Origin of the sequence: Mesorhizobium sp. M8A.F.Ca.ET.218.01.1.1, assembly GCF_004791165.1 — a bacterium.
Lineage (GTDB): Bacteria > Pseudomonadota > Alphaproteobacteria > Rhizobiales > Rhizobiaceae > Mesorhizobium.
Genome location: NZ_SRUZ01000002.1, coordinates 518,349 through 576,019 on the forward strand (window position 1 = coordinate 518,349; position 57,671 = coordinate 576,019).

The 57,671-nt window shown below is 58.8% G+C and carries 36 protein-coding genes and 9 pseudogenes; 11 read left to right on the forward strand and 34 right to left on the reverse strand.

Annotated features, from left to right (window positions below):
* Window positions 1-602 precede the first annotated feature (602 nt).
* From EN861_RS08905 to EN861_RS08920, 4 genes and pseudogenes are all read right to left on the reverse strand, one after another.
* A complete protein-coding gene (locus EN861_RS08905; RefSeq protein WP_128314538.1) occupies window positions 603-893 on the reverse strand; it encodes a hypothetical protein in 291 nt (96 codons plus the stop codon).
* Between the two features lie 172 nt (window positions 894-1,065).
* Entirely contained in the window at window positions 1,066-2,229 is a 1,164-nt protein-coding gene (locus EN861_RS08910; RefSeq protein WP_128314539.1) for a Xaa-Pro peptidase family protein, read from the reverse strand.
* 360 nt (window positions 2,230-2,589) lie between these two features.
* Window positions 2,590-3,534 (reverse strand): annotated as a pseudogene (locus EN861_RS08915) (IS481 family transposase).
* Between the two features lie 998 nt (window positions 3,535-4,532).
* Window positions 4,533-5,738, reverse strand: a pseudogene (locus EN861_RS08920) (IS3 family transposase).
* Window positions 5,739-6,118: 380 nt separating this feature from the next.
* Between EN861_RS08920 and EN861_RS08925 the strand changes: the two are divergent.
* Entirely contained in the window at window positions 6,119-7,597 is a 1,479-nt protein-coding gene (locus EN861_RS08925; protein WP_128314540.1) for an NAD-dependent succinate-semialdehyde dehydrogenase, read from the forward strand.
* A gap of 12 nt (window positions 7,598-7,609) precedes the next feature.
* Window positions 7,610-8,994: pseudogene (locus EN861_RS08930) on the forward strand (aminotransferase).
* A gap of 58 nt (window positions 8,995-9,052) precedes the next feature.
* Here EN861_RS08930 and EN861_RS08935 read toward each other — a convergent pair.
* From EN861_RS08935 to EN861_RS08950, 4 genes and pseudogenes are all read right to left on the reverse strand, one after another.
* The gene (locus EN861_RS08935; RefSeq protein WP_128314541.1) at window positions 9,053-9,412 is read right to left on the reverse strand and encodes a hypothetical protein; all 360 of its coding nucleotides are present in this window, start codon (window positions 9,410-9,412) and stop codon (window positions 9,053-9,055) included.
* A gap of 75 nt (window positions 9,413-9,487) precedes the next feature.
* Window positions 9,488-9,680: pseudogene (locus EN861_RS36165) on the reverse strand (ABC transporter permease); the annotation flags it as partial.
* 157 nt (window positions 9,681-9,837) lie between these two features.
* A complete protein-coding gene (locus tag EN861_RS08945; protein WP_189341900.1) occupies window positions 9,838-11,151 on the reverse strand; it encodes a serine hydrolase in 1,314 nt (437 codons plus the stop codon).
* A 322-nt stretch (window positions 11,152-11,473) separates the two neighbouring features.
* Window positions 11,474-12,652: a Xaa-Pro peptidase family protein gene (locus EN861_RS08950; RefSeq protein ID WP_095489431.1), complete on the reverse strand. Its 1,179-nt coding sequence runs from the start codon at window positions 12,650-12,652 to the stop codon at window positions 11,474-11,476.
* A gap of 665 nt (window positions 12,653-13,317) precedes the next feature.
* Here EN861_RS08950 and EN861_RS08955 point away from each other — a divergent pair.
* The 3 genes from EN861_RS08955 to EN861_RS08965 all read left to right on the forward strand — a co-directional run bounded on the left by EN861_RS08955 (window position 13,318) and on the right by EN861_RS08965 (window position 16,574).
* On the forward strand, window positions 13,318-14,508 hold the full coding sequence (locus EN861_RS08955; protein ID WP_245501459.1) for an aminotransferase class V-fold PLP-dependent enzyme: 1,191 nt from the start codon (window positions 13,318-13,320) through the stop codon (window positions 14,506-14,508).
* Between the two features lie 32 nt (window positions 14,509-14,540).
* The gene (locus EN861_RS08960; protein WP_095489429.1) at window positions 14,541-15,683 is read left to right on the forward strand and encodes a M20 family metallopeptidase; all 1,143 of its coding nucleotides are present in this window, start codon (window positions 14,541-14,543) and stop codon (window positions 15,681-15,683) included.
* Window positions 15,684-15,782: 99 nt separating this feature from the next.
* Entirely contained in the window at window positions 15,783-16,574 is a 792-nt protein-coding gene (locus tag EN861_RS08965) for an SDR family oxidoreductase (protein WP_128288320.1), read from the forward strand.
* A gap of 616 nt (window positions 16,575-17,190) precedes the next feature.
* On the opposite strand, the gene EN861_RS08970 is transcribed toward EN861_RS08965, so the two are convergent.
* The 4 genes from EN861_RS08970 to EN861_RS08985 form a co-directional block, all read right to left on the reverse strand.
* Window positions 17,191-18,885, reverse strand: a complete 1,695-nt coding sequence (locus tag EN861_RS08970) for a CocE/NonD family hydrolase (RefSeq protein ID WP_189341901.1) — start codon at window positions 18,883-18,885, stop codon at window positions 17,191-17,193.
* 543 nt (window positions 18,886-19,428) lie between these two features.
* Entirely contained in the window at window positions 19,429-21,096 is a 1,668-nt protein-coding gene (locus EN861_RS08975) for an ABC transporter ATP-binding protein (protein WP_128314545.1), read from the reverse strand.
* Window positions 21,089-21,943, reverse strand: a complete 855-nt coding sequence (locus EN861_RS08980; protein ID WP_128314546.1) for an ABC transporter permease — start codon at window positions 21,941-21,943, stop codon at window positions 21,089-21,091. The genes EN861_RS08975 and EN861_RS08980 overlap by 8 nt, the downstream gene beginning before the upstream one ends.
* Complete coding sequence (locus tag EN861_RS08985; protein ID WP_245501460.1) at window positions 21,940-22,929, reverse strand: ABC transporter permease; 990 nt, start codon at window positions 22,927-22,929, stop codon at window positions 21,940-21,942. The genes EN861_RS08980 and EN861_RS08985 overlap by 4 nt, the downstream gene beginning before the upstream one ends.
* Before the next feature lie 324 nt (window positions 22,930-23,253).
* Here EN861_RS08985 and EN861_RS08990 point away from each other — a divergent pair.
* Window positions 23,254-24,195: pseudogene (locus EN861_RS08990) on the forward strand (IS3 family transposase); the annotation flags it as partial.
* A gap of 300 nt (window positions 24,196-24,495) precedes the next feature.
* Here the strand turns inward: EN861_RS08990 and EN861_RS08995 are convergent.
* The 4 genes from EN861_RS08995 to EN861_RS09010 all read right to left on the reverse strand — a co-directional run bounded on the left by EN861_RS08995 (window position 24,496) and on the right by EN861_RS09010 (window position 31,363).
* Window positions 24,496-26,079: an ABC transporter substrate-binding protein gene (locus EN861_RS08995; protein WP_128314547.1), complete on the reverse strand. Its 1,584-nt coding sequence runs from the start codon at window positions 26,077-26,079 to the stop codon at window positions 24,496-24,498.
* A 611-nt stretch (window positions 26,080-26,690) separates the two neighbouring features.
* Window positions 26,691-28,280 (reverse strand): ABC transporter substrate-binding protein, encoded by a 1,590-nt coding sequence (locus EN861_RS09000; RefSeq protein WP_095489423.1) that lies wholly within the window; start codon window positions 28,278-28,280, stop codon window positions 26,691-26,693.
* A gap of 594 nt (window positions 28,281-28,874) precedes the next feature.
* The gene (locus EN861_RS09005) at window positions 28,875-30,272 is read right to left on the reverse strand and encodes an MmgE/PrpD family protein (RefSeq protein WP_128314331.1); all 1,398 of its coding nucleotides are present in this window, start codon (window positions 30,270-30,272) and stop codon (window positions 28,875-28,877) included.
* 218 nt (window positions 30,273-30,490) lie between these two features.
* Entirely contained in the window at window positions 30,491-31,363 is an 873-nt protein-coding gene (locus tag EN861_RS09010; RefSeq protein WP_127396061.1) for an alpha/beta hydrolase, read from the reverse strand.
* A gap of 764 nt (window positions 31,364-32,127) precedes the next feature.
* Between EN861_RS09010 and EN861_RS09015 the strand changes: the two genes are divergently transcribed.
* Window positions 32,128-32,610 (forward strand): Lrp/AsnC family transcriptional regulator, encoded by a 483-nt coding sequence (locus tag EN861_RS09015; protein WP_095489421.1) that lies wholly within the window; start codon window positions 32,128-32,130, stop codon window positions 32,608-32,610.
* Window positions 32,611-32,734: 124 nt separating this feature from the next.
* Here the strand turns inward: EN861_RS09015 and EN861_RS09020 are convergent, their stop codons facing one another.
* Window positions 32,735-33,697: a LysR family transcriptional regulator gene (locus EN861_RS09020; protein WP_128314332.1), complete on the reverse strand. Its 963-nt coding sequence runs from the start codon at window positions 33,695-33,697 to the stop codon at window positions 32,735-32,737.
* 405 nt (window positions 33,698-34,102) lie between these two features.
* Here EN861_RS09020 and EN861_RS09025 point away from each other — a divergent pair, with 405 nt between their 5' ends.
* Window positions 34,103-35,350 carry an acetyl-CoA carboxylase biotin carboxylase subunit family protein gene (locus tag EN861_RS09025; protein WP_128314333.1) on the forward strand — a complete coding sequence of 416 codons (1,248 nt, stop codon included), beginning with the start codon at window positions 34,103-34,105 and terminating at the stop codon, window positions 35,348-35,350.
* A gap of 167 nt (window positions 35,351-35,517) precedes the next feature.
* Here the strand turns inward: EN861_RS09025 and istB (EN861_RS09030) are convergent.
* The 3 genes and pseudogenes from istB (EN861_RS09030) to EN861_RS35355 form a co-directional block, all read right to left on the reverse strand.
* Window positions 35,518-36,326, reverse strand: a pseudogene (istB, locus tag EN861_RS09030) (IS21-like element helper ATPase IstB).
* A gap of 16 nt (window positions 36,327-36,342) precedes the next feature.
* Window positions 36,343-37,877 (reverse strand): annotated as a pseudogene (gene istA / locus EN861_RS09035) (IS21 family transposase).
* Between the two features lie 200 nt (window positions 37,878-38,077).
* The gene (locus EN861_RS35355; RefSeq protein WP_189343599.1) at window positions 38,078-38,308 is read right to left on the reverse strand and encodes a hypothetical protein; all 231 of its coding nucleotides are present in this window, start codon (window positions 38,306-38,308) and stop codon (window positions 38,078-38,080) included.
* 334 nt (window positions 38,309-38,642) lie between these two features.
* Here EN861_RS35355 and EN861_RS36170 point away from each other — a divergent pair, with 334 nt between their 5' ends.
* Entirely contained in the window at window positions 38,643-39,140 is a 498-nt protein-coding gene (locus tag EN861_RS36170) for a hypothetical protein (protein ID WP_245501434.1), read from the forward strand.
* On the opposite strand, the gene EN861_RS36175 is transcribed toward EN861_RS36170, so the two are convergent.
* The gene (locus EN861_RS36175; protein WP_245486586.1) at window positions 39,097-39,255 is read right to left on the reverse strand and encodes a hypothetical protein; all 159 of its coding nucleotides are present in this window, start codon (window positions 39,253-39,255) and stop codon (window positions 39,097-39,099) included. The two genes, EN861_RS36170 and EN861_RS36175, sit on opposite strands and share 44 nt — an antisense overlap.
* Before the next feature lie 101 nt (window positions 39,256-39,356).
* Between EN861_RS36175 and EN861_RS36180 the strand changes: the two genes are divergently transcribed.
* Window positions 39,357-39,713, forward strand: coding sequence for a hypothetical protein (locus tag EN861_RS36180; protein WP_245330129.1), 357 nt, complete (start codon window positions 39,357-39,359; stop codon window positions 39,711-39,713).
* A gap of 167 nt (window positions 39,714-39,880) precedes the next feature.
* Here the strand turns inward: EN861_RS36180 and EN861_RS09045 are convergent, their stop codons facing one another.
* From EN861_RS09045 to EN861_RS09080, 7 genes are all read right to left on the reverse strand, one after another.
* Window positions 39,881-41,401 (reverse strand): aldehyde dehydrogenase, encoded by a 1,521-nt coding sequence (locus EN861_RS09045; RefSeq protein ID WP_245330128.1) that lies wholly within the window; start codon window positions 41,399-41,401, stop codon window positions 39,881-39,883.
* Window positions 41,402-41,788: 387 nt separating this feature from the next.
* A complete protein-coding gene (locus EN861_RS09050; protein WP_095489418.1) occupies window positions 41,789-42,205 on the reverse strand; it encodes a DUF2267 domain-containing protein in 417 nt (138 codons plus the stop codon).
* A 502-nt stretch (window positions 42,206-42,707) separates the two neighbouring features.
* A complete protein-coding gene (locus EN861_RS09055) occupies window positions 42,708-43,640 on the reverse strand; it encodes a 2-oxoglutarate and iron-dependent oxygenase domain-containing protein (RefSeq protein ID WP_095489417.1) in 933 nt (310 codons plus the stop codon).
* 553 nt (window positions 43,641-44,193) lie between these two features.
* Window positions 44,194-45,891: a GMC family oxidoreductase gene (locus tag EN861_RS09060; protein ID WP_095489416.1), complete on the reverse strand. Its 1,698-nt coding sequence runs from the start codon at window positions 45,889-45,891 to the stop codon at window positions 44,194-44,196.
* A 1,385-nt stretch (window positions 45,892-47,276) separates the two neighbouring features.
* Window positions 47,277-48,809, reverse strand: a complete 1,533-nt coding sequence (locus EN861_RS09070) for an IS66 family transposase (RefSeq protein ID WP_128314334.1) — start codon at window positions 48,807-48,809, stop codon at window positions 47,277-47,279.
* A 69-nt stretch (window positions 48,810-48,878) separates the two neighbouring features.
* On the reverse strand, window positions 48,879-49,235 hold the full coding sequence (gene tnpB, locus EN861_RS09075) for an IS66 family insertion sequence element accessory protein TnpB (RefSeq protein ID WP_120019134.1): 357 nt from the start codon (window positions 49,233-49,235) through the stop codon (window positions 48,879-48,881).
* Entirely contained in the window at window positions 49,232-49,678 is a 447-nt protein-coding gene (locus EN861_RS09080) for a transposase (RefSeq protein WP_128314335.1), read from the reverse strand. Before EN861_RS09080 ends, tnpB begins: the two co-directional genes overlap by 4 nt.
* A 690-nt stretch (window positions 49,679-50,368) precedes the next feature.
* Here EN861_RS09080 and EN861_RS09085 point away from each other — a divergent pair.
* Window positions 50,369-50,614, forward strand: a pseudogene (locus tag EN861_RS09085) (helix-turn-helix transcriptional regulator); the annotation flags it as partial.
* A gap of 781 nt (window positions 50,615-51,395) precedes the next feature.
* Here EN861_RS09085 and EN861_RS35360 read toward each other — a convergent pair.
* The 6 genes and pseudogenes from EN861_RS35360 to EN861_RS09110 form a co-directional block, all read right to left on the reverse strand.
* Window positions 51,396-51,545, reverse strand: coding sequence for a hypothetical protein (locus EN861_RS35360; RefSeq protein ID WP_164895625.1), 150 nt, complete (start codon window positions 51,543-51,545; stop codon window positions 51,396-51,398).
* 23 nt (window positions 51,546-51,568) lie between these two features.
* Window positions 51,569-52,408: a hypothetical protein gene (locus EN861_RS09090; RefSeq protein ID WP_095489413.1), complete on the reverse strand. Its 840-nt coding sequence runs from the start codon at window positions 52,406-52,408 to the stop codon at window positions 51,569-51,571.
* Window positions 52,401-53,657: a diaminobutyrate--2-oxoglutarate transaminase gene (ectB, locus tag EN861_RS09095; protein WP_095489412.1), complete on the reverse strand. Its 1,257-nt coding sequence runs from the start codon at window positions 53,655-53,657 to the stop codon at window positions 52,401-52,403. The genes EN861_RS09090 and ectB overlap by 8 nt, the downstream gene beginning before the upstream one ends.
* Window positions 53,658-54,387: 730 nt before the next feature.
* Window positions 54,388-55,188 (reverse strand): annotated as a pseudogene (gene istB / locus EN861_RS09100) (IS21-like element helper ATPase IstB).
* Window positions 55,188-56,477 carry an IS21 family transposase gene (gene istA / locus EN861_RS09105; RefSeq protein ID WP_128314336.1) on the reverse strand — a complete coding sequence of 430 codons (1,290 nt, stop codon included), beginning with the start codon at window positions 56,475-56,477 and terminating at the stop codon, window positions 55,188-55,190. Before istA (EN861_RS09105) ends, istB (EN861_RS09100) begins: the two are co-directional and overlap by 1 nt.
* A 450-nt stretch (window positions 56,478-56,927) precedes the next feature.
* Window positions 56,928-57,644: an SPASM domain-containing protein gene (locus EN861_RS09110; RefSeq protein WP_224571099.1), complete on the reverse strand. Its 717-nt coding sequence runs from the start codon at window positions 57,642-57,644 to the stop codon at window positions 56,928-56,930.
* Window positions 57,645-57,671 lie beyond the last annotated feature (27 nt).

Consider the following 57,671-nt stretch of genomic DNA (forward strand, 5'->3'; position numbering starts at 1 on the left):
TCGAGCTGGGTGGCGTGGTCATTCGCGCCGGTGCCGATATCAATGAGGAGCAGCTGGTGCGGATCATCCGGGCGGTTCGCAAGGCATGATCCCGGCTGGCGTGAAGGTGTTGGTCGCCAGTCATCCCGTCGAACTTAGAAAAGTCCCGACGGCCTTCTGGCCCTGGTGCGCGATGCCGGCTCGGATCGGCCTCGATCGTCTTGCGCACCAGCGCCGTGTCGCCACCATGACGTTGACCGCACCAGTCGGCCCGGACACGACGTTGCCCTCAGCGCGCGTATCACTGCTTCGACCGTCTTGGCATTGGCACCGGGCCATTGCATCACGACGCCGTCGATCTCGAACTCGATCACGCCTGCGTCTCGGGTGGCTTTCCATTTCCGCTGCTTCGATGGATGCCCAGCTACAGGTCCCGGCGCCGCCACAACCGCCGGCAGGAAGGCAGGAGAATCTTGCTGCACCGAAGCTGCCTGTTTGCGCGGTTCGCGGCGCCAGGCGAAGACCGCTGTGGCTGGGACCATAACGGGCGACCTCGGAAGTGATTACTTTCGGCCCCGCGTTCTCCGCGATGATCGATGATCCGCGCTTTGTCATCGCACAGATCACCGGCGCCGGCCGCCCGCACCGGTGATCACCTCGAAACGTCGAGGCTGCCGCTCCGAGTCAAGTAAGGTCAAGTCAAGACACCTGCCGATCTCCGACTCCAATGCAGAACCGGCAACCTCACAGATCGACACCACTCCCGAAAATGGCCCGTAAACACGGCCAAAGCCTGGGGTCAATACCCATTTCAGAATCGCGGCAAAGTCGCCGTCGCCGCTCAAGTGCGCGGTGTGCAGGGCTACACGGGCGATCGTAGTGACGCTGTACACTTTGTCGATACGCCAGATCAAGCGACCGCGGCGCCAGGCCCTTGCGGCGCCATTTAGCGATGTTCGCCGGTACATCGACATTCGCCCACCGCCGATACCCGATCACGGCTGGCCCTTGCGCATCCTATCCTCGTGAGCCCCACGTCCACAGTCCGGAAAACGTTTATTATCGAGTTCCGGATCGCACACTCAGTTATGCACGATAGAGCGTGTGAGGAGTGCTGCTCAGGATTTCCGACCCTTGCTCTGTCACAACAACGTGTTCACTGGTTCCAAACACGTAGCCATTTTCGCCGCACAGAATGATTGGCATGTGCAAGGTCATATTGGGCTCGAGAATGTCTTTTGCGCCAGGTTCAAGACTTATATAACCACGCTCCACCCAATTAATACCGGTTTGATAGCCAACCCGGTGGTTAAGAAGCCCGGGGCGGCCATGTCGTTCGAGTACCTTTCTGCCTGCCGCATCAACTTCGCCGGCCGTGGCGCCAGGCCTGATCACAGAAATGGCCGCCTCAAGTACTTCAATCGAAAGGTCGTGCAGGCTTTCAGTCTCGGGGTGGCGGCCGAGTACGGCGCTTCGAACAAGCCCACAGTGGTACCCGCTTTGAACTCCGCCCATTTCCATAAACGCAGGCTCATTGTTCCTGATTGCATTGTTTTTGGCACTGCCGTGCGGTAGCTTAGTTCGTTCGCCAAAGAGCAATGTTGAGGAACTCGCGCTTGCGGGTACCGTACCCCCGGCTTGCTCGACTTCGCTTTCTATATTCGCCGCCACTTCCGCCTCTGAAATGCCTTCCCGAAGAGACCGCTGGAAAACTTTAACGGCTAGGTCTGTCATTTTCATTGCGGAACGCATGACTTCTAGTTCCATCTTCGTCTTAACGGCTGCGACTGTCGCCACTAGACGAGACGCGTCAACAAATTTCAAATCTGGAAGTTCCGCCTGAAGCGCGTTAACGTCCGCCGGTGCAAGATTCCAACAACCAAGCTCAAGGCCAATCCTACCCTTCAAGCCGAATTTTCGAATGGCATCGGCGCATACTTGAGCGAACTCTGTTTGTTCTCTGTAGTGGACGATATCCTCCACCCAGCTGGCTAGGCGGACACTTCTTAAATCAAATTCTCGGACGACTAAGGTTGGCTTTTGCCCCGGCACAAGAATCAATGGAAACGGCATGAAGATTGCGCCGCGCCCGTCGTATCCGCTAAGATACTGAAGGTTACCGTGCGCGGTGACCAATAAAGCATCAAGGTTTGCGCGTTCCATCGCCTCAAATACTCTCTGAAGGCGGCATTCGTACTCGGCACTTGGGAAAATAAGGCCTACCAGAGGAACTGACGATGTACTAGTCATTTGGTCACCTCAAATTGTTCTAAAGCTCATCCACCCGCTAGACGGAGGTTTGCCGCGAATCCGCACACTCGGATACCATCCGCCGCTTGATCGGGAGGATCCCTTTCACACCCGCTCCGGTCAAATGCATTTTCCATATTGCAGTCATCTGGGCACGCGATGGCCTCACAAGCGGGGGCGTTTTATCTACGATCCTTAACACCATGTTCCAGTGCCGGCCGCAAGCTCGACGCGCTGACCAACAGCTCTTCGTTCCAAGGCTAGCCGTGCCCTTAGGTTCCGTTGGAGCAATACGGCGCAAACTGCAGTCCGTCCACGATGTGGGCCGGCGGGTCTACGATGTCGGCCGGCGAGTGGCGCCTAGGTGTTTGGTCCCGGCATTTGATGGGTGGGATCGAATCGGAACCGTTCAGGCTCTTTTGCCCAGATTTTGCAGATGAACTCGTGGGGTGTGAGGCCCTTGAGGGTCTTAAGCCGGCGCGCGAAATTGTAAGCTAAGATGAAGTCGGCGAGATGCCGGCGCAGTTGATCGTGATCGTCATAGTGGAAGCGCTTGACGGTGGCGTCCTTGATGGTCCGATTCATCCGCTCGACCTCGCCGTTCGTCCAGGGATGGTTGATCTTTGTGAGCCGGTGCTCGATGCCATGTTCGTCGCAGATGCCGTCGAAGATGTGCTGAAGGGCATGCCGGTCGCAGGTCCGGTTGGTGAACTGAATGCCGTTGTCGGTCAGATGGTATGGATGGCATAGGGCACAGTCGGGATCAGGTTGCGAAGGAATTGGGCCACCGCCATCTTGCCCGCCGTCGGGTGCAATTCCGCATAGGCGAATTTCGACGTCCGATCGATGGCCACGAAAAGGCGCAGCTTGCCCTCGGCGGTCTGCACCTCGGCGAGGTCGATATGGAAATAGCCGAGCGGATAGGCGTTGAACTTCTTCCTGGCCGGCTTGTCGGCGTCCTGCGGCAGCCGCGAAATGCCATGGCGCTGAAGGCAGCGATGCAACGACGAGCGCGTCAGATGCGGGATCGAGGGCTGTAGGGCATAGAGGCAATCATCCAGCGCCAGCAACGTGTGCTTGCGAAAGGCGACGATCACCGCTTCCTCTTCGAGCGACAGCACTGTCGATCTTGGTTTCTTCGGGCCGGTGGGAAGCGGCGGTCGAGGTCCGGTTCCTCCACTTTCTAACGGTCTTCTGATCGATGCCGTAGCGCTTGGCCAGCGCTCTCAGGCTCTCTTGACTATGCTGTATCGCTTGACGGACTGCCTCTGTCGTCGTGGCGCGGCGGTGTAGAACCTGTCCCATAGCGCATCCTTTGATTCGGACGGCAATGATGCGCCATTAAAGTCCGGGATCAAACACCTAGGTTCTCCGCAACACGTCCAGCGGGCAGAAGCTGCCTGCCGGGAAAGCGCTCGGCCACCGTCTACACGCGGCCGCTGCCTCAACCTCCCGGCCCGCCAACGCGATCCGACGCCGACAATCACCATCTTCACTCCGTACGCACTTCGTTTGCAACTCCAGCCTCAGGCCGATTGCGCCGTCACGACGGTCCCACGTGGGCAGCTGATGGAAAGCACCAGGGTCTCCACTTGACGGGAACGTGACGCGCAGCGCTATCGACCGAGGTCACGGCAACCGCCATCAAGCGTGAGCACGAACCGCCAAGAAACTTCGGTGACCTGCTGTATCCGAGAAGCCGGCAAGCTCGATTAATACCAGCTCACCGTCACTTCACGAAAGATGGCTTCTGAAAGCCTCAGAGTTAAGTACGAGGACCTGCTGAACAGCTATTGGATGGAATTTAACACTTGCTGCCGGCGTTGGGCGGCAGCGAATGATTTTGTCGGGGTCGGCGGTCCAGGTGAAAGCTTTGGTCCCATTTGGCTGCAGGCCGTGCGCCTGCGGTCCAGTGCGTCGTCTTACCGGAGGATCGGCGAGCATGAACCCACCACGCGCTCGGCAATCTGAGCCCGATCTGCGCAATGGGCGAAAGCCTGTCTTGTCACGAAGTAGCCCCTCGAAGCCTGCAGTAGCGAAGCGCTCCTGCCACACCAAGGCAACCAAACGCCCATGGTCAAACAGCGAGACGGTGAGAGATATTCCGGCGCGCATACGCATCGCATGCCCGCAGGGGAAAGGGAATTCCGATCCGGACATGTCAGGCAAGGCAAGAACCCCTAGCTTACCTGAACAGGCGCGTCGCACTCGAGACCCGCCGACTAGTGCAGTGTCCTCCGTCGTCAGGGAATTTGAGACAACTGGAGCGCTGATTTAGCGGAGGCTCTGGCGCGTCTCGGTTGTCATTTTGGCGGCTCTGGGTGTCGCAGGGCCGTTGTTCGATTGGACTTTCGTTTGATCCTTTCCCTTTGCAACAGAATGGTCTGGCCTCGGGCGAAGTAAATGTCGGCCGGGGTGAGGTTGTCGAGGCTCTCGTGGTAGCTGCCGGTGATTGTAGTGCTCGACGAAGGAGGCGATCCGGCTTCGAGATCGCCGGGCAGCAAGTAATTTTCGAATAGAATGCGGTTCTTCAGCGTCTGGTGCCATCGCTCGATCTTGCCCTGGGTCTGCGGATGGCTGGGCGCGCCGCGGGTGCGCTCGAAGTTTTGATCCGAGAGCCAATCGGCCAAGCCGCCGCCATGTAGCACGGGCCGTTGTCGGAGACTAGCCGCGGCCGCTGACACACCGTCGCCCGATCGCAGCCCGATGCCGTGAGCGCCAGGTCAGCGTGTCGGTGACCTCCACCCTCATGGTCGTGCATAGCTTCCAGGCGATGATATAGTGGGAGAAGTCGTCCAGAATGGTGGAGAGATAGAACCAGCCCCAGCCGATGACCTTCAGATAGGTGAAGTCGGTCTGCCACAGCTGTTCGGCGCAGTTGTCTTGTCATGGAACTCGTCGGCAGCCTTGATGAGGTGAAGGCCGGGCTGGTGATCAGATCGTGGGCCTTACCGAAGCCTCCGAGACAAAATAGCTTTCTGTGTCGGTGAACGTTACCGCCAGTTCGCGTGGCGACAGCTCCGGCCTGTCTAGGGCGAATTCGACGATCTGCTCCCGCACCTCGTCGGGAATGCGGTTCCAATCGGTGGAAGGTGGCGCGGGGAATGCCGAGCTTGTCCAGTGTGAGGCGTGCCAGCGGGTGCGACTGCTCGACGACCCGGATGATCTCGAGCTTCTCGGAGGCGAGGTATCTCATTCGTCGTCGCTCCCATCCGCGATCATGCTTTTTTGAGCAGCCGCAGTTCAAGCGCCTGCTCCGCGACGACCTCCTTCAGATCACGGGTCTCGCGGCGCAGCACCTTGACCTCTTCGCTGGTGGCGGCACGCGCCGTGTCACCTGCCAGCCGTTTCTTGGCGGCCTCGAGGAATTCCTTCGACCAGTTGTAATAAAGGCTCTCGGCAATTTCTTCGCGCCGGCACAGCGCGATCGATTCCTCGCCGCGCAGACCTTCCAGCACGATGCGGATCTTATCTTCCGCTCCATACTGCTTGCGGGTGGCCCGGCGCATGTCCTTGATGACCGTCTCTGCTGTTTCGGTGTCTCGGCTTTCTGTCTCATCTTCGCTCCTTGAAGGGCTACGATGAGCCAGAAATCCTCCTCTCTCAGTTAAGCCGATATTGCCTCATTGGTGCTGACACCGGACACACAAAAGAAATCTCGGTCGTTCTGTGCGAGTAGGAGCCCGGCGCAGAGTGCTTCCGCAAACATGCTTCTCTTCATCAATCCGTTCTTCAACCAACGACCATTCACCAGTCTCATAAGGCGGAACAATTCGTCTGCATGTCAGTGTTCGCAGGAGAACGGCTTGGTAGGCTGTAACTGCGCTGCCAATCGACGATTTTACAGGGCTAATTTTGATAAGATTGAACGCCCGATCCGGAGTTTTAGATGAAAGGTTCTGCAACCGCTGCATTGGAGGGCCTCAAACGCCCGAACCTGCTGCAACGAGGCGCGTATGTGAATGGCGCTTGGCTCTGGAAGCCGGAAACCCTCCCGGTGGTGGATCCCGCTACTAGCGAAGAATTGGCTCAGGTGGCAGCCTGCGAAATGTCTGATGTAGATAACGCGGTGCATTTCGCGCGAAGCGCATTCCTGCGGTGGCGCGACTTGCTTCCTTCAGAACGGGGCGCATACCTCCGGAAGTGGGCGACAGGATTGCGCGAAAACGCGGAAGATCTGGCCGTCATCATGACCGCCGAGCAGGGCAAACCCGTCACGGAGGCTCGCGGCGAAATCTCATACGCTGCGGGCTTTCTGGACTGGTTTGCAGCGGAGGGCGAGCGAGCGTACGGCGAAACCATCCCCAGCCATATAGTTGGAAGCCGGCTCGCCGTGCAGATGCAGCCCATCGGAGTGACCGTTGCTATCACACCATGGAACTTTCCATCGGCAATGATCACTAGAAAAGCTGGAGCGGCATTGGCCGCTGGCTGCACCATGATTGTAAAGCCCGCTCCAGAAACCCCCTTGTCAGCTCTCGCGCTTGCCCGTCTTGCCGAAGACGCAGGAATCCCCGCCGGCGTGTTTCAGGTGATAACCGGCGAAGCTCCCCCAATTGCCAAGCGGCTGTTGGAACATACCGATGTGCGCGCGTTCTCCTTTACGGGCTCGACCGAGGTCGGCCGAATCCTGCTTGAGCAATCCGCAAGGACTATAAAGAAAGCTTCGCTCGAGCTGGGCGGCAATGCTCCGTTCATTCTTTTCGACGACGTGCCGATGGAAGCTGCGGTCGCAGGCTGCATGGCAGCAAAGTTCGCTACATCCGGCCAGGACTGTTTGGCAGCAAACAGGATTTACGTTCAGCAGGGAGTCTACGACCGATTCGTAGAAGAATTCGGCAAGGCCACCAGCAAACTGAAAGTCGGACACGGATTGGAGCTCGACGTCGACATCGGTCCAATGACCAAGGCATCTGGTGCCGAAAAATGCAGGCGGCAGATCTCCGAGGCCCTTTCAGCAGGGGCTCGAATGATAGTCGGCGCACAGGATACCGCTCTTGATGGGAACTTCGTGATGCCGACAGTGCTCGCCGATGTGACCGACGACATGCGGGTTGCAAAAGAAGAAACGTTCGGGCCAGTGGCTGCAATTCTGCCCTTCGACAACGAAGCGGAGGTGCTCGCGCGCGCGAACAACTCTGAGATGGGTCTTGCGGCGTATGTTTACACCCGAGATCTTAACCGCGCGATGCGGCTTACCGACCGGCTCGAATACGGCATGGTGGCGGTCAACACCCCAAAATTTACGGGAGCGGCCATCCCCTTCGGCGGATGGAAACAATCCGGACTCGGCCGGGAAGGCTCAAAACATGGCATTACCGAATATCTGGAACCCAAATACACCTGCTTCGGAAACCTTGCAGCATAAGAGGATGCGTTGATGGCTATCAACATTAAAGAAGTAAGCGAGAAGGACAGGAACTCTGTCCTGCATCCTTTCACGCAGCTCAGGGATTTCGCTAGCGGCAAGCTTGGTGATCCAACGATCATCGAAACGGGCAAAGGCATCCGCATCCAGGATGCGCATGGAAACCAGTTTATCGACGGCTTCGCTGGCCTATACTGCGTTAACGTCGGCTACGGCCGCACCGAAGTCGCAGAGGCGGTCTCCCGCCAAGCTCACCGTCTCGCCTATTACCATTCCTACGCCGCGCACACGACCGACGAACTTGCTATCCTGTCTGACCGTCTCGTGAAAATGGGGCCAGGTAAGATGAGCAAGATTTTTTATGGCATGTCCGGCTCGGACGCCAACGAGACGCAGGCCAAACTGGTCTGGTACTACAACAATCTTCGGGGCAAGCCGAACAAGAAAAAGATCATCTCGCGCGAGCGCGGTTATCACGGCTGCAGCGTCGTGTCGGGGTCCATGACCGGCATGAGCTTTTACCACGACCACATGGATCTGCCGCTCCCGCAGATTGTTCACACCGGTGTTCCACACCCGGGCGAGACCGAGCGCGAATTCTCCGTTCGCCGCGCCGCCGAGCTGGATCAGCTGATCGAACGCCTGGACCCGGACAATGTTGGCGCCTTCATCGGCGAGCCGGTGCTCGGCAGGGCGGCATCACGCCTCCGCCGGAAGGTTACTGGGAAGCGATACAGACGGTCCTCAAAAAGCATGATGTGCTGCTCATTGCTGATGAAGTCATCACCGGTTTCGGCCGGATCGGCTAAATGTTCGGCTCCCAGCACTATGGCATCGAGCCAGATCTGATCACGATCGCGAAAGGTTTGACGTCGGCCTACTTCCCGCTCTCCGCGGCAATCGTCGGTGAAAAGGTCTACAAGGTTCTGGAAGATGGAGCCGACAGAGTCGGTGCATTCTCCCACGGCTATACCTACTCAGGTCATCCGATCGGAGCGGCGGCGGCGAACGCGGTTCTCGACATTGTCGAGAAGGAAGACCTACCCGGCAATGCTCGCAACGTTGGCGCATTCTTCCAGGCGCAATTGAAGGAAAGATTCGCGCAGTTGCCGATCGTCGGCGAAGTGCGCGGCGTCGGTCTTATGGGCGCAATCGAATTTGTCGCCGATCGGCACAAACGCAAAGGTTTTGATCCGACGCTCAAGGTTGGTGCCAGAATTTCGAAGGCTGCCCGTGACCGTGGTCTTATCGCTCGTGCCATGCCGCTCGGGGACATTTTGGGCATTGCTCCGCCGTTGATAGCAACCAAGGCAGAAGTCGAAGAGATCGCTGCAATCGCCGAAAGCGCAGTGCGCTCGGTGATGGACGAACTCGTCCGGGATGGCCACATCCTCTGAAACACGCTTCGAGGTCTCCTGCAGTATCAATGCGAGGCCGGAGAAGCCTTGCACATGTCTATATAACCAGTGGCCACCCACACCTCCACGCCGTTCGAGACTGGATAGACCGCTCCAGCACATCAAGGAACCGGCCGAGCGCGTAGGTGTCGATACTCTCGATCCACAGCCGACGGATGCCGCCAGGCTCCATTTTTCCATGCTGCTCTTCATCGCCCGGACGGAACATATGCGCTGGCTTCGCCAAAACGACCTCCACGGTAACAAGCTGCGGCACGGACGGCACGGAGATCTGGCAGAGCTCCTTGCGACCGGAAAAGCTGGCACTGGAGGCTCGCCCGATCGCGCGATCGCCGAAACACTGGCCCCAGCCCTCGAAAGTCGCCGCGACCAGCCGCTCAACCTGATGCTTCGTCACAGGGCTACTCCGAGTGCTTTGCACTGCCTTCAGCCAACTCAGCAAGCCAGCCGTCACTGTACCTCACCGTGAGGACACGAAAGGACGGGTCAGAAGGAAGAGCACGGCGAAGATGAAGCGAAGGCCGAGTTCCGAGAGTAGCGGCGAGAGACATTCCGCTGAACCTCGCAGAAGATGATCCAGCCGCGGCCTTCGCCCCGCATTGTGGCCGCCTCGACAAAGTCGATCGTATTGATGTCGGCGGGGCGGCGCGTGACAGCCGGTTGACTGCGCCGGTCTGGAGTTCGGCAGCAACATCGGCTATCACAACCAATCCAGGCCGCGCTCGATCTCGATCGCAAAAATCAGCTTACCTTCGTGCGTAACCCGACCCTGCCCCTCCGGCGGTCTTGCATCGCCGAACCGCTCGATCTCGCACCGGTTTCTTAACTTTCCAGCGCATCTCGGATGGCGCGAATCGCCCCGAACGCATCAAAGGGAAGGGCTTTGGGGGCCTGGTAAACTTGGTCAGGCCACTGTGCCCGCTTCACCGGTGATTGGCCAGGCTGGTGTGAGAGCTTCACCGCCGCGAAGTCTGCTTGAGGATCAATATAGATCACCTGGCCACCATACCCCCACGCGATGTAGGCGCCTCTCTCTTGGTCTTCAATCCAGAAAGTATTGTGATAAGCGCCATTGGGCAGGTCTGAACTGGCATCGGCATAAGAACCGTTCGGCGCGAACAAGTCGAACAGAAGAGGCTTAGGGCGTCTTATCGCCTCGATCCATTCAGATGGAACGATCTGCCTGCCGTTGAGCCTGCCGCCGCGAAGATGCAGCAGCGCGAAGCGCGCGAAATCACGGAGTGTGGCTTGAAATCCACCGGACGACATTGAAAAACGAGACTTGTCTACGATTTGGCAGGCGTCTTCCTCCGCCCCCATCGGACTCCACAATTCGCTGCTGTACAGTTCCGGGAGAAACTTGCCTGATACGCGCTGCATGATTAGCCCTAGCACGTCGATGTTGGGGTCAAAGTACTTGAACCGCGCGCCGTGCGGCGCCTCCTGCTCGGTTATCCGCAGAATGGCCTGCCATATGTCGGCGGGTGCGTCAGGATGTCCCTCCGGGGGGCCGAAGTATCCTGTTGCTACAACGTAATTAAAGTAATCGTTGTTTGGCACGTACCACAAACCCTTGAGAGTGGCGCCCGCAGTCATGTCCAGCAAGTGCTGCACCGTGGCCCCGCGATAGGCGGTCGCCTGCAGTTCCGGCAGATACCGTGTTACCAGACTTTCAGGATCAATAAGCCCACGGTGCACTAGAATCCCGAACACCGTCCCGGTGATGGACTTGGAACCCGATCTAGCGATGTGTTGAGAATGCGGTTCCATGCCATTCATGTATGTTTCGAACACGATCTCGCCCTGGTGCAAAACCAGAAACCCGTCAGTATAGTCCCTCTCGAGGTATTCGCGGATCGTGGCGCGTTGGCCGTCGCTGGACTCAACTTCGATATCACCGATATCCCCCCTGATCCGGCTTGGAAGCGGCAGGACCGGTCCTGGCCCGCGCCAAACCCGGGCGGTTCGCGTAGATTCGCTTACGTGCGAGTATGTCCATTTGCTATAAGGCCAAAAAGACCACTCGTCGGGTGGGATCATAGGCGCACCCAGCGTCGCATCGGGCCGCCATAACTCGGGATTGGTCTGTGAGGTTCCGGCAACGCGGCGGTTGATATCTTCGAATTCCTGAGACACCGGAATGCTCCTTTGACTTCGGCCAATGCCATCACGACCTGGCGGCAGATCGCTAACTCTCTGAATTTCAGCCCTCATCAGGCCTATACTTGATCAAGGCGACACCGCCCGTGAAGAAGGTTTCACTTGGGAACGGACCTACAAGCACTTATCGGGATCACGCGCATGTTCGCCAGCTGCTGCTGTGTTGGACGAAGCAGCGTTTGCAGGTGCGTTAACATTGCGCGTCTACTGGCCTGGCAGCGAACCGGGCCGCGATCGGAACACCCCCAAGTTGTTCTCGATTGGCCCAGCCCGGTATCATCAGAAGCCTGCGTCTGTTTTAGCGGACGTAAAGCTGACGTTTGTAGTTCGTCAAAATCTCGCAGCCAGTTTCGGTCACGCGAACAGTCTCGCTGGTGCCGACGTCCGCAAAGCCGAAAGCCTTGACCATCGAGGGGATATGGAAGACCATATTGGGCTTGAGGATCCGCGTTTCCCCTCGCTTAAACGACAGGATGTGCCCTTCGCCCCAATCCGGCGGGTAGCTGATGCCGATGGAATACCCCGTACGCTTGAAGCGGCCTTCATAGCCTCCATCGTTGACAGTCTGCGACCAGATACTCCACACCTCACCGAGGGGGCGATCAGGACGTATGCCGTCGAGCATGTTTTCCAGCGCCCTTCGTGACACGTCCTCCATTTTCTCGAGTTCACGGTTGGATGGACTGACCACGGAAGCCCGCATAATCGCGGCGCTATAGCGTCGAACGGTGCCGGACAGTTCGAGGAAGACAGGATCACCCGGCTGAATCTGCCGGCCCGACCACGTGCCATGCGCATAGCTCGTGCGCACGCCCGAAGTCACAAACGGCGGGTAGCCGGGGTATTCACTTCCCTTGAGCGTGACTACGCGCTGGATTTCGGCGGCGATTTCATTCTCGTTCACGCCGGCCCTTATCTGGTTGATGCCCGCTTCGATGCCGGCCTCGGCAATCCGCGCTGCCTGCCGGATATAGTCTATTTCGGCATCGGATTTGACGACGCGGACCGCCTCGACAATCATCGAGCCATCTTCGAAACGGACGTCAGGGAGAAGGGTCTTGAGCGCTTCGTAATCGGCGATCGAGAAGAACCAAGACTTTTTCTCGAACCCTACCTTCGCCTTGGCAAAACCCAGGTTACGCAGCGTTTCCGCGAGCAGCTCGAGCGGGGCCTCGTGGTCCATGTAGCTGGTACTGTTATCTATCCACGAATAGGCCCGGACATTCACCTCTTCAATGCCACGGGTGATATGGAGGGGCTCCCCTTGCAGCGGGATAAGCAGATACTGGGCGGAGGCATAACCGAGCGTGTTGTAACCGCTTAAGTAAAGCATGTTCTCGGGGATGGTCACCACGAGGATGTCCAGATCCCGGGCTGCAATGCTTTCGCGTACCGCCTTGAGCCTTCTTTGATACTCCTGGATAGTAAAAGCCAAGTCTTTTTCTACCTTTATGGTGTCTATGCCGGAAACTTTCATAGGAGCCCTTCGAAACAAAGAGGCGCGCCACGCGCTGGACGGTGTATCGTAGCACCTGACCTGCGCATAACGTTGCCGTCGTTTCCAAGTTCGCGCAGGAAACCTGCGTTGATCTGGCCTTGATTGCTCAAAAGCCTCCGTCCTCGTCGACATTGCTGTTCCATCGACAGCCATCCCAACAATCCAAACCTCTGGAAAATGGCGGCGGGTCGGGCGAAATCTGCGCGAAGGTTGTGCCCGCGTCAGGAGCCTGGACTTCGCCGACTTAGATCACTTCACTTTCGGCAGCCTCGGCGCGCGTGCGGGCCGTCGGAGTGTTCTGCCAGTTGAGATGGCAGGCTTGTGATCGGGTAAGAATGCGGCTGCCGTCACCGCTGACGTCGGGTCCCCTGTCCGAGGCGCTGACGTCGCGGGCCTCCCGATGCAAAGTGCCTGCGCGCACGATTGGCTGCCCCCTCCCGGCTCGAAAGTCTGCACGCAATTCGCATCTATGCAGAAAATCCTCAACATGGGTGAGAAATAGGGGGAATTTCCCATGGTCTGACGGATATGATCAATCCTGCACAGACGAAGCTAGTTCCCCGCTGCCGCCAGCCGCGTTCGCGCCTGGAGTCTGTCCGCGGCGTTTGGACCAAGGTAAACCGCAATTGACGAGCTCCATGATTATGAACGGCAGTCCCCTTCCATTAGACAGCATCAGGGACGATTTCCCAGCGACGCAAGACTTTATTTACATGGATGTTGCCAACCAAGGATTGATATCTCGTACCACAAGAATGTCGTTCGAGGATCATCTGAATAACAGATTGCACGGGATAAACGATGAGCTTAGCCAATTGGCGGCCATCGAGAAGACACGCGCCAGATTTGCTAGATTTGTTGGTGCGGATAAAGATGAAATTGCCATCACAAAGAACGCGTCAGAGAGTATCAACATAATCGCCAACGCGATTGACTGGCGAGCCGGCGACAGCGTTGTCTTATGCCCTCAACTTGAGCATGCTAACAACATCCTGCCATGGCTCCAGGTGAAAGCTCTACATGATGTTGATCTGAAATTGGTGGAGCCGGATAATGGTGCCATTCCCGTAGATGCGATTGTCAATGCCCTTAATTCCAGGACTCGCGTTGTGGCGCTTTCGACCGCAACAATGGTTCCTGGTTTTCGGACAGTCACGCAACCCGTCGCGGAGGCGTGCAGGCGTCATGGCGCCTTCCTTTTGGCGGACGGGACTCAGTCGGTCGGAATTCTCCATACTGATGTCAACCGGTTGGGAGTAGATGGTTTGGCCGTCTCGACTGTGAAGGGATTGATGGGCCTCTACGGATCGGGGTTTCTCTACTGCCGCCGGGAGTGGGCAGATCAGCTAAAGCCAGCTTACCTCGCTCGCTTTAGCGTCGATCTCGGGAACGCACCAGAGTCGGCTCCCATTCTCAACGCCGCCAGGCTGCGGGCTGGAGCGCCTCGTTTTGATATCGGGCATTACAATTTCCCAGGCATGATTGCCGCGCACGCATCCTTGGGGCAACTGCTGGAGATCGGAACAGAAGCAATCGACAAGCACGTGACATCTTTGGCAACTCGACTGGCTTCAGGGCTGCTAGAAGCCGGACTGCCTGTCTGTGGCGGGCCTCCTGGCGACCACACTGGGAGTATTGTGGCGATTGGCGACATGGCTGCACTCGGCGGAACGCAAGAAGTCGCCGCCTACATACCGTCGCTGCACAGCTATCTTGCGGAAAACAAGGTCGTTGCATCAACGCGACGAGGGCTCCTTCGGTTCTCGCTTCATCTTTACAACAGCGAAGAAGAAGTCGGCCAAGTTATCGATATAGTCAAGAAATGGTCGAATTAGCTGCGCCAGATTACAACCGGATAGGAGAATTTATGTCATCGCAAAGCGCGGATACGGTGGCACTTCTTCAAGACCTTGTCAAAATTGAAAGCGTCAACCCTTCGCTTTCACCCAGGGGCAGCGGAGAACAGCGGGTCGCCGAATATCTTGAAGGGTTTTGCCGGGACCGAAACCTGCCTTATGAACTCCAGCACGTTGTCGACGGGCGCTCGAACTTCTTGACCTGGATCTCAGGCAAAGACCCTGGTCGGCGCCTTCTTTTCGTGGCCCATATGGACACGGTGCCCACTGATAATTGGGCTTCCGATCCATTTTCTCCCGAATTGAAGGACAATCGACTCTACGGCAGGGGGAGTTGCGACACAAAAGGTTCCCTCTCTGCAATGATGATCGCCCTGAGTACCCTAGGTGACCGTCAGCCGAATGCCACAATTGTCGTTGCCGCTAGCATTGATGAAGAGTACCGCAAGATCGGCGCTCGCGCCATCGCTCTCTCCGGCAAGTCGTATGATGCCGCCGTTGTTGGCGAACCAACCGAGCTCGAGCTTGTAGTCGCCCACAAAGGGTCAGTCCGCTGGCAAATCGAGGTTCAGGGTGTCCCTGCTCACACTTCGAAGCCGCACCTAGGAGTCAATGCAATCTCAGGCATGGCAAAGGTGATATTGGCGCTCAACGAACACGGCGAGAATCTCGCTTCGCGCACCCAACCTTTGGTCAGCCCTCCCACTTTGACGATAAGTCTGATTGAGGGTGGCTTGGAATTGACGACGGTTCCTCCATCGTGCCGCATCTGGGTGGATCGGCGCCTCGTTCCAGGGGAGCGACCAGAGCAGGCATTGGCAGAAGTGGAGAACATACTGCAAGGTTTGCGGGATCGCGAAGACATCAAGGTCCGATCATTACTGCCCGCGCTTGAAGATCCTGCTCCGGACAGTGCCGAGTCAAGCAAGATAGCTTCTGTGGCAGCGCAGGCGTGTGCCGATATTGCCGGCACGGGCACGTACATTGGAGTGCCGTACGGCACGGATGCTAGTCAGCTATCTTTGGCCGGCATTCCCTGCATTGTGCTAGGACCAGGAAGCATTGATCGCGCTCACACAAACAATGAGTTCATTGAATTGGATCAGCTTGAAATGTGCGTTCAGATATATAGACAAATAATGCTCAGTTATTAGATTCGAAACTGCAGAGATAGCACGGATGCTTACGCGGCACGTCGTGAGAGAGAGCCGTGGTCCGGCTCGACCACTCTCAATCGGGAAGGGATCATCGCTATGAATGATCATTGTCGAAAAGTTCTGGTGATGGCCAGTAGCAAGGGTCTTGGCTTGGCCATCGCAAAACGATTAGCTAAAAATCGCTCGGAAGTCGTTATCTGTGGTCGTAACAAGGCTGCATTAGACCAAGCCGTAGGTGATCTACAGAAAATTGAGGGATGCGCTGGCGCTCATGGCATAATTGCAGATTTATCCCGGCGATCAGATGTCGACATGTTGTTGCAACGCACTTTGGAGCTCCTCGGGAGCATTGATTGCCTCGTCGTAAATTCCGGTCATATGCCGCACGGAACTATCGAAGACCTAAGCGACGATGATTGGGATCATTCCTACGAGACGCTTCTCATGAGTGCAGTAAGGGTGTCGCGAGCGGCAGCCGCTGCGATGAAAGCGTCTGGTCGTGGGGGCGATATCGTCTATGTTACCTCGGGAGGCGTGCACGAGGCGACAGGTCACCTACTGCTGTCGAACGTCATGCGTGCCGGCATAGCAGTATTAGCTAAGCACCTCGCAGATACACTTGCGGGAAGTGGCGTTCGCGTGAACGTTGTCGCGCCTGGTTATTTTGACACAGGCAGAGTTCACAAGAGAATTGAGGCGTTGATGGTCGACGAAGGTCTCAATCGAGATGCCGCTATCAAACGTGTGGCCAATACCAATCCCTTGGGGCGTATCGGAACTGCCGACGAACTCGCGGAGCTAGTTGGATTCATCGTCGGTGACCGAGCAAGATACCTGAATGGCACGACAATAGTGATTGATGGCGGGGGCAGTCGCCTTGTGATGTAGCTGTAGGTGGATGTTGGTGCATCCGTGCATCCCTCGCCGCATCCGACCTCAGCGCACAGGCCAGCCGAAAGAGGGCGAATTTTTTTCTGCCCCAATGCCCCTAATGAGCTATGCAGCCGATTATGGCTGGCTGCTTGAGAGCTTGGATTTGAATGGCACCGCAAAGATGGACTTACAGCGGCGAGCTTCCAGCCGCACGTCAGACTCGGAGACACTCACTCTACGGTAAACGGAAGGGTCAAGGCTGGCCACATGTCTGACCTTGACGAGCCGAAGGCTCGCTAGTAGGGAGCAGGACGCAAGCAACGCCAATGATCCTGAGCTATGCGCCTGATCTGCCCTACATGGCTTGATTAACGTGAAGCAATGATTTCCCGGCGAATGCGCTTCGGCCGAATAGACTGCTGCTGTTGATTGCGCCGGCTCACATTGCACCATCACGCCGCCGAGCGGCGCGTCCCAGCTACCCGGCGCGAGCAAAGCAGAATGTCAGTTCACCACTGCAACCGACCCTCGTTCCAGGAGCACGGCTTTCGAATCGCCGTTGCGTGAGTGCCAGTCCGACCGCTCATCTTAGAAGACTCTCAGCGGAGTTCGATTCCCTACAGCGCGAGGGTCAGGCGGCCGCGATAGGCAGCAGAACATACGAGGGGAACTCTTCGCAGTGATGCACGCTGTTGTGGGCGACTTCCCACTTCGTTTCGTCCCAATTGTTGCCGCCCGTATTCAGATTTCGATCGAAGCGAGGAAACGAGGAGCTGGATATCTCGAGCCGAATTCGATGACCGGGCGGGAACCAGTTGCTCGTGGCATCCAGGTCAACCTGTACTTGGTAGACGTTGCCCGGCTCCATCAGAACTGACCGGTCGAAGCCTTCGCGAAACCGAACGCGCAGTATCCCGTCGACGACGTCAACGGCACGCCCGTCCGGATGCACGTCAAGTAGTCTGGCCACAAAGTCTGTATCCCGGGCGGAAGATGAGACGAAAAGGACGGCTTTGACGAAACCGCTGACTTCAACTCCCTCTTCAAGGAGGTCAGACGTAAAACACAGAACGTCCTGGCGGAGTTCTACTTCCTGATAGTCACGAGGGCCCATCGTCGTCCCCCTTGAGTTTCCGCCATGAACCCCCAAAAACGGCACCGGATTGCCAGAGTCATAGACAAAACTATCGGCTGGCTCGTCCTCGGCAGGTGGGTTGAGTTCAAGTGCGCCATCGCCGAGGCGAGTGTTGGAATTTCCACCGCTTCGCAAGAACCAACGCTGTAGTTCCACACCGGCAGGTGGCCATTCTGAAGCCGCACGCCACTCGTTGCGACCCATGACATAGTATCGGACGCGGGGCATCGCCTCGATGCGGTCGGGCATTTCCTTCAGCCAACCGTCGAACCAGTCCAGGTAGATTTGCCAGCAATCTAAGCGTGCATCGCCCAACTCACGCTCACCGATGACTGTCGGGGCCTCAAGTGTCGCGGTCTTGCAGTGGGTGGCTGGCGAGAGAATGATGTGCTGGTGATCACGAGCCGCAGCGCTCGTCCCCCGAGCGCTGAAGAGGCGCCGCGTGTAGAGGGCGTCGGCGGCACCGACGTCATACCACGAGTTCACAAATAGGGCTGGGAGGTCAATTGCCGAGTCCTCGCGAAGGAAACCAAACCTGTCGAACCAGGGATCCCCAGGGTCCCGTGAAACCCAGTCCTCCCAATCCGTGGGCGGTGACCCGATGATCTTGAGGATGTCGATGATCGGCAGCGTTGCGAATGCGCGCTGGTACTCTTCGTCGGCTTTCGCTTGCGGCCGGGAACGATCCTTGCCATGGCTCTGATGGAAGTGGGGTACCCACATGCTCAACACTAGCGCGCCGCCAAGACGCGACCCGCAAAGGCGCAAATCCCCCAGTCGCTGTCGATCGCCAGATAGCGTGCCGCCCGCCCCCTCTATGATCGCACAGCGATGAGCGGGATGGCATAGCTGAGCGGTAAGCACCTGGGTGATTCCGAGCGCGGAGCATCCGTACGTGCCGACCCGCCCCGTCGACCATGGCTGGGAGGCGATCCAGGAGAGAGTATCGTAGCCGTCCTTCGCGTCATGCTCGAGGAGCGCGAAATGACCGCCAGAATCAAAGAGCCCACGAAGTTCCTGCACAATCACGGCGTAACCCTGAGCCGCGAACATCATGGCTACAGGGCGTGTGGGTTCGGGCATACGATATGCGGCCTTGCCGTACTTCGTTCGGATCAAAATCGAAGCGAGTTTGCCCGTGTACCCGAGAGGGCGGTAGACATCCGTCGCAAGTTCCACGCCGTCGCGCATAGGAACTCGCAACCCAGTTTGTAGAACCACTTCATAACGGGGTTCTAAAGGTTTCGACATATGGTGCTCGCAACAAGTCATTATTTGGCTCTCCACAAGAAGCTGCTCGCGTCAGCTGGCATTTACGCAGCGGAGTGACCGCTTCGACTGCTGCTACCGTGCGTTCGTACTTCGACCATACGTTATTGATGCAGTAGATCGGTGTTTTCCTACGGCCGGGCGCGTCTCCGCCACGGACACACGGGACGACGTTCTCGCATTCGGGCTTCACCATCGTTCGGAAGTTAAATCGTCCATCTCAGTCGGCTGCATTTGGGAAAGCCAGAGAGGAAAAAAGCGTCGCGTTACGTCTTTGGTCGATTTGGGAGCTTGGGTAGCGAGCTGGGGATTCACCCCGATCAGCGTGCGCCGGCAGGCGCTCTTGCCTGCCCCAGTCGGGTGACCTGCCTGGAATTCGCTGCCAAGTCGAGAATTCCCGCCGCCTACCTGGCCTCTCCTCAACACGCCGGAGTGCGTTCAACGCCAATATGGTGCGGCCAGAGATCAGTTCCCCCCGCTTGCCATGCGGCGCCCCTTTATGGCGCTTTCCAACCAGCCAAGCTCCATCTCGGGAACTGAAGAGAGCAGAAGGTCAGTATATGCGTCGAAGGGCGGGGTGAGCACTTCGGTCTTGGAGCCATAGCGCACGACCCTTCCTTGATACATCACTGCGATGGAATCGGCGATCGCCTTCACCGTCGCGAGATCGTGGGTTATGAACAGATACGCTACGTCCTCGATCTTCTGCAGACGCAGCAGCAGCTTGAGGATGCCATCAGCCACGAGCGGGTCGAGAGCGCTGGTCACCTCGTCGCAGATGATAAGTTTCGGCCTGGCGGCGAGCGCGCGAGCGATACAGACGCGCTGTTTCTGGCCGCCCGAGAGTTCGGCAGGATAGCGATCGACGAAACCCTTGCCCATCTCGATCTCGTCGAGCAGTTCCGCCACGCGATGATCGCGCTCACGACCGCGCATCCCGAAATAGAATTCGAGCGGACGGCCGATAATGGTGCCAACTGTCTGGCGCGGATTCATCGCCACGTCAGCCATTTGGTAAATCAGTTGCAGTTCGCGCAGATCGTCCGTCGAGCGCTCCGCAAGCCTCGGCGTGAGCGTGCGGCCGGCAAAGGTGATCATGCCGGATGTGGGCGGCAGCAGACCGGTGATGGCGCGCGCAAGCGTGGACTTACCCGAGCCGGACTCGCCCACCACGGCCAGCGTCTGACCGGGATGGACCTCGATTGAAACTTCCTGCAGCACCTTTACATGACCGCCGTAAGCCGCGGTGATATTCCTCACCTCGAGCACCGGACAGGCTGCCGGCCTCTTTTCCTGATGCTCGATCGAACGTACCGACACCAGCGCCTTGGTGTACTCCGTCCGCGGTGCCTCGATGATCTGCCGCGTCTCGCCATGCTCGACCATTTTGCCGTGGCGAAGCACCATGATCTCGTCCGAGACTTGGGCAACGACCGAAAGGTCATGCGTAATATAAAGGGCCGCGACGCCAGTATCACGGATCGCATCCTTTATTGCAGCGAGCACATCGATCTGTGTCGTCACGTCGAGCGCCGTGGTGGGCTCGTCAAAGACGATAAGGTCGGGCTCGGAGCATAGCGCCATGGCTGTCATGACGCGCTGCAATTGACCGCCCGAAACCTGGTGCGGGTAACGACGGCCGATGGTTTCCGGGTTGGGTAGGCCGAGGTTTTTGAACAGTGCTATGGCGCGCCTCTCCGCATCGGCTCGGGTCGCGATACGGTGCAGCAACGCGGACTCTATGACTTGCTCCATCAAACGAAGTGCCGGGTTGAACGCTGCGGCAGCCGACTGCGCGACATAACAGACCTTGTTGCCGCGCACTTTGCGCAATCCCTGGACGCCCCGTGCTAGAATGTTGCGCCCGTTGAGGAGGACTTCGCCCCCGGTGATGCGCACGCCGCCTCGCCCATATCCCATCGAGGCCAAACCAATAGTCGATTTGCCGGCGCCGGACTCGCCGATCAGGCCCAAGACGCGGCCTTTCTCCAGCTTTAGCGAAACGTCGTCCACAATGACGGTATTCTGCGGATCGCCCCCCGGCGAGTAGGAGGTTGCTTCGATCCGCAGTTTCCTGATTTCGAGCAAGGAGCAGCTTTCGTCATGAGGTCGTTTCATTGCCGCCTTAGGCATTGCCGCGCCCTCCCCTGAGAGAGGTGGTCCGGTTAAGGATCCAATCCGCGACGAGATTGACTGAGATGGCGAGTGCTGCGATGGCCCCGGCTGGGATAAGGGCAGCGGAAATACCGAAAACAATGCCATCTTTGTTCTCTTTCACCATTCCGCCCCAGTCGGCTTGTGGCGGCTGCACACCAAGCCCAAGGAAGGACAGGGCAGACAGGAAGAGCACGGCGAAGATGAAGCGCAGGCCGAGTTCGGAGACTAGCGGCGACAGCGCATTGGGCAAAATCTCGCGGAAAATGATCCAGGCGCGGTCTTCGCCCCGCAATTTGGCCGCCTCGACGAAGTCCATTGCGTTGATGTCGGCGGCGACCGCGCGTGACAGCCGGTAAACGCGGGTAGAGTCCAATGTACCCATGACTAATATCAGTGTCACCACGTTGGATGGGAGCACCGACAGCACGACAAGACCGAAGATCAGCGTCGGGATCGACATCAACAGATCCACGAACCGCGACATCGTCATGTCGAACCAGCCACCGACGACGGCTGCGGTGAAGCCGAGTATCGACCCTAGCGTAAAGGAAAGCGCGGTAGCGGCGGCCGCTATCAAGATCGTAGTGCGGGCGCCATAAATCATGCGCGAGAGCAGATCCCTTCCGAGATTGTCAGTGCCGAACCAGTGCTCGCCGGACATGGGCATCCAAACGTCCCCGACGATCTCGCCCAGTGGATGCGGTGAGATCAGCGGCGCGAAAGTCGCCGCGAAGAGGAACAATCCGATGAAGAACAGGCCGATCGCGGCACCGATGGGTATGCGACGCCGGCCTTTGGCGTGTGGGGCTGACGAGACGCTCATTTGGGATGCCTCAGCCGCGGGTTGGCGATGATTGCGGCGACGTCAGCGATGATGTTCAGGCCAATATAAACGGCCGCGAAGATCAGGCCGACGGCCTGCACGACCGGCACGTCGCGCTTCGAGACATGGTCAACAAGATACTGCCCCATGCCGGGGTAAACGAAGATCACCTCGACGACGACGACGCCGACGATCAGGAAGGCTAGGTTGAGCATTACCACATTGATCACCGGCGCGATGGCGTTCGGGAATGCATGGCGACGGATAATCTCGATCTGCCGCAGCCCCTTGAGCTCGGCCGTCTCTATATAGGCCGACTGCATGACGTTCAGGATCGCGGCGCGCGTCATACGCATCATGTGGGCGAGCACGACGAGCGTGAGCACCGTCGCAGGGAGGGCGATGGCCTCCATGCGCTCCAGGAACGGCATGCCAACGTAGACAGTGGAGATACCCGGAAGCCACTGCAGCTTCACGGCGAAGAAATAAACCAGGAGGTAGCCGATGAAGAATTCGGGAAGCGAGGTTGAGGTAAGCGCGAAGCCGGAGATCAGCTTGTCAATTACGCCGTTGCGATAGCGCACCGCCAGCAGCCCGAGGATGATAGCGAGCGGGACAGCCACAGTCGCCGCGCAGAAGGCCAGAAAGAGTGTATTCCACAGCCGGGGCAGCAACGTCGCGGTAATCTCCTGTCGCGAAGTGAGCGCGGTGCCGAGATCGCCAGTCAGCACACCGCCCAACCAGCGGAAATAGCGGATGTACGCTGGATCGTTAAGGCCCAGCTCGGCCCGCAGGTTGGCGAGCGCTTCCGGGGTCGCAGACTGGCCGAGAATGGCTTGCGAGACGTCGCCTGGCAGGATCTGCGTGCCGGCAAAGATTAGAATCGAGACAAGGAAAAGGAGCAGGATTCCAAGCGTGATGCGCTGGGTGATCAGTCTTACAATGGGGGACATCGCCGACAACCGCATTACGCCGTCAGCCAGCATTTGGATAGCGCGGAGTCATTCATGGGATTGGTGTGCTCGCCGCCATGGCCACGGTGGTTGAGATAGTCGAGTTTAAGTGACATGAGACGTTCCTCACTACTGTTCCCCTAAGGCCGACAAGGCGGCCGCGTATGGTGAACGTATCAACCTAAATGAGCGCGAAACGCGCTAATTTGCCTTTACCGACGCAGGAAACCGCCGTTTACTCGCTGCCCACGACCAAAAGGCGACGACTAATGGGGGGTGACAAATCCTCGCCTTATGGCCATCAACAGCAGTGGCTGCAGGCACCCTATAACGAGGGCCATCGAGTCTCAGGGCGCCAGGCTGCGCAAGGAAGTCGCGAAGCTGAAGGCGGAGCGCGACATCCTAAAAAAGGCCGCAGCCTACTTCGCGAGGGAAGTGACATGAGGTTCGCTTTCATCGCGAGGCACCGGGGCATCTGGCCGTGGCATGGCGTGCAGTGCGCTGGATGTGTCCCGCTCGGGCTTCCATGCCTGGCTCAACCGCAGCCCCAGCGTTCGCTCCCGGCATGATGAGATCCTCGTTTCCAGGATCGGCCGAAGCTTCAAGAGCAGCGACCGCACTTACGGCGCGCGTCGGGTCTGGCACGACGTTCTGGCAGAGGGGCTTTCCTGCGGACTGCATCGCATCGAACGGCTGATGCGGGAGAACGGGCTGCGGGTCCGGCCTCGGCGCCGCGGACTGCCGAAGGACACCGGAGAGCGAGCGGCGGTGTCGGAGAACCTACTCGACCGCGCCTTCGAGGTATCGGCCCCGAACCAGAAGTGGATTGCGGACTTCACCTACATCTGGACCGCCGAAGGATGGCTCTACGTTGCCGCCGTCGTTGATCTGTTCTCCAGGCGTGTCGTCGGCTGGGCGATGAAGGCCGAGATGACGGCGCAGCTCGTCACCGACGCTCTCATCATGGCGATCTGGAGGAGAGGCAAGCCGGACAGCCTGCTGCACCACTCCGACCAAGGATCGCAATATACGAGCGAGCAGTTCCAGCGACTGATGGCCGACCACGGCATCACCTGTTCAATGAGCCGGTCGGGCAACGTCTGGAACAACGCTGCGATGGAGAGCTTCTTCTCGTCGCTCAAGACCGAGCGGACAGCCCGCAAGGTCTACAGGATGAGGGATGACGCCAGGGCGGATGTGTTCGATTACATCGAGCGCTTCTATAACCCTCGGCGAAGGCACTCGATGCTAGGCTACCTGAGCCCCGTCGAGTTCGAGGAACAAGCTATGCTAGCTTAACCTCGTGTCCGAAAAACCGGCAGCAGGCCACTCCGCGGCAACCGCTTTGCCACTGTAATGCCGATATTGAGCACGCTACCTGCCTTGCGGCGGGGCATCGCGGGATGGGAATAGCGGCCCTCGAACGTGAGGGTAATTGGCGCGCTTATCCCCAACAAGCAGCTCGGCGAGGGGGGTCACCTACATCGCGTCACCAACAAGATCTTATGAGCTGTCCCTGTTCGGATCATGCGAACTATGCCTAGCCGATGAGAGAGTTGCCGGATAGCGTCCGAGCTGAAGGTTAACGACGCCGACGAACTAGGCCTTTAGCCAGCATTTGGTAAAAGCCAAGCTGTTCATCAGAGCGTCGTGCCAAGCGACATAGCCGCCAACCTTGTCGGAAATAGCGTCGACGGCCTGGTTGAACATTGGCACGATCACGCCTCCCTCATCGCGAACAATGATGGCTATCTCGCGATAGAGGTTCTTCCGCTTATCCTGATCGAGTTCAGCGCGCGCTTCGATGAGAAGCTTGTCGAACTTCTCGTTAGAGAAGTGGGTGTCGTTCCATTCGGCCGTTGACAGATACGTGGTCGAGTACATCTGGTCCTGCGTCGCTCGGCCTGACCAGTAAGTATTGCAGAAGGGTTGTTTGTTCCAGACCTCCGACCAGAAGCCGTCGTCTGGCACGCGCTGGATCTCAAGGGCGATGCCGGCTTTGGCACAGCTCTGCTGGTAGAGTTGTGCAGCATCGACCGCTCCAGGGAAGCCGGCGTTGGCGACCCGAAGGAGGATTGGGCCGTTGTGACCAGATTTTTTGTAATAATGCTTGGCTTGGTCGGTATCGAATTCGCGCTGGGGGATGTCTTCGGGAAACAGGCTGTATGCGTTGTTGACCGGGAAGTCATTGCCGAGCGTGCCGTAGCCGCGCAGGATTTTATCGAGCATCTCCTGACGGTCGATTGCAAGCTTTAATGCCATTCTCAGATCGTTGTTGTCGAAGGGCGCGGTGTCGCAGAACATGTTGAAGCAATAGTAGCCGGGACCCGAGACGGCCTCCACTATCAAGTTGGGCGCCCGCTTGATTAGATCGATGACCTTGGGCTCGACCTTGTCGATTATATGCACCTGGCCGGCCTGCAGCGCGGAGATACGAGCCGTCGCGTCATTGATGGCGAGGAGCTCAACCTGGTCGGCAAAACCCATCTTATCTGGCTGCCAGAAATTGGCGAAACGCTCGCCGCCGTACCGAACGCCGGGCTCGTTGACGCTCGCCTTGTACGGCCCAGCGCTGATGCCTTCGGCTGGATTGTCCTTCCCCCCATTCGGCTGAATAATGAGGTGATAGTCGGTCATAAGGTAAGGGAAGTCAGCATTGGCATCCTTCAACGTTACGACTACTTCGTCACCATTCGCGTTGATGGTGTCGATGCTCTTCAGCACGCCGAGCGCGCCGGACTTCGACTTCGGGTCAGAGTGACGCTCGAGAGTCGCCGCCACATCCTTCGCTGTCACGGCCTTGCCGTTGTGGAACTCGAGCCCCTTGCGGATCTTCATCGTCCAGGTTTTGGCGTCCTTGCTGGCCTCAACGCTTTCAGCTATGCGGTTCTCCAGTCCGCCGTCTGGCACCATCGCAACGAGATACTCGCCCCAGCAGGCGCCGAAAATCGATGACAAAGTCGAGAACGTCGCCGGATCGAGACTATCGGTCGCGCTACCTCCAGAAAGGCCGCCCTTAAGGATACCGCCGCGTACGGGCCCCTCCGCTCGCGCAGCGCTAGTAAGGAGCGAATTCGCAAACGTCGCCGAGACGCCGAGCGCCGTTGCGCGGCCAAGAAATTCACGCCGGCTCAGCCGGCCCGCAGCGACGCGGAGGCTGAGATAATCGAGTTCCTGCGACATTTGGATGCTCCTCGGTAATATCGTTCCCTTAGGGCCGGACGACGCGGCCACTATTTAGAGTACCATTGGTACCAGCATCAATGTGTCGCTTTGCATGTATCGCTCGTCTGTCCGAGCACAAAATCGGCGTTTTGGCCCCCAATCGCGCAGGATCCGTCACATGACCTTGCCGCTCGAAGGGGGAGTGTTCAGCAGGGCACGACGTGATCATGACCCTACCTAGATGACCCGCCCGCGCTTCTCGGTCACATTCGAATGGCGGGCGTGCGGTCCTGTGCCTCCGCAGCGCGCGCGTTGAAGGTGTGGCAGCCAACCCCGCCGGACTCTTAGGAAACGCGGCTTCGCGCGTCGAGGTGCCGGCCACTTGAGCCGCGCCACAGCGCGGCGCAGTGACCCGGTCGGTTTAAGCGCGGACTGCTGAGCTCATGCGGATCTAGGCCGTCCGTGGCTACAGGATGAGGCCCACGTCCTCAATCAAGACCCATGAAGCCGACGCGGCCAGCGTCGAGGAGAGCGTCGACACGTTTCATGTGCTCCTAATGTCGAAATCCTGATGCCGTTGCCCAGCGCGTGGCGCTGGGCAACCGGCATCAGGCCGTAAGTCACGCCGTTCAGGCTTCGAGCCAGCATTCCGCCAATGCGGAGGCGTTGCTAAAATCCCGCGCAGGATGCTTCACGAATCCCTTCACGCCCGGCCCTGTCGCATCGATGAACTGGTTGAAGAACGGTGCGATCACGCCGCCCTCGTCGCGAACGATGATGGCCATCTCGCGATAGAGGTTCTTGCGCTTGTCCTGGTCGAGTTCGGCGCGCGCCTCGATGAGAAGCTTGTCGAACTTCTCGTTAGCGAAGCGCGTGTCATTCCACGCCGCCGTCGACAGATAGGCGACCGAGTAAGCCTGGTCCTGCGTCGCGCGACCGGTCCAAAAGGAAGTCGCGAACGGCTGCTTTAACCAGACCTCGGACCAGTAGCCATCGCTCGGCTCGCGCTTGACCTCGATAGTGATGCCGGCTTTGGTGCAGCTCTGCTGGTAGAGCTGGGCGGCGTCGACGGCGCCGGGGAAGGCAACATCGGAGGTCCTGAGCAGGATTGGCCCGCTGTGGCCCGACTTCTGATAGTGGAACTTGGCTTTGTCCGGATCGAAGGCCCGCTGCTCAATATCGTCGGAAAATAGCGGGTAGGCTTCGTTGATTGGGAAGTCGTTACCCACCGAGCCGTAGCCGCGCAGGATCTTGTCGAGCATCTGCTCGCGGTCCATGGCGAGCTTGAGCGCCATCCTGAGATCGTTGTTGTCGAAGGGAGGCGTGTCGCAGAACATGTTAAAGCAATAGTAGCCGCGCCCCGAAACGTTCTGGACGGTCACGCCGGGGATACGTTTGACCAGGTCGACGACCTTCGGCTCTACGCGGTCGATCATGTGGACCTGGTTGCTTCGCAAGGCCGAAATGCGCGCCGTGGCGTCGTTGATGACGGTTATCTCGATCTGATCGGCATGGCCGCGCTTGTCGCCCTGCCAGTAGTTCTTGAATCTTTCGCCCCCGTGCCGTACGCCCGGCTCGTTGACCGTGACCTTGTAGGGGCCGGCGCCGATGCCGGCGGCCGGATCGTCCTTGCCCCCGTTTGGCTGAATGACGAGATGATAATCGGTCATCATATAAGGGAAATCAGCATTGCCGCCCTTCAGCGTCACCACGACCTCGTCGCCATTCGCCTTAATCGTGTCGATGGTCCCTAGCAAGCCCAGCGCGCCGGATTTTGATTTCGCGTCGGAGTGACGCTCAAGTGTCGCCACCACATCTTGCGCTGTAACGGTCTTGCCGTTGTGGAACTCGACACCCTTGCGGATCTTCATCGTCCAGGTTCTGGCGTCCTTGGACGAACCGACTTCCTCGGCGAGACGGCTTTCGACGCCACCGTCGGGGGTCAGTTCCATCAGCAACTCGCCCCAACATTTGCTGAAGGCAATCGCGACCGAGGCTGAGAAGGCCCCTGGGTCGAGGCTGTCGGTCGCCGCACCGCCCTGGAGGCCGGCTTTCAGAATGCCGCCCCTTTGCGGCACCTGCGCCTTCGCGCCGCCGGCAAGAAGCGAGTTGGCGAAGGCGGCGCTCACGCCGAGCGCCGTCGCACGGCCGAGAAATTCACGCCGGCTCAGCCCGCCCGCAGCGACACGGAGGCTAAGATAGTCAAGTTCCTGCGACATTTGGATGCTCCTCATTTCAGACATGTTCCCTTGGGGCCGGACAATGCGGCCTCTATTTTGAGTACAGTACCAGCACCAATGTGCCGCATTGAACGAACTGTCCTTCTAACGCCGCAGGAAATCGGCGTTTAAGGCGTCATTCGCGCACGATCGCCCAGATGACCGGTCTGAAACACGGGGAATTGAGCGGAGTTATCACAACCGTAAGCGCCGGACATTCGACGTGAGCCGACGTGATCGGGCAACCAGGAAAAGCGTAAAGCCGCCTTCCAGGCCGGCCGACGGGCTCACTCCTTGAGCCGTCGCCTTGGATGCATGAATTTCGTGGTGGACGTCTTGAGTAGCAGACGACTGCGGGGCCGGCTTCAAACACGCAACCGTCGCCCCGTATACGTCGAGTTGAATGTCTTCAGCACCTTCAAGTCCGTCCGATCGACCTTCGGTTAAGCGGCTTTCTGAATACGATATGCTTTTCCAGCGAAGACCACGCCGTGCTGAGGCCGCGAACGGTTGCGCTTGGCTTCGTCTGCGAGCAACATCGCAAGCGCGCAGCCAGTGCGGCCGAGATCCAGCATTGATTTCGCACGTTCGTGACTACTTACCGCCAACAAGCAGCTCGAATAGCGGTGCCAACGTGGGCCGCCTATCAAGGTCCTCGACGAATTCCCCAATCGACTCGAGCTGTGTATCGGAGAACGGCAACATGGACGTTTCGGCGCAAGCTTTGAGTTTACGCATGCCATCGGCGAGCGAAGCCGGATTGTCCGGATGGCCGAATGGCTTGTCAATCCGAATGAAATGTTCTGCGCCGCCCCTTAGCTTCACAGTAACTGCTGTCGGCGAATTTTGATGCAGACCGTGAGTACGATCGATCTCTGGATCAACTTCAATCTTCGTGACAGCCATGATGCGGCGCACAGCCGGATCCTCAAATGCTTCCGGATGGAAATCGTTGATTCCTACTCTGCCGTGTTGGGCCGCGACAGAGATGACGTAAGGCAGGCTGAAGCGCGCGACGACCGGGTCCTTTGGGTTCCACTTTTGGTCGCGCGGCTGTACCACATAACTCTCAGCGACGAGACGGTTCACCCCGAGCTCAAGTGAGACAATATCCTCCCCCTTGAAGCCGTGCTTGTCGCGCAATTGCTTCAGTCCATCGATCCCGGGATGCATAGCCCTGCAAGCCGGCCAAGCTTTGAAGCTGATCTCAGTGTTCACATAATCCTCACCAAGCTTCTCCATAAGCAAATCGACGTCGTAGCTCGGTTCGAAGGCTCTGTAGAAGCCATACTTACCAAAGAACGGCTCCCGCGGACCGTTGAAACCCACCATAGCAGACAGGGCCGATTCCACCCCCGAACGCGCCCGCAATCCTTGTTGCAGCGCCACAGTGTGCGCGCCTTCCTCATACATCTGTACTTCCCCGGCGGCGTGGGCGTAAGCGATGCCGAATGCATTACGGGTTTTCTCTTCATCGAGCCGCAGCAATTTTGTGCTAACCGCGGTGGTGCCCCACACTGCGACAATATTATCGCGGCCGGTTTTCAAAGAATGGCTCGTCACGCTACGCGCAAGACGCATGTGCAGATCCATAGCCGTCGCTAATGCGATGAGCAATTCGCTCCCGGTAATCGAAGGATCGCGTTCCGCGAGCGCCAGCGCCGGCGGCACATTGTAAGCGCTGGCGTGGCAGCCGTTGATACAAAGCTCGTAGGTATCATCAAAGTCGACGGCTCTAGCTGTGGTGGCGTTGACAAGGACCGCCAAGCAGGCAGGAAGCTTTTCTCCAGAAACCCAGACGGTGCATTCTGCCTTGCCGCCGGACAAGCTGCCCAGCCGACGAGCGAAGTGCGCGATCTGGTCATCCGATCCGCCGATCGCGCTGGCAAGCGTGTCGAGAATGGAAAGTTTCGCGCGTTCAATCGACTCCTTAGGTATTGTCTCTTTTTGCGTTTCAATAACGTGCCTGATGAGTTGCGCCGTCAAATCCATCGTCAAAACTCCTGCCCTAATTAACAGAATACCGGCAAACATGTAGGTACAACTGCCCCTGCCCCCGGGTCGAGATTGCCATGGCATGCGTTGCCAATCAGCTTTGATTGAGCGACCATCAGTTTGTTCTGCATATCTCTTCCTCAGAAACAGATGGCGCACCCGGCGCAAGGGCGTTGCAGTATTCGCCCCCGCAGCCACCTGGGATCGAACAGTTGCTAGTTTCCCTTAGTTGGTGATTTAGCAGTCCAGTGCCGGATGAGTCTGTTCACTGCTTCGCTCTGGTCGATCTGGACGTCATGCCCCGCATTGTTCAGCAGGTGGAAATCCGAATTCTTGATCAGCTTTGCCAGCTTTATACCGCGGTCAGGCGGCACGGTGGGGTCGTTCTTGGACCAGATAATCAATGTCTCGGCCCGAAGCCGATCAAGGTACGGGAACACATGGGTTTGCTGCAGCACAACATACAGACGGAGATTGGTTTCTTCTTCGGGCAGGCTCTGGAGAATCTCGTATTGCCCGCGCGCCGCGGCCCGCCGATAGGCCTCTCTCTTAGCCTCTTCCACATCCTGCCCATAGGCGCGGGTGCTCTTTCGCCAGGCGGCGACGTATTCCTCTTCGCTCGGCATCGGACTGGAATTGTCGTAAGCTTCCGTATAGGCCTGCCACCAAGTTTCGTCGCGGTCGTCCCCATAGGCCGGAGAGACGGAACTGGCTGTCAGCAATACAAGCCTCGAGACAAGATCCGGACGCAGGATCGCGACCCGCGCGGCGACGAATGACCCTTCTGAATGACCGACGAGGGTGATCTGCTTCAACCCCAGCGCTTCGATGAAGCCAATCACGTGGTCTACACGACCAAGGCGATTTACGAATTTTTGATCGGCGGGATAATCGGTCCCGCCACACTGCAGTTGATCTACCGCGATAACCCTGAACTGATCGGATAGGTCGTTGAGCTGACGCACAAAGGAACTTTTTCCGTCTGCGCCGAAGCCGGCACCGTGCAGGGATACGATAGGCTCGCCTATTCCGCTCTCATAGTATGAGGTCCCGATACCACTGACTGAAATGCTGCGTTCAGAGATCATCTTTTTCCTTGACGTAAGACGAGCCGCAGGCCTTGAAGCGCTGTGCGGAAACTGCAGCCTGCCAGCGAGCGCCCCAACCCTACCAAGCCCGCGGTCACCATGCTGCGCAAAGTTTTACTTTGTCGCGCAGGAAACCGGCGTTTTTTGGGCGCTGTCCCTCCACTGGACAGACCAAAGGAACGGAAAAACAGGTACTGGATTGTGGCACCGTCCATGTGCTGGCCGTATTTGCCTAGAGTTCTGCAAATTCGCTGAGCGAGTAGTGCTGGTTTGCGGGTAACAGCATCGCAGCACCGCATCGCATGTCGCGCCGCCAGGATGCGGTGGAAGTCGAAGCCGCCGAGCGCAACTGTGAACTGCGGCCTCAAGGCAGCCGAGGAGGAGCCCAAGTGGCACCGACCCACCCATTTCCGGCCCAGGCATCACACGGCATCACGTATCACCGTAACCTCCTTCGCCACTGCCATCTAAGATGATCGGGGCAACATAAAAAAACTTCGATCCATTGGCGTGGATCGGTCCGATGACGGGCGCATCTCAAGAAATCGATACCATGCCTCTTCCGATGCGCCGAGGGCGATGATGGCCTCACCCGTAGCAGCCGGGCCGCTCCCAGTCACGCGGTCGTATTGGGCGTCCGCGCCCTGCCAGGCGACCCGGAGACAGCCAGCGCATAACGGATATATGGAATCGGTATGAGCGACACATCGCAGAAGTTGGGCTAATATTGGCAAGAACGTGCAGTTTTCCTGCGAGGAGCCCCAATGTTGCATACCCCGCCGCCAGACTTGGACCGAATTGATCGGAAACTCCTCATTGCCGTACAACGTAATAATCGCCTTACCACAGAGGAATTGGGCGAACTTGCAGGCCTTTCGGCAACCGCATGCCAGCGGCGATTGAAGCGACTTCGAGATGCGCGCGTAATTCAGGCAGATGTTGCTGTAATCTCGCCAGAAGCGATCGGCAGGCCCATGCTCATGCTAGCCTCTATCACTTTAGAGCGCGATCGCGCTGACATCATCGATCGTTTCAAACAAGCGATCCGGCGCACGCCCGAGATTATGAACGGATATTACGTGACAGGTGAGGCAGATTTTGTTCTCGCAATTTCGGTGCGTGATATGGTCGAGTACGAGGCATTTACCCGTCGCTTTTTTCATGAGCACCCCGATATCAAGGGCTTTAAAACCATGGTCGTAATGGATCGAATTAAGGCATCATTGGCTCTACCAATTGACGAATAGAATGGAAGCGCGCCAGTAGCACACCTGCGCCCTCCGAAGATCGGCAACCACCTCGCGAGTAGGTGCGTTGCAGGCGATCACAAAATAGTCAGTTAGCCAGCGGCCCGCCGGTGCTCCAGCCACTTCAAGTGTTGGTCGATGAACTCGGGCCGCCAGTGATAAACTCGCCCGACCAGCGCCCGAGCTCGACATAACGTCGAACCATCTGCTCAACAAATGATATGATGTGCCGTGCGGCGGGCGGCAGTATTGTCCCATATGCGGTTGTTAGCGCCAATTCAAAGCTTAGCGAAGACCGCTCAATCGCCGCGACAGATAGATTCGGGCCTTCGAGATCTTCCCACAAGCACGCACGACTAAAAATCCCGTAGCCTTCATCCAGTGCAATCATTCGCTTAATGAGAGGTATCGAGTCGATCTCGTACTTGAATGTCAATTCCAGCTGTTGGTCGTGTGCGGCTGCCTCCAGGCGTCGCCGCGTGTAACTCGGCGGCGCCGGAATAATCAGCGGAAGGCCCTCCAATTCAGACAACAAGACCCTCTCACCGAAGGGCCAATTCTTTGTTGATCCAACCAAATAAACTTTTTCTTTGAAGAGGAATTCGGGACTCAGATGGCGATAACTATCGACATCGTAAGCGAAGCCTAGATCGATCTGCTTGCTCTGGATCCAGTTCGCGGTTTGATAGGTGAACCCCTCGATCAATTTCAGCTTAACACGGGGGAATTGTTGACGGCAGCCTAAAATAAGCTCCGCCATGAAGGTTGGACCCAGGTTGGGCAGAACTCCCACGCGAATGACGCCGGAGGGACTCCCTTCATCGATCCGAGCTTGAAGGCAAGCGTTGTCTAGCCGCAGCAAGACATTCGCAACTTCGTCGCGGAGCTTGGCGGCAGTTTCCGTCAACCTCACTCCGCGGCCATCGCGAATGAACAATTGCACCCCGAGCGTTTCCTCCAGGCGACGCATTTGCCTGGATAAAGCGGGTTGCGCTATGCGCAACTCGACCGCAGCTCGGCTGATGCTGCCAAGTTCGGACACTCGGATGAAATGCCTGAGGGCGCGAAGCTCGATCTGATTATCCACGTGTTCGGCCCGCTCACTTGAGACGACTTGGCACCCCGATCAGACGTGTCAGCTCTGAACCTTGCCCAAGCCTCAACGTCGAAACTAAGCTACTACCGCACCGCCCCGCAATAGGCCGACCCAAGCTGGCTCCACGCCTCGCATGACTTGTCTTCAATCGAGAATGAAAGATTAATTCCAAGGCGGGTGTCACATTCGTGGGGCTTCCCTCAGCGTATTGCCGAACTCTCGGCACACTACCCGCTAGGCCAGCCGTTGCAGATCCTTCGCATAAAAATACACAATCTTTGCAACCGCAAATCCTCGGCGATGGTACTTTCACTTCTGAGGTCAGGCTAAGCCGAACGGGCTGATGCCAATTTTTTGCTCCTGCAAGTCGCAGGAACACAACGTAGGAGACAGCCAATGGCAAGGAAAGCGCTCATCCTGATCGAAGGTCATAGGGGTAATGGTCAGCTCTATGTCCAAGCGGCTCAGCGTCTTGGTTTACATCCGATTACACTGTCGGCTGATCCGACTCAGTACGAATATCTTGCAGCGGAAAACCTTCAGACAATTCGTGTCGATATAGACAATCTCGATGCGCTAATCCAGGAATGTTCCCGGCTGCATGCCACATTTGGCATTGCCGGCATCACCGGCTTTGCGGGCCACGACGAGTCGGTCTCTGCCACAGTTGGTAAGCTCTGCCGGTGTTTTGATCTACCGGGTCCCGATCCCGCGTCGATTGAACAATGCTACGACAAATTCGTTCAACGTCAGCTCCTCGCAGAGGCCGGCGTTGCAATACCTGCTTATCGCCTGGCAGCGAATGCGACGGACGTAGAAAGCTCTGCCGCGGAGATCGGCCTTCCCGTGATTGTTAAGCCAGCCGTAGGCAGTGGCAGCATGGGTGTCCGATTGTGCCGCAGCCCCGATGAGCTGGCCGAACATACGGCCTATCTGTTGGAGGGGAGGCACATATGGCGGTCTCCGCCAAGAGTGCTGGTCGAAGAATTCGCAGAAGGCCCTGCGTATGTCGCTGCAGTGATGGGACATGAGGTCGTGGGGATTGTCGCCGCTGACTACCATCCGCCACCGCACTTCGTCTATCGAGAGTGCACTTTTCCGGCCCCGCTAACTGATGAGGAGCATGAGCGTATGGCCGATGTTTCGCTCAGCTGTTTGCCAGCTCTCGGCCTTGACTGGGGGCCAAAAAGTGTTGAACTCCGGTTGACCAAACGTGGCCCAGTCGTCATTGAAGTCAATCCGCGTCTTAGTGGTGCGCCCACTCCTCTACTGATTAAGCTTGCTCACGGTGTCGATCTCATTACCGAGCACATCAAGCTTGTCATCGGCGATGAGCCGAACTTGCGCAAAAGAGACTCGCGGACTGCGGTTGGGCGATTTCTTGTTGCTGATAGCGATGGCACCCTCGATTGGACCGATGGCGCTGGCCGGGCAGCTGCTTTACTAGGTGTCGCAGAGATAAGATTGTATGTTAAGTCTAAGGCGCCAATCGTAAGGAAAGGCGATTACCGAGACTGCATCGGGCATGTCGTCGCCGCTTCACCCACCTATGCTCAGACGGAAGCGATAGTCCAGCGTGCCGTCGCCTCAATTGGTTGGTCGATAACGCCATTGCCCACTGTTGACGAACGGGAAAAGGCATAGGAGCGCGGATAGGATTCTTCGAGACCACGCCCGGCGAGCAGGCGCAGGTCGACTTTGCCTCACATGTCGTCTTCACCGACGAACCAACGACACCGAGGATCATCTGGCTATTTGCGTATTTCGCAAAAGCCGGACAGGGGTTCCGCTAATTCCTGACAGTGGTTTCGCTAATGTCGGGACAGTCTGGCGGCGTCGGTCCTTGGGTGCCTTGTTGCGTTCACGGATGATTGATTTCGCCGTTTTCGGCGCCGGTCAAGAGGGGCGCGGCTGTCGCCCTGGAGCACGATGCGGTGGGCGTTGTGCACGATCCGGTCGAGAATGGCGTCGGCGACGGTGGGGTCTGCGATCAGGTCATGCCATCTTGCCACCGGGACCTGGGCGGTGATCAGGGTGGATTTGCGGCGATAGCGTTCCTCGACGATTTCGAACAGATGGAAGCGCTGTTGGTCGGTGAGGCTGTGGGTTCCGAAGTCATCGAGGATGAGCAGTTGCGCGCGGGTGAGTTTGTCGATGAGGCGTGGGAAGCGGCCATCGAGACGAGCGAGCGCCAAATCCTCGAACAGGCGCGGCACGCGCGCATAGAGCACGGAATGATCGAGCCGTGCCGCTTGCCGGCCGAAGGCGCAGGCCAGCCACGACTTGCCGGTTCCGGTCTGGCCGGTGACGATCAGGTTTTCATGCGCTTTCAGCCATTCGCCCTGGGCGAGCGCCATGGTGCTGCGCCGGTCGAGTCCGCGCGGCGCGGCAAAGTCGATGTCCTCGATGCAGGCTTCGGGAAAGCGCAGCCTGGCTGAGGCGAGCCGGTTCCGGACGCGCTTGTCGGCCCGCATGGCGACCTCCCGGTCGAGCATCAGGCCGAGCCACTCGTCACGGCTGAGCTCGTTGGCGTTGTTGCGTCGGCCAGTTCGCGCCAGGCGGCAGCCATGCCGGCCAGACCGAGGGCCTGCATCTGGTCGAGGGTGGGGTTCGTCAGCATTCTTTCTTCCTTTCCTTCACTGGTAATAGGTGGAGCCGCGGATATTGGCGTGCTGGGGTGTCGGCTTTGCCGGTTCTGCGGAGCTGGCCCGGTCGAGGCCGGCTTTGAGGATGGCGGTGACGGAGGAGTAGGCGATCGCGTTGATCAGCAGCGCCCGCTCGCAGGCGGCATCGAGACGCTCCGGCCCATAGCGCGGCGCCAGCGACAGGATGCCCATGGCCGAGCGGTATCCCTGTTCCGGATGCGGCCGCTCGCGCATCATGCGCTCGACCAGGATGGCGGCGTTGGGGCCGATCCTGGCCGCCCTGCTGATCAGGCTGGCCGGCGTGGTGTTGGCGTAGCGCTGGTGCGCCTTGGGCATGTGTTCGTTGACGGTGACATGGCCGGAACGCTGCGAGCGACGGACATGGCTGGCGACACGCTGGTGATCGTGGAAGATCTCGACCACTCGATGCGTGAGCCGCACCTCGACGGTGCGCCCGATCAGCCGGTGCGGCACCGAGTAAAACGTCTTGTCGACCTCGACATGGTAGTCAGGATGGACCTTCGCCGACTTCCCGCTCGGCGTATTCGAACGGTGCCGCCGGCAGCGGCTTCAAGGCAGCCGCTCGATCTCCCCGAACAGTTCGCGGCGGCTTTGGCCGACATGGCGCATCGGCCGGTTGTTCAGCTCCTCGAGCAGTTCGGCGATCACGGCGTTGAGCTCGGCGATCGAGAAGAAGGATCGGTTCCTCAGCCGCGCCAGAATCCAGCGCTCGACATCAGCACCGCGCCTTCGACCTTGGCCTTGTCGCGCGGCTTGCGGCTGCGGGTCGGCAGGATAGTGGTGTCGTAGTGCCCATCGCGGCAAAGGTCGCGTTCAGCCTCGGCTCGAACCACAGCGCCTTGACGACACCGGCCTTCAGGTTGTCGCACACGATCGCTCTGGTGACGCCGCCGAAGAAGGCGAGCGCTCGCACCTGGCCCTCGATCCAGTCCGGCAGCTTCTGGCTGGAGCTGGCAAAGGCGAAGGTCAGATTGGAGGCGCCCAGCACCGCGACAAAAATCTGCGCCGGGTAAATGATGCCGGTCGCCGGATCGATCACCGGCACCGTCTGCCCGGCATAGTCCGTCTGCATCACCGCGCCCGCCGCATGCCGGTTGCGGAATGTCGCGCTCGTCCGGCGCTCGAAAGCGGCGAAGTGCTCGCAGAACCAGGTGTAGCCGTAGCCGTCGGGGTGGGCGGCGCGATACTCCTGCCACAACAGCGTCAGCGTCACCCCCTTGCGCTTCAACTCCCTGGCGATCAGCGCAAAGTTCGGTTCGCTTAGGTCTTGCGGCGGACGACCGGCACGGCCAAACAGCAGCCGCTCAAGTGTCGCGTCGCGGCGGCAAAGGCCAGCATGACAGCCCGGCCTTCCGCGCCCGTAGCAAATAGGTCGATACTGTCGTCTTGCTGATCTTCAGCCGTTCCGACACTTCACGCACCGAAAGACCCTGCTCATGGGTCAGGCGCAACATCGCTTGGATGTCCCTCACGCTCGTTCGTCTCGCTTGCTTCCGTCTCGGCATGGCCCCTCTCAACATCATCGTGAGAGGCCAAACTGCCAGAACGGCGCAGCCAAGAACCGACCGCTAAATCCGCTTCCGAAAACTGTCCGGGATTTAGCGGAATCGCTGTCCGCGAATTACTGAAATCACTGTCCGGGATTTAGCGAAAAGGATGTCCGGGAATTACCGAAACACGCAGCTATTCTCTCTGGTGCTCGGCTTCAGCCGCTTGATTTGGCCCGCTTCGACAGGATCTGCTGCTGCTTATACGCTGTCAGGCCGCTGCTTTCGAGGCGTTGGGCGGCGCTCCTCGTGACGTGCTCGACGGTCTTATGGATACGGCGGTGATCGGCGAAGGCGAAATCGGCGGCTTCATAGCTGACGAACCTTCGCCGAAGACGACGGCGAATTGTGTCCTGGCCATGAACCACTCGCGCGGGGCGCGTTTCCATTCCTCGGCGGCGTGGTTGAGAACCAGTATAGCAGGTTCATTGCGGGCATTGGGACATGACCGCGTTTGGTTCAACGCCTCGTGGCGTTTGTAACCGGTATGACCCATGACGGCGCGATCCGATCCCCGCTGGAGATGAGCGATTTTCGGGGATGGTGCGGCCATCCGGGACAGGAGCGCCGGGAGCACGTACGGGCAGACCGATCAATTCGATGAGCTGCGACTCGCGTTCCCTGCGACTTGCCCGGTTGCGCCGAGAGCGCGGATCCGTAGGTGTGCCGTCCGTTGGCTCCCGACTGTTTGAGGAGAGGGAGCCGATCAGATGTGTGATTGGAATGGATATCCACCGCACCTTTGCGAAGGTGGTAGTTTGGGAAGACGGCCGGCTGCGCCATCACGGACGGGTCGACATGACCCGCTCGGGACTAAAAGGGGTTGGCCGCAGTTTGCGACGCATGGCGGTAGTGCGGGTTCTGTCGCCCTATGTCGGCCGGGTGATTGTGGCCAACCCGATGCAGGTGAAGGCGATCGCCCATGCCAGTATCAGGACCGGCAAGATCGATGCCGGCGTTCTGGCGCAGCTCCATGCCAGCGGCTTTCTGCTTGAGGTCTGGGTTCCCGATGAGCGGGCCGAGCGGCTTCGCGGTCTGGTCGCGCGGTGCAACCAGGCCGTGCGGCATCGGACGGGCGTGAAGAACGAGATGCATCCTGCAGGCGCACCTCGTGCAAAGTGCCGCTCGCCTGGCTCGAGCGGCAGGTGCTTCCTGACAACGAGCGGGGCCGCGATCGTCACACATCCGCGAGATCGATCGCCTGGCCGAAGATCTGGCTGACCTCGATCGCGACATCGCCTGGGAAGCGGCTGATGATGTGCAAGCCGGCGGCTTCAGACGACGACCGGCTCAATGCGATGGTCGCGAGCGGTATCATCGCCGCCGTGGGCGACATCGGCGGTTCCGGCAACCGCAGAGGCTGGTGAGCTACTTCGGCCTCAATCCGCGCGCGCCAATCCGGTCTCGGCTTGGCGCAATATGGGCGGATCAGCAAGCATGGGCGTTCCCACGCCCGCGCCATGCTGGTCGAGGCGCCCGGTCTGCGGCGAAGCGCCTGGTCTGCTCAGAGCCTTCTTTCTGCGCATCCGCAACAAGCGTGGCCATCAGGTCGCAGCCGTGGCGGTCGCCCGCAAGCTCACGATGTTGATGAGGCATCTGCTGACGAAAGAGCAGGACTACTTCTGGGCTCGCGCGGCGTTGGTGGCAGCAAAGCAGAGGCAGCTCGCTCTCAAGGCTGGCGCGCCGGGCGACCGCGGTCTCGGTCGTCGCGGTTCGGCTCACGCCTACAACGTGAAGAGTTTGCGAAACAGCGATAAAGCGTGGCCGAGAATGCCGAGCGTGCCTACGAGCTGATGCTTCGGCATTGGCGGCCACGCGGGCCGAAGCGGCACACGGACAGGCGAAGCCAATAAGCAAAAACACGCGAGCCTGGAAATTTTGAGCTCAGGTTCTGGTTCTCGCGTCCAACGCCAATCCCTGCACTTCAATAACCTCACTAGTCCCGCGCAGTTGGGCACGCATTACACTGCACTCGACCGTTGGGCCGGAAAGATCGACTTAATCTCGAGGAATGCTGCCAGCCCCTCAGGTCCGAGTTCCCGACCAAGGCCGCTTTCCTTGACACCGCCGAATGGCGCGTCGATGTGAAGCGCGTAACGGTTGATGCCGACAACACCAGCCTCCACTCGGCGCGCAATCGCCATGCCCCGCTCAGGGTCGGACGTGAACACCGCACCACCCAGGCCATACGTAGTGCCGTTGCAGATCGCGATCGCCTCCTCCTCGTTGTGGTACGGGATCACAGACACCACCGGCCCGAAGATCTCCTCCTGCGCGATCCGCATAGATGTGTCGACATCACGGAAGACCGTTGGCTCGAGATAATATCCGACGTCAAGTCCCTGCGGACGCCGACCGCCGGTAACGACCTTCGCGCCCTGCACGCATCCAGATGCAATGTACTCCTCGACGCGAACACGCTGCCGCTTCGCCACCAGTGGCCCGACCTGCGTCGCTGGATTGAGCGGGTGGCCCACGACTAGCCCAGCCACCTTGTTCGCAATTCCTTCGACGACTTCGTCGTACCGTGCGCGCGGAGCAAGGACGCGGGTCAGGGCGTGACAGATCTGACCGCTGAATGGGATGCACGCCGGCGCGACTAAGGGGAGAAACGTGTCAAGATCGACATCCTCGAGCAGCAACGCCGCCGACTTGCCGCCAAGCTCGAGCGTAACGCGCGCGAAGCGCTTGGCACAGGCCAGTGCAACCTGGCGACCAGCGTGCGTTGAACCGGTAAATGACACTTTGTCGACACCCGGATGCGACGCAACCAATGCTCCTGTTTCGCGCGCACCGAACACGATATTGACGACGCCGGGGGGAATGCCTGCCTCGCCTAAGGCTTCAGCGAGCAGGTATGAGTCCAGTGATGCTTCCGGTGCGGGCTTAACGACCGTCGTACAACCAGCGGCCAACGCTGGTGCCAGCTTCCATGCGATTGCGCCCTGAGGGCCGTTCCACGGTACAATCAATCCGGCAACACCTACCGGCTCCCTCCGAATGACAGTTCGCAACTCGTGTCCTATGCGCTCGGATTCGACTTCTAGTTGATCGGCAAGCTCGGCATAGTAGCGGTAAAATTTCGATGTGCCGCTCCCATTGGATTGCACGGAGCTTACCAGGGGCATCCCGATCTGCGCCGTGACAACGGCGCCCAGCTGCTCGGCGCGATCCTCGATTGCACGCGCGAGTCTGCGCAAATAATGGGCTCGCTGCGACGGCGGCAGCTGAGGCCACCCGGAGTTCCGGAACGCCGCACGTGCGGCATCCACTGCCGCAGAAACGTCGTGCTTGTCGCCATTGGGGATTGTCGCAAATTCCAGCTCATCCGCCGGGTTCACGACCGGAATCCTAGCCGACGAATGGGCCGGCCGGAGCTCGCCGTCGACATAGATATCGGTGTGCTCGCCTGTCATCAAGCTGATTGGCGTGGTCATTGCTTTGCCTTTCGTCACATAGGCTGATCCTTCCAAAGGGCTCAACCAGTTGTCCACTCAGCACCGCTGCTACGCGTCGACCTTGGTGGCGGGAGCCGCTCGGCGGGTTTCCTGCATGCTCGTCAGCAACCAGACGCCGGCGGATTAGTGGACGACTCGCACGGCCAGCCGATTGGTTGATTGCTGTGGCACGAACTCGGCCAGGGCGATCGACAGCTTCGGCTCATTCGATCATTTTGTTGAATCACACTCAAACGCATTCTGGAGCTCGATCGGGGCATTACTAGGATCGGGGGATGCCCGCGACGAGTTCCAACCTTGCGGCCCGCCCCCTACACCTCCGGGCCAAACTCAATCCCTGCCCAAACCAAGGCCAGCGTTAAGGAACCAAGTGCCACGCGGACAGCGGGCGCTCGTGGGCAGACGCCCGTCTCAGGGCCAAAGGTTTTGCAGCACTCTTGGAGTGGCAGCCTTGGCACGCTTGACCTCTGCTCTGGACAAACGGTCGACAAATTGGGCCAGCACTAAGCGGGCAACCACTTCCGGATCGACCGCCGGGTCTCGCTGGACGCCGACGTGGATCCGTTCGAGAAATGAATTCCGGTTTCTGGCGTTGGCGCGCCGGCCGGGATTCCAACCCTCGTAGTAGAAGCCGCGAAGCAAAGCTGGCAACCGTGCGCCCATGTAAACGGCGTGGTCGCGATCCAGGCAGTCGCGCAGAGCGTGCAGCGTCGCAATCAGAGCTTGGTAGACCCGCTCGCGATCATGCCAGCGAAGTCTCCACATCAGATCGCTGATCCAATTCTGAGTTACTTCTAATGCGTTGTTGAAATCATGCCTCGCGCACATTGGCTTTTCTCATTTCCTTGAAGGTTGCCAGGATCTCGAATGCGCCTCATCGGCCTTGAAGTTGACCTGGTCAGGCGAGACTAGCGCTGCAAAGACGAGGACCACAAAAATGGCTTCCGTCCGTGGCGAGCGAAGCGATGCCTGACAGATGACCCCCTTGGAAAAGAGGCCTTCCGGTAGCGAAGTAGTTCCAGAGGCCAAGCTGGAGTTCGTGCTCGTGCGGGCACGGCTCGACCCAGACAAACACTCCCTTTGGTTATAATTATCTCCTTGCATCCAGATTAATCGCTCAGTTTCCGCGTCAGAAATCCTCGCCTCAGCGCAGCGCTAGGATCTCGATCGGCGCAATCTAAACAATTTGGCAGTCCCAGCGTGCCTAATTCCAAGGGCCTAGAGGCCGCCGCGTTACGCGACGGCGGCACTCAGAGAGTTCTTCTAGGGCTCACGTCAGGGTGTGCTACATCGTCGCCGCAGTTTGCTCCCGTTTCATAAAGCCGAACACCTACTGCAACTCACGTGCGCGCCCGGCCCCATTCCCCTTTTCCCATATTGACTCGTAGTTTCGCAGCATCATCTCCGCGACACCAAAGGTGTGATTGCCTTGCCGCGAAGCCAGGCGAGCATCGATGTCGGGATAGATAAAGAAGGGCAGGGAAATTCGTTCGGCCGGACCACTGTGCACGACCTGATGCGGCGTACTCTTGAACCGGTTATCGCTCAACACCTGAAGCATGTCGCCCAGATTGACAACGAGACTATCGGGGAGGCTCGGCGCCGGTATCCAACGCCCGTGGAACCACACCTGCAAGGATCGCGTGGGGAGTTCCTCCTGCAGCAGCAGCGTGAAAAAACCATTGTCGGTATGCTTAGCGGCCGCGCCACCGGTAGACGGATATCGGATCACGCGTTGCAGAACCGTCGGCGGGCTGAAATGGCGTTGGAACCAGCCTTTTTCCATATCGAGCAGGTCGGCCAGCGCGTTCCCGAGCGGCGGGACGACGCCATTAAGCACGGTGGCCTGCAAAGCTAGGAGGCTCCGCGCGAAACCTGGAGCTAAGGCGTCGTCCGGAAGGCGTGTGCGTCCGGCAAATGGACGCCGGTCGCTTTCATTCTCGATACCGAGGTCGAACATTTCCTTTGGGTCCGGTCCGGCCTCGGGATGCAGCATTTCACCGTGCAACGGACTGTATCCACGGGCGGTGGTGGGGTGGACGTTTTGAAAGGCGTGACCATAGCGTTCCTTCGTAGCCAGGGGCAACGCGAAGAAGCGCCGGGAAGCATCGATCGCTTGTGTAATCTGTTCTTTCGGGATTCCGTGCTCGATAAGGTAGAAGAATCCGTACTCCTCGCAGGCCGTGCATAATCGCTGTTGCTCTTCACGTCGCGTTGCATCGGATGACAGTTTCGCCAATGAGATTTGCGGTAGCGTAGTCATAGTCGCTCCTCCGTCGGTGCTGTGCCCCTGTGGGGCTACTTAAGCCAAAAGCTTGTTTTACATTCACAGATCTATTCTCTGTCGAAGCGAATATCCTCTAGATTACCCACCGGCGCAACAGAAAATATGTTAAGAATATGCGAAATTACTGTACAATTGGACTTAACGGTCCCTGAACATCCGTAGCAGGCGAGGTTTGTGACCGCCCTCGAGTTCAAGAAGGGACGATGAGCACTTTCCTGCAAATGCGAAAGCCTGTTGGATGATCTGCGCGAGATCTGCCCAAATTCACGCTGGCCAGGGTGTGGACGCCGTACACCCAGCCCGTATCGCCTTGCGATGTTGATACAGGCGAATGACCGCCACGTTCCAGTGCGTTGGCAATGCGCAACAGCAAGCATCAGTATGCATGTTGATAGGGACGGAATTGCCAAGCTTGTGTGGGTGAAAGCAACGGCAAGTTCTACCTCTTCGGGACTTGTCTGGCATTTGGCAGCTCATAAACCTCGATTCGCTTGGCCAAAAACGAATCCGGCCACAAGAAGTTTTTTGATCACCTTTTCGCTGGTGATTCCCGGTTTTCTTTTAAAATTGCGTCAGCCATCTTCTCAGCCACCATGATCGTTGGAATGTTTGTATTGGCCCGGGGGCAGAACGGCATCACCGAAGCATCGGCAATCCTCAAACCCGAAACGCCCCGAACCCGGCCCGACGGATCAGTCACCGCAGCAGGGTCGGAGGCTTGCCCTATCTTGCAGCTCGAAGTCGGGTGCCAATTGCCGGTCACATTCTGTCGGACAAATCGGTCGAGATGCTCCTCGTTTTTGATAAGATCTGCAATGCTATGACCATCGGTTATGACATGACTAATGAGGGCGCGGCGCAAGCGTGGAGAACTGTCCATAAGCAAAGCAAGCACCGAGGTGAGTCCGTAATTAACGCAATTGACCTTACTGACCTGCTTCGCTCGTGCATTCCAAGCTGAGGGAAAAGGGTCAAGCGCGACCGCCGACAGGGAATCCTGCTTCAGTAGGCGGGCCATGAAACAGAAGCCGTGCTTCAGTCGATCGGCGTCCCGCTTGTCGCTCAACCAGTTGAAATCTACCTGCGGCTCTACGGTATGAGAGCGATCCTTGAGCACGATCGTTCCTGTCGAGTAAACTCGGTTGACCCACAAATAGAGGGAGCCGAGGCGCTTGCCCAGCGGGTGCCAGGCCGACTTCGCAACTCCCGATATTGCCATGTCCGTCGACGGGCACCCATTGTAGCCCGACGAGTAACGGGCGTGCATCTGGATGTGGCCGCTCACATTGGGCGCCATGCGATCGCTTGGTTTCAAATACGCAGAAACGGCGATCCCTGGATGTTCTTGAAGGTTCTGGCCCACACCTCTTACATCTGCCACAACCGGAATACCGAGATTTGTCAGTTGCTCGGCCGGGCCGACCCCGGAGCGCATCAATATGGTGGGGGAGTGGACAGCTCCGGCGCAGAGGATCACACTTGAAGCGAGATACGACTGCTGGCCGAAGTTGTTTTCCGTCTCGACCCCCGTGACGGTGCGGCCTGAAAAGGCCAGACGCACAACCGTCGTTGCCGGCAAGATTGTCAAATTGCGTCGAGAGCGGACGCTCTCGGACAAGTAGGCCATCGCAGCGGAAACGCGGTGGCCGTTTCGGTTGGTCAAGGGAACGACGGAGTAGCCGTCACCAAAACCACCATTGAAGTCCGGCCTGAAATGAATACCCTCATTTTCATACGCTCTCGATACCGCTCGGATAAAGCCGGACCAGTCTGATCGCCGCACCCGTCTTATCGGCAGCGGACCAGCCTTGCCGTGAAATTCGCCGCCGAAATCCAGATCGCATTCGAGGCGACGGAAGTAGGGTAGAACCTCCTCCCAACTCCAGCCCGCTGCACCGCTCGAGGCCCAGTCATTGTAGTCTTCGGGACCACCGCGGTTGGCCACCTGGGCATTGATGCTGGAGCCGCCGCCCATCACCCGGGCCTGCTCGTAATGAATGGGCTTGCGGCCATCCCGGACTGTGGTCGCGTCGAGTAAAGGCCATTGATAATCAGGATTGAAGTAAGCACGTGTTGGATTGCCTTCCAAGATGTCATCAGGGACGGCATTCGGGGGCGTATCAGGACCGGCTTCGATGAGCAGTACGCGATGTCCATCGGCGGAGAGCCTGCTCGCTACGACGGATCCAGAGGAACCGCCACCGATCACGATATAATCGAAAACCACACAAGCCTCCCCCTATTCACATGATGCTCAGACGAGGGATAACGGGCAATATTAGGCCCCCCCAGCAGAGGATCACTCGTCAGGCAGCTAAATACGTCATGGTGCCGTAGGAAATCCACACTACACCCTAGTAGTTGGTAAGAGGCCGAGAATCAGCTAGGATGACAAGCGGAATGAATGTCGAGACGGCCGCGTGAGCAATTTCGTCAAGTTTAGCCGCTATCTTGCAGTCATCGCACCGATGCGACCTAGCCGATCTTCTTCCAGCTCGCGCCGGCACGTTACGCCACCCCTGGCGAGACCGTGTGCGGCCCGCCTTTAACGGCGTGGCGCTCGGACGAGCGACGATCCCGAAGGATATCCTATGTTCCGTGCGCTTGCTGTTCGTCATGCTAAAAGTCATTCCCGCCTATAAGCGGACGCGTCAACTACTAGATGCCGTAGTATCAGTGCTTTCCCGCAAGCTCTAGAAGTCACCGTGTGTTCAGCGCACTGAAGGGTGCATCGGCATGCAGAGCAACGTCACGACCCTAGAGCTTGCGAGGTGCATCTGTGCGGCAGACGAGTTGGGGCGCAAGATGGGCCTTCACATTACCATGGGCGAAGATTTTGAAGAGTACGTTGGGATCACCAGCAGACTTCCCGGGAAGTCACCGACGTATCCAAGCTTCCGTCCCGACTGTTCTTATCTTCCGCCTGGAAAGGCCTTTTGGATCGTCGGGCGTGATCAGTATGGAAGAGTAGCGCATGTACAAGCAATGCGTCTATATCATCTATCCAACACAGACGTTGCTGAGCACCTTGGGTCGTTGAGAGCCTGGTTCGCGGATCCTACCTTCATAGCCGGGTCTGGTTCCTCGTCTCGCTGCGATGCGCCCACTGGCCGCAGCATGACTGGGCTGGTCGCCTATCATGGCGACATCTGGTTGCGCGAGGACTTCAGAGGCCGCGGTCTCTCTACCTTTATCGGTCGCATTGCATTTGGACTAGCCTGGGCTAAATGGTCGCCGGACTTCATCTATGCGCTGGTTGCCGATTGGCACATCCAAAAGGGCGTTGTCGATCAGTATGGGTATCTACATCAGGAGCCACACGGATCAGTCCTGCACTTGCCCGCGCACGGGATAGATGACGACGATTGGCTCGTTTGGCTGACGCGAGACGAACTGTTGAAGACGGTTCGTGCCTCATCAGTGCAGGCGCCCGGTGAGAATACTGTGGCGAAAGCCGACTCTCGATCATGGACCGTATCGCCAGACTGATCTGAGCCGGAATCAGATGCCGTATGAACGTCTCATCGGCCAGGTGAATGGAGGTTTCAAATACTACACATTCGAGAGCCTCTAACACGCGTGAGCCTCAGCGCTTGAGCGTAAGCGGTGTCCTCAGGCCACAGCCCTGAGCGCGGGAGCCCGGATGTAGGCCCACGGCAGGAGATCGTCGATCTGGCTGTTGGGGTGGCCGTTGACGATCCTGGTGAGGACGTCGGCGAGGTAGCCGAGCGGCTCGACAGCGTTGAGTTTGCAAGTTTCGATCAGCGAGGCGACGACGGCCCAGTGCTCGGCGCCGCCATCCGATCCGGCGAAGAGTGCGTTCTTGCGGTTCAGCGCGATCGGGCGGATCGACCGCTCGACGGTATTGGAGTCGATCTCGATGCGGCCATCGTCGAGGAAGCGCGAGAGGCCATCGAAGCGCGAGAGCGTGTAGCGGATCGCTTCGGCGAGCTTTGTTTTCTGGCTGATCAGCCCGAGCTTTTCGCGAAGCCAGGGCTCGAGATCGACGACGATCGGGCGGCTCTTGTCCTGGCGCGTGGCACGGCGCTGCTCGGCGGATCGTCCACGAATGTCATCTTCGATTCTGTAGAGTTCAGCGATCCGCCGGAGCGCCTCGCTGGCGATCGGCGCGGGACCGGCCGCGGCGAGTTCGTAGAAGCGCCGGCGCACATGTGCCCAGCAGAACGCGAGCACGACGCCGCTCTTGTCGGCGAGCACGCGATAGCCGCCATATCCGTCGACCTGCAGGATTCCGGCAAAGCCCGCGAGATGAGCGATCGGTCGCTCCGCCTTTCGGTCCGGCGCATAGACATAGGCGACGCCCGGCGGGTCGGCTCCCTCCCATGGCCGATCGTCTCGGGCATAGGCCCAGAGCTGGCCTGTCTTCGTCTTGCCGCGGCCGGGATCGAGCACTGGCGCTGTGGTCTCGTCGGCGAACAGCTTCGGCGAGGACTTCAGCTTCGCCAGCAGTCGCTCGTGGACTGGACGCAGGTGCCAAGCGGCGCGGCCGACCCAGTCGGCGAGCGTGGAGCGATCGAGATTGATGCCCTGCCGGGCGTAGATCTGCGCCTGGCGATAGAGCGGCAGATGATCGGCATACTTAGAGACCAGCACCTGCGCGACGGTGGTCTCGGTCGGCAGGCCACCTTCGATCAGCCGCGCAGGTGCCGGAGCCTGCACGATAACGTCCTCGCAGGCGCGGCAGGCATATTTGGGCCGGCGCACCACGATCACGCGCAGCTGCGCCGGAACGATGTCGAGCCGCTCGCTCACGTCCTCGCCGATCCGGTGCAGGCCATTGCGACAGCACGGACAGGCATGGTCCTCGATGTCGACCACCATCTCCACGCGCGGAAGATGGACCGGCAGCGCGCCACGGTTCGCCCGGCGCTTCGCAGCCTTTGCTTGATGCTCAGAAGGAGCGGTCTGTTCCTGCTCTTCCTCGCCGGCGGCCTCAATCTGTTCGGCCTCTTCGAGCCCCAGCAGTAACTGATCCTCGGGAAGCGTCTCGGCTCTTCGGCCAAAGCGGTGACGCTGCAATTCCTTGATGATCTGGATCAGCCGGGCATTCTCGACATCGCGCGCCAGGACCATCGCCTTCAGCGCGTCCGGATCGTCGGGAAGCTGGTCAGCCGTTATCGCCATGAGCGGATCAGACCATATTCGTCAACGCCGGGCGACAGTGGAATCCGGGCTGATTCACTTGGTCGCGGATCAGCCTGCCTGCGCCGGAACGCGGGTCCGGCGGGCTTCATGGACCCGCCGCCAGTCGAGACCTTCGAGCAGCGCCGACAGCTGCGCGGCCGTCAGCCGCATTATGCCGTCATGGACTTTCGGCCAGCGGAACTCGCCGTCCTCCAGCCGCTTGGCATAAAGGCAGACGCCGGTGCCGTCCCAGAAGATCAGCTTGATCCGGTCAGTCCGCTTCGCGCGGAAGACATAGACCGCGCCGCTGAACGGATCGGCGCCCATCGTCTCGCGCACGAGCGCCGCCAAGCCCTCCGCGCCCTTGCGGAAGTCTACTGGCTTTGTCGCCACCATGACCTTGACCGCGCCCGTCGGCCCGATCACGACGGCGCTTTCAGCGCACGGATCACCGCCGCCACCGTCCTGGCGTCGGCGCCACGGCCGACCCGCATGGCGACGCCATCGATCTCCAGCTCGATCACGCCGGCATCCCGGGCGGCTTTCCGTTTCCGCTGCTCCGGCATCCGCCTTGCCGCCGGCTCCGACATCGGCGCTGCGACCACCGCCGGAACAAATAGCGATTCCGGTGCCGGCGCTTCCGCCAAAGGCTGACGGGCGGCCCGACGCCAGGCGAACAGCTGCTGCGGGGACAATGCATATCGCCGGGCCACCGCACTCACGGTCTCGCCGGCATCGTAGCTTTCCGCAACGATCCGAGCCTTCTCCTCCGGCAACCATTCGCGCCGCCGACCGGAACCCGTGAACACCTCGAAACGGCGCGCGGGCTCAGGATCGTTGGATTTAAGTGTAAGCTCTGAAATCGTCATGTGTCGAAGCCCTCAAAGGCTCCGAACATCGTTCCTCACGACCACGAGCGAAAGGTGCCACCGGAACAGCGCTTACGCTTGAGCGACTATCAACGACCAAGTTTCAAACTCTCTGGAGTGGGCTCGGGTTGGCGATAGTTTCGGTGGCACTATGTGACACTCTCGCTACGCTAACCGTTTGAGCTGCCGCCATTCCGGCAACACTGTTGGCCCTGCGTTAGCTGCCGGTCGACACCGCGTTGTCCCTTGGCATGTGGCATCCGGCAGGTTCCAAGAAGGCCTCGGACGCGACATACACGCGACCGCGAGGACCGCCGATTCAAGCGACGAGGACCGGAAGTGAGGTTGATTTTCCAATGCAAGTCGAAAGGATTGCCCGGGAGATGTTCGTCCTCCCGTCGGGTTGGCCAGAGCCAAGCCCACCTTGTCAACTGCGTCGGACAGACTTTCGGTAATCCCATTCACAACTATCCAGAATATAAGATGTTTCACCATTTTGAAGTTGCGCAATATAAAGATCAATATAATTTTACGTTCCGATAATTCACCGAGGGGAAACTCCGTGCTAAAGCTTTAATGCCGACCTGCCAAGGACGGCGCGCCGAGCCTTAGCCGCAGCTTTGTGCGCCGCTCGCAATATTCGGTGCAAACGGTTGCGGAGAAGGGATTATGGAACGCCCCCAACTCGAAGAAGTGCCCGTCCTTTCCGCAAGGGAAATAGAGTGCATACTCTGGGCAGCCAGAGGGAAATCGTCGTGGGAGATAGGACGAATACTTAACAGGTCCGAAAACACTGTGAATTTTCACATAAAAAACGTAATGCGGAAATTGGACACGGGCAGCAGAACGGTCGCTGCTATGAAGGCGGTAAGCCTCGGGATCATCGAACTAGAGGAAGCGGTGAGCGCCGCCGAAGTGTCGTCAGGCGACGATTAGAGTCTCGGTCTTTTCTGTAATGTAAGGCCGCTGAGCCCGGATTGCGCCAATAATCCCGTTATGGCTGCCGGGTCTCATAGTCGACCCACGAATGCGGCCTCGCAGTGTGAACAACACGATGACACAACGCCCACGGACCTGCGGAACGCGAGTTTTCGTCCATCGCATCCTCGGGCCGGGGTTGTGTTCACATTCATGAGGTGATCGAGAAGGCTGACCGGGAGGTTTTCCGCTGCGGGCGCGGTCTGAATCGCGTGGCGCAACTACGCCAGTACTTTGGGGTCTTGGTGACTTGCTGCAGGACGGAACGGCCGAATAGTTCGGGGCACAGCACCAGGGCCGACCACGCGCCATCGGAGGGGTTCATGCTGCGCCAGCGCACACCATATCAGTTCGATCTCAAACCGTACGATGCGAAGACCGCGCAGATGCCACCATGGCAGGCGCTGGCCGAAGAGACGCTCCTGATGCGGCAAAGCTGAGAGTGCGCCGGAACCTCGGCGAGGTTGGCGTAGACGAGCGTTATGTCGTGGAGTCCTCGGCCCATCGGCGGCTGCAAAATCTGAGAGCAGCCTCGCGCACCGGTCAACAGGAGGTGGCGCGCGTGATGGACGAGAAGATTCCGGCTCAACCATCTGGAGCGCCCTGCAGTCTGCGATGCGGCGTCGCCTGGTGAGTTGTGTGCGTCAAGTTCTGCTAAAATGGCGTGGCATTCAGTGGTGACGTTGAGTGTCCGCCGCGCAGCCGCCGTCTAGCGGAGCGGCGGACACACGGGCGGTGCTCAGGCGGCCAATGCCCTCAGGCTCTCCTTCGTGAGCTCGCGCAGACGGATCGCTTCAAGCCGGTTCTCTTGGATGCCCACCGCCAGCGCCCGCACCAGCCGCAGCTGGCGCAATTCGTCGAGATGTGCCTCGTCGACCATGCTGATCAAGGTCTACGGTGCGACGTCCAACTTCAGGTCCACCAGAGAACAAGGTCAGGCCGGGCAAATCCGAAAAAGCAATTCAGCACCAGGCGACGCTTTCCGTCGCCTGATTGACCGGTAACCCCGTGAACGAAGCCGCCATCGATTAGGGCGATATCCCCAGTTTTGAGCTCGAACTCGCGGTAAGGGACGGCCTCCAGATAGGCTGCCGAATAGGGATATCCAGTGGTCTCCACACCTTGCGATATCCGGTCCGCAACCGTCGGCTTGTGGCTCCAGAGCTTCAGATTGCCGCCTTGCTCAGGCATGCTGGGATAGAGGTTGAGCGCTGCGACCGTATTGTGCGCCACCGCAGAAAGCTCGTAATCATCGCCAGCACGTAAGACTTGAGCGACGTCGTCGTGGGGATCCAAGGAAAAGGTGCCTGTGCCCGACCAACTGAGGCCGCGACAAACATTGGCCTGGCCGTGTTCGGAACGGGCTAGCCGCAATTCGATTCCCTGGTTGTGAAGCTCTCGCTTCAACGCCCCGAATACTGCTCGAACCGGGTCAACCAAATTCTTAAAAAGGGCATCGACGTACGGCCGCGCGTTTTCGGCGTCTGCGAAATAGGTGGCTGCATCCTTTCTGTAGTGAGATGCGCCGACATATTGTCCGGGCACACCATCTTTACGCTCTCTGAGACCGGAGCTTCCAATAAAGTTCGTAGTGATCTCCTCGGCTACTTCGGTGCTGAAAGCTTGCTTGATGTGCAGAGCGGTGAGCTCACCTTTCAGGACCGAGATGATCTCCGACGTGTTGATCGATCCGGTCCGTTCTTTGATCGAAACCGGCGAGATGGCTGGCACTTGAGATATCTGACTAGACATTGTCTTGCTCCTGTAGTGCGTGTTCAAGTATGGTGATGCCACGATCGAGTTCGGCATCGGTGATGGTTATCGGTGGGAGGACTTTGATAACGTCGCGATTTGGCCCCGAGGATTCGATAAGAAGGCCATTTTCGAATGCGACATCGTGCACGCGGCCGACAACTGCCGGTGAACGGCATTTCAGGCCGGCCATCAGACCGCGGCCGCGCTTCTGTTCGATGTATCTTGGAAGTTTCGCAACCAGGCGATCGAGGTGCGTTTGCAGCCTGACGGCTGTCCGCTCGACACCTGCAGTAAATTTCCTATCCGACCACATCTTGCACATGGCTCCTGCCGTCACGAAGGCGAAATTGTTGCCTCTGAAGGTCCCGCTATGTTCTCCGGGCTTCCATATGTCCAAGTCGGGTCGAATCAGAACGATGGACAGCGGACTACCTGAACCGCTTAGTGACTTGGAAAGACACACAATATCCGGTTCGATTTTCGCGGACTCGAATGAGAAGAAATCGCCAGTTCGGCCCGCACCCGCCTGAATATCGTCGACGATAAAAACAATGCCGTGAGTACGGCAAATGCGCTGAATTTCCGTGAGCCAAGCTGCGGATGCGGCGTTCATGCCGCCTTCTGCCTGGATGGTCTCCAGAATGATTGCGGCAGGCTTTTCTATGCCGCTCCCCGGGTCGCTCAAAACGCTGTCGATGTAACTGGCGGAATCGAATGCTTGGTTCGGATAACCGTCATAGGGAACACGGATCACATCGTGGCGAGCAACGCCTCCCAGTTCCCTGGTTGAGGCCGAGCCCGACACCGCTAGAGAGCCGAGCGACATGCCGTGGAACGCATTCGTAAAGGCCATGACGCTCGAGCGGCCCGTGTATTTTCGCGCCAGCGCGAGCGCCGCTTCGTTGGCGTTCGTGCCGGTCGGCCCAGGAAACTGAATCTTGTACGAAAGGCCTCTGGGTTTCAGGATCCAATCGACGAACCCTTCAATGAAGTCGCGCTTTGCCGCCGTATGCATATCAAGCGACAGAAGAATGTTCTCCCCGACGAGATATTCAATCGCTGGCGCCATAATATCCGGATTGTTGTGCCCGTAGTTGAGTGCGCCGGAACCCACCAGGAAATCGATAAAGGGCTTACCCGTCTCGTCCCAGATCGTCGCCCCAAGGGCCTTCGTAAAGACGGTGGGGAACGCCCGGCAATAACGACGAACGTTAGATTCATGAGCCGTGAAAGTGTCGGTGTCCATATTAAGTCCTCTGCACATAGACGTTCAAAAAAGAGAGCTGTTTAATGGCTAGTGGTTTGCGGCAGATGTTCGTCGCTTAACATTGAAGCGGAATGCCGGAGGCAGATTTGTTGCTGGGATCCTCATCGACTATTATTAGGTTGCGTTGCCCTCCATTCAGGCGCCTTCGGAGAATGTGCTGCAATAAGATGGCTTCTAAAGCTTCCGCGAAAGCATGGATACTATGGCATCAGGTAGTTGACGTACCCACCCATCGCTACCCATAGCGCCTCCGGACAATGGATGAGTCCCAGGAGATCAGCGGGGTCGCGTCGCCAGAGGTTGTGTAGCTCGGCGGTAGCGAGAAGCCGCTCGCGAGCGCGCTCCTCAATAGCGCCGTAGCGAGCCAGCGGCTTCGCGGCGGTCATCAATATTCGCCGTTCAACCTCGGGCTGCGGACACCAACCTGATTCAAGAAACTATTTGATGACCGATGACACAGCGAAAGCCGCGCTCTCTTGGAGAAGACTGCGGATTCCGATCTCTTTCGCGAGATGATTGGCCCCCGAGCCGCCGGGTCAAGAGGGCGGGCCGCCGCGGGCGCCCTTGACGGAAAGCCCGTTCGTAAGCCAGGCGGAAGCAACCGGGAGACGCGCTGGCGAAGGGCCGCATCGGTTTCGAGAACGTCCACTACCGCGTGTCAAGCGAAGTGAGGATTTGACCCGCTGGGCGAACTGAAGATTTGACCCCCTCATTGTTTTGCGGTTTCGTTGGTACCGAGCGTCGTTCCGGCCTTCTGCAATAGGCCGGAACGACGCTTTTCGCGAAGCCGGTAGCTGTCGCCACGGATCGTTATCACTGTCGAATGATGAAGCAGGCGATCAAGGATCGCCGTTGCCACCACGGGATCGCCAAACACGCTGCCCCATTCGCCCACCGAGCGGTTGGAGGTGATCAGGATCGATCCCCGCTCATAACGCTGCGACACCAGCTGGAAGAACAGATGTGCGGCATTGGCTTCGAACGGGAGATAGCCGAGCTCGTCGATGATCAGCAGTTTCGGCCGCGACAGGGTCGTCAGTTGCTTTTCGAGTGAACCGTCGTCATTGGCCTTGGCCAGCATCGCCACGGCGTGGCCGCCGTGACGAACTGGACGCTATGGTTCTGCCGGATCGCCTCGCGCCCGAGAGCCACCGCCAGATGTGTTTTGCCCGTACCCGGAGGTCCAAGGAACAGGACCGTGTCGCCATGGGCAATCCAGCGGCAGGTCGCCAGCTCCCGGATTTGGCGCTGATCCAGCGACGGCTGCGCGTCGAAGTCGAAGCCATCGAGTTCGCGCACAAACGGGAACCGCGCGATCTTGCCTTCCATAGAGATGCGCCGCTCGTCGCGCCGCGCGATCTCGTGGGTCACCAGGAAGGCCAAAGCCTCGCGCAAGATCATCTGCGAACGCGCCGCTTCGTCCAGCAGCGTATCGAGCTGGTCCCGGATCGCGGTCAGCTTCAGCCGGTCGAGCTGAGCCAACCAGCATCTCGTGATCGACCGTCGTCATCACCAGCTGCCTCCCACCAGTGCCTCATATTCCGCCAGCGGCCGCAACAGAGCGGAAGGCGCAACGATATCCACCGGCGCCGATCGCACCGGCGCAGCAGCGCCGACCACGCCGGCAAGATGCGCGCGCTCGACAATCCGTTGGCGACGTCCGCGGCACAACGCATGATCCGCCACCACCTCGCCCGCATGACGCACGATAACGCGGCCGCCCAGCACCACGACCTGGACGCTCTCCCCGATCAGCCGCCAGGGAACCGAGTAACTGTTCGTGTCCAGGTCGATTGCGCAGTCTGCCTGGACCTTGCGCACGAGATCCCGCAGTTGCCCGAACGGCGCCCGTCCGCCCAGAGGGCGAAGCGCCATGGCTTCTTCGGCAAAGCGCTCCGCAGGAGCCACCCCGGTCGTGCCATGCACACGCTGATCGGCAATCTCGCGCGTCCACCGTTCCAGATGCGCCTCGAACGCCGCCCAGTTCTCGAACCGGCGGCCGACAATCGCATTGTGCTTGACGTAGCCGACCCCGCGTTCGTCCTTTCCCTTCGTACGCGCCCGGTAGGGCGCACAAGCCCGTGGCGTAAATCCCCAGTAGCGGGCAAAGGCGTGCAGCCGCACATTGAAGCGCACCTCCCGCGTCGCCGCATCGTGATGTTCGACCAGCGCCTTCGGATTATCGAACAGCACTTCCGTTGGAACCCCGCCGAAGCGAAGGAAGGCTCCTTCCATCCCCTCCAACCAGTCCGCCTGGCGCTCCCGAAGCGAGGGACGGATATGCAGCCGACGCGAGTAACCCAGCGTTGCCACAAACAGGTGCACCCGAACACGCTCGCCGCCGATCCACGCCCGCGTGTCGCCAAAGTCGATCTGCATCTGATGTCCCGGCGCCGTCTCAAACCGAACCGTTGCGCGCTTCTGCACCCTCAACTCCCGACGCCAACCCTGCACCCGAAGCTCCACCGACCGAAGCCCTATGACGATCCCATGTTCGCTCTCCAGTTCCTGGCGCACCACATCGGCGTTGCCACCATGGCGGAAGAAGCGCTCCCGCAGCCAATCGTCTAGCCCGTCAAACGCGCTCCGCCGCACAGGCTTGCGAAACGGAACAGTCCCGCCTTCGCGCAGATACCGACGCACCGTGTTGCGCGCGCACCCGAATTCCTTCGCCAGCCGCTTCGCTCCCCAGCCAAGCTCATGCAGCCGCAGCATCGCTGCCACCTCTTCAGGCTGAAGCATCTCCTCTCCCTGCATCGTTCTCGACAATGCAGGAATCGCCGAAATCCCAATCGTCATTCATGCCTCCTCTCATAACCGAGGGGGTCAGTTCTTCATTTCGTCAGGGGGTCAGTTTCTCAATTCGCCCGACACCGCGACGGCAACCATCCCCGGCCGCAGCTGGGGCTGCTGCCTTCAGGCGAGTCGAAAAGGAGATAGTCTGGGAGGGTAAAGGCGTTGACGAGGTGGGCCGTGAGTAAGCAACCAAGCGCTGATCGGGATCGACGAACGCTATTTCCGTCCGACCGAGGTTGACCTGTGATCGGCGTTACCCCAAGCCAGGCAGGCCGACAAGCTCGGTTGGAAGGCGAAGACCTTTCGATGAGCTCGTCTCCGAAATGCCTCGGGGTCCACTGCCGCGCCTACGGAATCATGCTGGCGTCACGCGAAATGCGATGGCGTCGCGGGCAGGTGCATGTGTCGTGGGGCCATCCGCACTGCCGGCACGCCCTCTCGGCCGGCATCCACTCAGGTCCGGTCGTTTGGGTCGGCGAATTCACACATCCTGCAAAGCAGAAAACCATCCGCTCCATTCATGCGGTCGACGATTTCGCGAAAAACTGGTTTTTCAAACAGAGCGGAGTAACCCTCATATAGAAGGTTGCCCAATACGTGACGCCGTTCAAAATCCATAGAGCACAGGGTAACGTCGCCGTTTGGAAGAAGAACATTCCGATACTGTCGTGCGTCCACGCAGGTTAGGGCTCCGACCACTGGCTGACGTGGTGCAACGATCTTAGGGTCGACGCTTCCACCCCTACTGCTCACCGGCCGCGCTTTTATCAGGGCTTCGGTAGGAATAATGTCGGCTATATCTGGGTGGGGCTCGCCCAAGGCCACGAATCGGATCAAGGGGATGTCCGCGTCGACGAGTTGACGAACCAGATCGCGATACTTGTCTCCGACCAGGCGGCTGTTCATGTAGGTGCCGTCATCGAAAACATGGACCACGAATACGCCCAAGCGCAAGGCTTGCAATCGCTGCAGGTCCTGCCCGTTCATTCCCACCAGCGTCGTAAAAATCCTGATGCCATGGCCTTTGGCGAAGGCGTGCTCCACCATTTCGGTACAGTCCGGATTGAGCCAAGGTTCGGAGTATCCCGCAAAACCAATGTCGACGGAAGTCGGTACGCGGGCCAGACACCGCTTGAAATCTTCAAGATCCAGATGACTCGCATGAGACACTTTTCTTTGCCGGACCGCGAACTTGTC

Coding starts and splice junctions, on each gene's coding strand:
- EN861_RS08910 (WP_128314539.1), bottom strand. CDS start 2,229: ATGACTAGTACATCGTCAGTTCCTCTGGTAGGCCTTATTTTCCCAAGT.
- EN861_RS08925 (WP_128314540.1), top strand. CDS start 6,119: ATGAAAGGTTCTGCAACCGCTGCATTGGAGGGCCTCAAACGCCCGAAC.
- EN861_RS08950 (WP_095489431.1), bottom strand. CDS start 12,652: ATGAAAGTTTCCGGCATAGACACCATAAAGGTAGAAAAAGACTTGGCT.
- EN861_RS08955 (WP_245501459.1), top strand. CDS start 13,318: ATGAACGGCAGTCCCCTTCCATTAGACAGCATCAGGGACGATTTCCCA.
- EN861_RS08960 (WP_095489429.1), top strand. CDS start 14,541: ATGTCATCGCAAAGCGCGGATACGGTGGCACTTCTTCAAGACCTTGTC.
- EN861_RS08965 (WP_128288320.1), top strand. CDS start 15,783: ATGAATGATCATTGTCGAAAAGTTCTGGTGATGGCCAGTAGCAAGGGT.
- EN861_RS08970 (WP_189341901.1), bottom strand. CDS start 18,885: ATGCGCGACGGCGTGGAACTTGCGACGGATGTCTACCGCCCTCTCGGG.
- EN861_RS08975 (WP_128314545.1), bottom strand. CDS start 21,096: ATGCCTAAGGCGGCAATGAAACGACCTCATGACGAAAGCTGCTCCTTG.
- EN861_RS08980 (WP_128314546.1), bottom strand. CDS start 21,943: ATGAGCGTCTCGTCAGCCCCACACGCCAAAGGCCGGCGTCGCATACCC.
- EN861_RS08985 (WP_245501460.1), bottom strand. CDS start 22,929: ATGCTGGCTGACGGCGTAATGCGGTTGTCGGCGATGTCCCCCATTGTA.
- EN861_RS08995 (WP_128314547.1), bottom strand. CDS start 26,079: ATGTCGCAGGAACTCGATTATCTCAGCCTCCGCGTCGCTGCGGGCCGG.
- EN861_RS09000 (WP_095489423.1), bottom strand. CDS start 28,280: ATGTCGCAGGAACTTGACTATCTTAGCCTCCGTGTCGCTGCGGGCGGG.
- EN861_RS09005 (WP_128314331.1), bottom strand. CDS start 30,272: ATGGATTTGACGGCGCAACTCATCAGGCACGTTATTGAAACGCAAAAA.
- EN861_RS09010 (WP_127396061.1), bottom strand. CDS start 31,363: ATGATCTCTGAACGCAGCATTTCAGTCAGTGGTATCGGGACCTCATAC.
- EN861_RS09015 (WP_095489421.1), top strand. CDS start 32,128: ATGTTGCATACCCCGCCGCCAGACTTGGACCGAATTGATCGGAAACTC.
- EN861_RS09025 (WP_128314333.1), top strand. CDS start 34,103: ATGGCAAGGAAAGCGCTCATCCTGATCGAAGGTCATAGGGGTAATGGT.
- EN861_RS35355 (WP_189343599.1), bottom strand. CDS start 38,308: ATGGAAACGCGCCCCGCGCGAGTGGTTCATGGCCAGGACACAATTCGC.
- EN861_RS36170 (WP_245501434.1), top strand. CDS start 38,643: ATGGATATCCACCGCACCTTTGCGAAGGTGGTAGTTTGGGAAGACGGC.
- EN861_RS36175 (WP_245486586.1), bottom strand. CDS start 39,255: ATGTCGCCCACGGCGGCGATGATACCGCTCGCGACCATCGCATTGAGC.
- EN861_RS36180 (WP_245330129.1), top strand. CDS start 39,357: ATGGGCGTTCCCACGCCCGCGCCATGCTGGTCGAGGCGCCCGGTCTGC.
- EN861_RS09050 (WP_095489418.1), bottom strand. CDS start 42,205: ATGTGCGCGAGGCATGATTTCAACAACGCATTAGAAGTAACTCAGAAT.
- EN861_RS09055 (WP_095489417.1), bottom strand. CDS start 43,640: ATGACTACGCTACCGCAAATCTCATTGGCGAAACTGTCATCCGATGCA.
- EN861_RS09070 (WP_128314334.1), bottom strand. CDS start 48,809: ATGGCGATAACGGCTGACCAGCTTCCCGACGATCCGGACGCGCTGAAG.
- EN861_RS09080 (WP_128314335.1), bottom strand. CDS start 49,678: ATGACGATTTCAGAGCTTACACTTAAATCCAACGATCCTGAGCCCGCG.
- EN861_RS09090 (WP_095489413.1), bottom strand. CDS start 52,408: ATGTCTAGTCAGATATCTCAAGTGCCAGCCATCTCGCCGGTTTCGATC.
- ectB (WP_095489412.1), bottom strand. CDS start 53,657: ATGGACACCGACACTTTCACGGCTCATGAATCTAACGTTCGTCGTTAT.
- istA (WP_128314336.1), bottom strand. CDS start 56,477: ATGACGATTGGGATTTCGGCGATTCCTGCATTGTCGAGAACGATGCAG.